Source organism: Aeromicrobium sp. P2_G6 (assembly GCF_056403535.1).
In genome coordinates, this window is sequence record NZ_JBFUFH010000001.1 from 1016331 (window position 1) to 1071492 (window position 55162).

The 55162-nt window shown below is 68.0% G+C and carries 56 protein-coding genes, 2 tRNA genes and 1 pseudogene (2 of these 59 only partly in view); 37 read left to right on the forward strand and 22 right to left on the reverse strand.

The window, feature by feature from the left end; genetic code table 11:
• The 3 genes from AC1DVU_RS04955 to AC1DVU_RS04965 form a co-directional block, all read right to left on the reverse strand.
• Positions 1 to 163, reverse strand: the 5' portion of a protein-coding gene (locus tag AC1DVU_RS04955) for a DUF2277 domain-containing protein (protein ID WP_056400739.1). 110 nt of this gene lie to the left of the window's left edge; 163 of the gene's 273 nt are visible here — the first part of the coding sequence; the start codon lies at positions 161 to 163; the stop codon falls past the left edge of the window.
• 40 nt (positions 164 to 203) lie between these two features.
• Positions 204 to 1346 (reverse strand): glycerophosphodiester phosphodiesterase, encoded by a 1143-nt coding sequence (locus tag AC1DVU_RS04960; RefSeq protein WP_476921309.1) that lies wholly within the window; start codon positions 1344 to 1346, stop codon positions 204 to 206.
• A gap of 142 nt (positions 1347 to 1488) precedes the next feature.
• On the reverse strand, positions 1489 to 2016 hold the full coding sequence (locus AC1DVU_RS04965; RefSeq protein ID WP_476921310.1) for a TetR/AcrR family transcriptional regulator: 528 nt from the start codon (positions 2014 to 2016) through the stop codon (positions 1489 to 1491).
• A 109-nt stretch (positions 2017 to 2125) separates the two neighbouring features.
• Here AC1DVU_RS04965 and AC1DVU_RS04970 point away from each other — a divergent pair, with 109 nt between their 5' ends.
• Positions 2126 to 3652, forward strand: coding sequence for an MFS transporter (locus AC1DVU_RS04970; protein WP_476921311.1), 1527 nt, complete (start codon positions 2126 to 2128; stop codon positions 3650 to 3652).
• 18 nt (positions 3653 to 3670) lie between these two features.
• Complete coding sequence (locus AC1DVU_RS04975; RefSeq protein WP_476921312.1) at positions 3671 to 4531, forward strand: hypothetical protein; 861 nt, start codon at positions 3671 to 3673, stop codon at positions 4529 to 4531.
• Positions 4532 to 4579: 48 nt separating this feature from the next.
• Here AC1DVU_RS04975 and AC1DVU_RS04980 read toward each other — a convergent pair whose 3' ends face one another.
• Entirely contained in the window at positions 4580 to 5485 is a 906-nt protein-coding gene (locus tag AC1DVU_RS04980; protein ID WP_476921313.1) for a LysR family transcriptional regulator, read from the reverse strand.
• A gap of 72 nt (positions 5486 to 5557) precedes the next feature.
• Here AC1DVU_RS04980 and AC1DVU_RS04985 point away from each other — a divergent pair, with 72 nt between their 5' ends.
• Positions 5558 to 6481 (forward strand): EamA family transporter, encoded by a 924-nt coding sequence (locus tag AC1DVU_RS04985; RefSeq protein ID WP_476921314.1) that lies wholly within the window; start codon positions 5558 to 5560, stop codon positions 6479 to 6481.
• On the opposite strand, the gene AC1DVU_RS04990 is transcribed toward AC1DVU_RS04985, so the two are convergent.
• Positions 6420 to 6971, reverse strand: a complete 552-nt coding sequence (locus tag AC1DVU_RS04990; protein WP_476921315.1) for a TetR/AcrR family transcriptional regulator — start codon at positions 6969 to 6971, stop codon at positions 6420 to 6422. The two genes, AC1DVU_RS04985 and AC1DVU_RS04990, sit on opposite strands and share 62 nt — an antisense overlap.
• 46 nt (positions 6972 to 7017) lie before the next feature.
• Between AC1DVU_RS04990 and AC1DVU_RS04995 the strand changes: the two genes are divergently transcribed.
• From AC1DVU_RS04995 to AC1DVU_RS05005, 3 genes are read left to right on the forward strand one after another with little or no spacing between them, the layout of a single operon-like run.
• Complete coding sequence (locus AC1DVU_RS04995) at positions 7018 to 8559, forward strand: carboxyl transferase domain-containing protein (protein ID WP_476921316.1); 1542 nt, start codon at positions 7018 to 7020, stop codon at positions 8557 to 8559.
• 8 nt (positions 8560 to 8567) lie between these two features.
• Positions 8568 to 10421, forward strand: coding sequence for an acetyl/propionyl/methylcrotonyl-CoA carboxylase subunit alpha (locus AC1DVU_RS05000; protein ID WP_476921317.1), 1854 nt, complete (start codon positions 8568 to 8570; stop codon positions 10419 to 10421).
• Positions 10418 to 11338 carry a hydroxymethylglutaryl-CoA lyase gene (locus tag AC1DVU_RS05005; protein ID WP_476921318.1) on the forward strand — a complete coding sequence of 307 codons (921 nt, stop codon included), beginning with the start codon at positions 10418 to 10420 and terminating at the stop codon, positions 11336 to 11338. The genes AC1DVU_RS05000 and AC1DVU_RS05005 overlap by 4 nt, the downstream gene beginning before the upstream one ends.
• Here the strand turns inward: AC1DVU_RS05005 and AC1DVU_RS05010 are convergent.
• On the reverse strand, positions 11335 to 11712 hold the full coding sequence (locus tag AC1DVU_RS05010) for a YunG family protein (RefSeq protein ID WP_476921319.1): 378 nt from the start codon (positions 11710 to 11712) through the stop codon (positions 11335 to 11337). The genes AC1DVU_RS05005 and AC1DVU_RS05010 overlap by 4 nt on opposite strands.
• A 54-nt stretch (positions 11713 to 11766) precedes the next feature.
• Positions 11767 to 12441, reverse strand: a complete 675-nt coding sequence (locus tag AC1DVU_RS05015; protein ID WP_476921320.1) for an EcsC family protein — start codon at positions 12439 to 12441, stop codon at positions 11767 to 11769.
• Positions 12442 to 12513: 72 nt separating this feature from the next.
• On the opposite strand from AC1DVU_RS05015, the gene AC1DVU_RS05020 reads away from it, so the two are divergent.
• From AC1DVU_RS05020 to AC1DVU_RS05035, 4 genes are all read left to right on the forward strand, one after another.
• Positions 12514 to 13476 carry a phosphotransferase gene (locus AC1DVU_RS05020; protein ID WP_476921321.1) on the forward strand — a complete coding sequence of 321 codons (963 nt, stop codon included), beginning with the start codon at positions 12514 to 12516 and terminating at the stop codon, positions 13474 to 13476.
• 1 nt (position 13477) lies between these two features.
• Positions 13478 to 14131: a leucyl/phenylalanyl-tRNA--protein transferase gene (gene aat, locus AC1DVU_RS05025; protein ID WP_476921322.1), complete on the forward strand. Its 654-nt coding sequence runs from the start codon at positions 13478 to 13480 to the stop codon at positions 14129 to 14131.
• A 99-nt stretch (positions 14132 to 14230) separates the two neighbouring features.
• Positions 14231 to 14509, forward strand: a complete 279-nt coding sequence (locus AC1DVU_RS05030; RefSeq protein WP_056210560.1) for an HU family DNA-binding protein — start codon at positions 14231 to 14233, stop codon at positions 14507 to 14509.
• 72 nt (positions 14510 to 14581) lie between these two features.
• The gene (locus AC1DVU_RS05035) at positions 14582 to 15691 is read left to right on the forward strand and encodes a lysostaphin resistance A-like protein (protein WP_476921323.1); all 1110 of its coding nucleotides are present in this window, start codon (positions 14582 to 14584) and stop codon (positions 15689 to 15691) included.
• A gap of 9 nt (positions 15692 to 15700) precedes the next feature.
• Here the strand turns inward: AC1DVU_RS05035 and AC1DVU_RS05040 are convergent, their stop codons facing one another.
• On the reverse strand, positions 15701 to 16018 hold the full coding sequence (locus tag AC1DVU_RS05040) for a rhodanese-like domain-containing protein (RefSeq protein ID WP_476921324.1): 318 nt from the start codon (positions 16016 to 16018) through the stop codon (positions 15701 to 15703).
• Between the two features lie 166 nt (positions 16019 to 16184).
• Here AC1DVU_RS05040 and AC1DVU_RS05045 point away from each other — a divergent pair, with 166 nt between their 5' ends.
• The 4 genes from AC1DVU_RS05045 (at position 16185) to AC1DVU_RS05060 (ending at position 19637) form a co-directional block, all read left to right on the forward strand.
• Positions 16185 to 16580 (forward strand): ATP-binding protein, encoded by a 396-nt coding sequence (locus AC1DVU_RS05045; RefSeq protein WP_476921325.1) that lies wholly within the window; start codon positions 16185 to 16187, stop codon positions 16578 to 16580.
• Between the two features lie 33 nt (positions 16581 to 16613).
• A complete protein-coding gene (locus tag AC1DVU_RS05050; protein ID WP_476921326.1) occupies positions 16614 to 17453 on the forward strand; it encodes a DUF5926 family protein in 840 nt (279 codons plus the stop codon).
• Between the two features lie 50 nt (positions 17454 to 17503).
• Positions 17504 to 18904 (forward strand): dihydrolipoyl dehydrogenase, encoded by a 1401-nt coding sequence (gene lpdA / locus AC1DVU_RS05055; RefSeq protein ID WP_476921327.1) that lies wholly within the window; start codon positions 17504 to 17506, stop codon positions 18902 to 18904.
• A gap of 136 nt (positions 18905 to 19040) precedes the next feature.
• Positions 19041 to 19637: a carboxymuconolactone decarboxylase family protein gene (locus AC1DVU_RS05060; protein ID WP_476921328.1), complete on the forward strand. Its 597-nt coding sequence runs from the start codon at positions 19041 to 19043 to the stop codon at positions 19635 to 19637.
• Here AC1DVU_RS05060 and AC1DVU_RS05065 read toward each other — a convergent pair.
• Positions 19603 to 20514, reverse strand: a complete 912-nt coding sequence (locus AC1DVU_RS05065; protein WP_476921329.1) for a sigma-70 family RNA polymerase sigma factor — start codon at positions 20512 to 20514, stop codon at positions 19603 to 19605. The genes AC1DVU_RS05060 and AC1DVU_RS05065 overlap by 35 nt on opposite strands.
• A gap of 3 nt (positions 20515 to 20517) precedes the next feature.
• Positions 20518 to 21699, reverse strand: coding sequence for an arginine deiminase (locus AC1DVU_RS05070; protein ID WP_476921330.1), 1182 nt, complete (start codon positions 21697 to 21699; stop codon positions 20518 to 20520).
• Between the two features lie 99 nt (positions 21700 to 21798).
• On the opposite strand from AC1DVU_RS05070, the gene AC1DVU_RS05075 reads away from it, so the two are divergent.
• The 7 genes from AC1DVU_RS05075 (at position 21799) to AC1DVU_RS05105 (ending at position 28100) form a co-directional block, all read left to right on the forward strand.
• On the forward strand, positions 21799 to 22509 hold the full coding sequence (locus AC1DVU_RS05075) for an HAD family hydrolase (RefSeq protein WP_476921331.1): 711 nt from the start codon (positions 21799 to 21801) through the stop codon (positions 22507 to 22509).
• 44 nt (positions 22510 to 22553) lie between these two features.
• Positions 22554 to 25022 carry a glycoside hydrolase family 65 protein gene (locus tag AC1DVU_RS05080; protein WP_476921596.1) on the forward strand — a complete coding sequence of 823 codons (2469 nt, stop codon included), beginning with the start codon at positions 22554 to 22556 and terminating at the stop codon, positions 25020 to 25022.
• Between the two features lie 116 nt (positions 25023 to 25138).
• Entirely contained in the window at positions 25139 to 25528 is a 390-nt protein-coding gene (locus AC1DVU_RS05085; RefSeq protein WP_476921332.1) for a hypothetical protein, read from the forward strand.
• Positions 25529 to 25569: 41 nt separating this feature from the next.
• Positions 25570 to 26577, forward strand: coding sequence for an adenosine deaminase (locus AC1DVU_RS05090; protein ID WP_476921333.1), 1008 nt, complete (start codon positions 25570 to 25572; stop codon positions 26575 to 26577).
• Positions 26578 to 26664: 87 nt separating this feature from the next.
• Positions 26665 to 26985: an ArsR/SmtB family transcription factor gene (locus tag AC1DVU_RS05095; protein ID WP_476921334.1), complete on the forward strand. Its 321-nt coding sequence runs from the start codon at positions 26665 to 26667 to the stop codon at positions 26983 to 26985.
• 23 nt (positions 26986 to 27008) lie between these two features.
• Positions 27009 to 27485, forward strand: coding sequence for an SRPBCC domain-containing protein (locus AC1DVU_RS05100; protein WP_476921335.1), 477 nt, complete (start codon positions 27009 to 27011; stop codon positions 27483 to 27485).
• 27 nt (positions 27486 to 27512) lie between these two features.
• Complete coding sequence (locus AC1DVU_RS05105) at positions 27513 to 28100, forward strand: dihydrofolate reductase family protein (protein ID WP_476921336.1); 588 nt, start codon at positions 27513 to 27515, stop codon at positions 28098 to 28100.
• Between the two features lie 17 nt (positions 28101 to 28117).
• Here the strand turns inward: AC1DVU_RS05105 and AC1DVU_RS05110 are convergent, their stop codons facing one another.
• Positions 28118 to 29734 carry a bifunctional phosphatase PAP2/diacylglycerol kinase family protein gene (locus AC1DVU_RS05110; protein ID WP_476921337.1) on the reverse strand — a complete coding sequence of 539 codons (1617 nt, stop codon included), beginning with the start codon at positions 29732 to 29734 and terminating at the stop codon, positions 28118 to 28120.
• Positions 29735 to 29807: 73 nt separating this feature from the next.
• Between AC1DVU_RS05110 and serS the strand changes: the two genes are divergently transcribed.
• Together serS and AC1DVU_RS05120 are read left to right on the forward strand one after the other, a co-directional pair.
• Complete coding sequence (gene serS / locus AC1DVU_RS05115) at positions 29808 to 31079, forward strand: serine--tRNA ligase (protein ID WP_476921338.1); 1272 nt, start codon at positions 29808 to 29810, stop codon at positions 31077 to 31079.
• Positions 31076 to 31861, forward strand: a complete 786-nt coding sequence (locus AC1DVU_RS05120) for an HAD family hydrolase (protein WP_476921339.1) — start codon at positions 31076 to 31078, stop codon at positions 31859 to 31861. Before serS ends, AC1DVU_RS05120 begins: the two co-directional genes overlap by 4 nt.
• A gap of 3 nt (positions 31862 to 31864) precedes the next feature.
• Here AC1DVU_RS05120 and AC1DVU_RS05125 read toward each other — a convergent pair whose 3' ends face one another.
• The 3 genes from AC1DVU_RS05125 to AC1DVU_RS05135 all read right to left on the reverse strand — a co-directional run bounded on the left by AC1DVU_RS05125 (position 31865) and on the right by AC1DVU_RS05135 (position 33692).
• Positions 31865 to 32269 carry a secondary thiamine-phosphate synthase enzyme YjbQ gene (locus AC1DVU_RS05125; protein WP_476921340.1) on the reverse strand — a complete coding sequence of 135 codons (405 nt, stop codon included), beginning with the start codon at positions 32267 to 32269 and terminating at the stop codon, positions 31865 to 31867.
• A 284-nt stretch (positions 32270 to 32553) separates the two neighbouring features.
• The gene (locus AC1DVU_RS05130; protein ID WP_476921341.1) at positions 32554 to 33114 is read right to left on the reverse strand and encodes a WhiB family transcriptional regulator; all 561 of its coding nucleotides are present in this window, start codon (positions 33112 to 33114) and stop codon (positions 32554 to 32556) included.
• A gap of 74 nt (positions 33115 to 33188) precedes the next feature.
• Positions 33189 to 33692, reverse strand: a complete 504-nt coding sequence (locus tag AC1DVU_RS05135) for a bacterial proteasome activator family protein (RefSeq protein WP_476921342.1) — start codon at positions 33690 to 33692, stop codon at positions 33189 to 33191.
• 78 nt (positions 33693 to 33770) lie between these two features.
• On the opposite strand from AC1DVU_RS05135, the gene AC1DVU_RS05140 reads away from it, so the two are divergent.
• Entirely contained in the window at positions 33771 to 34826 is a 1056-nt protein-coding gene (locus tag AC1DVU_RS05140; protein WP_476921343.1) for an acyltransferase family protein, read from the forward strand.
• Here the strand turns inward: AC1DVU_RS05140 and AC1DVU_RS05145 are convergent.
• The gene (locus tag AC1DVU_RS05145; protein ID WP_476921344.1) at positions 34816 to 35787 is read right to left on the reverse strand and encodes an NAD(P)H-quinone oxidoreductase; all 972 of its coding nucleotides are present in this window, start codon (positions 35785 to 35787) and stop codon (positions 34816 to 34818) included. The genes AC1DVU_RS05140 and AC1DVU_RS05145 overlap by 11 nt on opposite strands.
• A gap of 28 nt (positions 35788 to 35815) precedes the next feature.
• Here AC1DVU_RS05145 and AC1DVU_RS05150 point away from each other — a divergent pair.
• The 6 genes and pseudogenes from AC1DVU_RS05150 to AC1DVU_RS05175 all read left to right on the forward strand — a co-directional run.
• A pseudogene (locus AC1DVU_RS05150) lies at positions 35816 to 36736 on the forward strand (alpha/beta hydrolase); the annotation flags it as partial.
• A gap of 116 nt (positions 36737 to 36852) precedes the next feature.
• Entirely contained in the window at positions 36853 to 37638 is a 786-nt protein-coding gene (locus tag AC1DVU_RS05155) for a carbon-nitrogen hydrolase family protein (protein ID WP_476921345.1), read from the forward strand.
• The gene (locus AC1DVU_RS05160) at positions 37635 to 38690 is read left to right on the forward strand and encodes a hypothetical protein (RefSeq protein WP_476921346.1); all 1056 of its coding nucleotides are present in this window, start codon (positions 37635 to 37637) and stop codon (positions 38688 to 38690) included. The genes AC1DVU_RS05155 and AC1DVU_RS05160 overlap by 4 nt, the downstream gene beginning before the upstream one ends.
• A gap of 42 nt (positions 38691 to 38732) precedes the next feature.
• Positions 38733 to 38821, forward strand: a tRNA-Ser gene (locus AC1DVU_RS05165).
• Position 38822: 1 nt separating this feature from the next.
• Positions 38823 to 39254, forward strand: a complete 432-nt coding sequence (locus tag AC1DVU_RS05170) for a hypothetical protein (RefSeq protein WP_476921347.1) — start codon at positions 38823 to 38825, stop codon at positions 39252 to 39254.
• Between the two features lie 76 nt (positions 39255 to 39330).
• Positions 39331 to 39417: transfer RNA gene (locus AC1DVU_RS05175), tRNA-Ser, on the forward strand.
• 175 nt (positions 39418 to 39592) lie between these two features.
• On the opposite strand, the gene AC1DVU_RS05180 is transcribed toward AC1DVU_RS05175, so the two are convergent.
• Complete coding sequence (locus tag AC1DVU_RS05180) at positions 39593 to 39994, reverse strand: VanZ family protein (RefSeq protein ID WP_476921348.1); 402 nt, start codon at positions 39992 to 39994, stop codon at positions 39593 to 39595.
• Between the two features lie 77 nt (positions 39995 to 40071).
• Here AC1DVU_RS05180 and AC1DVU_RS05185 point away from each other — a divergent pair, with 77 nt between their 5' ends.
• Positions 40072 to 40956: a WD40/YVTN/BNR-like repeat-containing protein gene (locus AC1DVU_RS05185; protein ID WP_476921349.1), complete on the forward strand. Its 885-nt coding sequence runs from the start codon at positions 40072 to 40074 to the stop codon at positions 40954 to 40956.
• Between the two features lie 4 nt (positions 40957 to 40960).
• On the opposite strand, the gene AC1DVU_RS05190 is transcribed toward AC1DVU_RS05185, so the two are convergent.
• From AC1DVU_RS05190 to AC1DVU_RS05200, 3 genes are all read right to left on the reverse strand, one after another.
• Positions 40961 to 42766 (reverse strand): DUF4012 domain-containing protein, encoded by a 1806-nt coding sequence (locus tag AC1DVU_RS05190; protein WP_476921350.1) that lies wholly within the window; start codon positions 42764 to 42766, stop codon positions 40961 to 40963.
• A 120-nt stretch (positions 42767 to 42886) separates the two neighbouring features.
• Positions 42887 to 43480: an LPXTG cell wall anchor domain-containing protein gene (locus AC1DVU_RS05195; protein WP_476921351.1), complete on the reverse strand. Its 594-nt coding sequence runs from the start codon at positions 43478 to 43480 to the stop codon at positions 42887 to 42889.
• Positions 43481 to 43599: 119 nt separating this feature from the next.
• Entirely contained in the window at positions 43600 to 45039 is a 1440-nt protein-coding gene (locus AC1DVU_RS05200) for a tyrosine-protein kinase domain-containing protein (protein ID WP_476921352.1), read from the reverse strand.
• Positions 45040 to 45227: 188 nt separating this feature from the next.
• Between AC1DVU_RS05200 and AC1DVU_RS05205 the strand changes: the two genes are divergently transcribed.
• Genes AC1DVU_RS05205 through AC1DVU_RS05215 form a run of 3 tightly spaced genes read left to right on the forward strand, consistent with a single transcriptional unit; the run spans position 45228 to position 48093 of the window.
• Positions 45228 to 46247, forward strand: coding sequence for a polysaccharide pyruvyl transferase family protein (locus AC1DVU_RS05205; protein ID WP_476921353.1), 1020 nt, complete (start codon positions 45228 to 45230; stop codon positions 46245 to 46247).
• Positions 46244 to 47287 (forward strand): glycosyltransferase, encoded by a 1044-nt coding sequence (locus AC1DVU_RS05210; RefSeq protein ID WP_476921354.1) that lies wholly within the window; start codon positions 46244 to 46246, stop codon positions 47285 to 47287. Before AC1DVU_RS05205 ends, AC1DVU_RS05210 begins: the two co-directional genes overlap by 4 nt.
• The gene (locus AC1DVU_RS05215; RefSeq protein WP_476921355.1) at positions 47284 to 48093 is read left to right on the forward strand and encodes a glycosyltransferase family 2 protein; all 810 of its coding nucleotides are present in this window, start codon (positions 47284 to 47286) and stop codon (positions 48091 to 48093) included. Before AC1DVU_RS05210 ends, AC1DVU_RS05215 begins: the two co-directional genes overlap by 4 nt.
• A gap of 22 nt (positions 48094 to 48115) precedes the next feature.
• Here the strand turns inward: AC1DVU_RS05215 and AC1DVU_RS05220 are convergent, their stop codons facing one another.
• Genes AC1DVU_RS05220 through AC1DVU_RS05230 form a run of 3 tightly spaced genes read right to left on the reverse strand, consistent with a single transcriptional unit; the run spans position 48116 to position 52231 of the window.
• A complete protein-coding gene (locus AC1DVU_RS05220; protein WP_476921356.1) occupies positions 48116 to 49324 on the reverse strand; it encodes a polysaccharide biosynthesis protein in 1209 nt (402 codons plus the stop codon).
• Positions 49318 to 50802, reverse strand: a complete 1485-nt coding sequence (locus tag AC1DVU_RS05225; protein ID WP_476921357.1) for an O-antigen polymerase — start codon at positions 50800 to 50802, stop codon at positions 49318 to 49320. The genes AC1DVU_RS05220 and AC1DVU_RS05225 overlap by 7 nt, the downstream gene beginning before the upstream one ends.
• 28 nt (positions 50803 to 50830) lie before the next feature.
• Positions 50831 to 52231 (reverse strand): sugar transferase, encoded by a 1401-nt coding sequence (locus tag AC1DVU_RS05230; protein WP_476921358.1) that lies wholly within the window; start codon positions 52229 to 52231, stop codon positions 50831 to 50833.
• Positions 52232 to 52578: 347 nt separating this feature from the next.
• Here AC1DVU_RS05230 and AC1DVU_RS05235 point away from each other — a divergent pair, with 347 nt between their 5' ends.
• The 3 genes from AC1DVU_RS05235 to AC1DVU_RS05245 form a co-directional block, all read left to right on the forward strand.
• Positions 52579 to 53367 carry an MBL fold metallo-hydrolase gene (locus tag AC1DVU_RS05235; RefSeq protein WP_476921359.1) on the forward strand — a complete coding sequence of 263 codons (789 nt, stop codon included), beginning with the start codon at positions 52579 to 52581 and terminating at the stop codon, positions 53365 to 53367.
• Positions 53368 to 53370: 3 nt separating this feature from the next.
• Positions 53371 to 54135, forward strand: coding sequence for a potassium channel family protein (locus tag AC1DVU_RS05240; protein ID WP_476921360.1), 765 nt, complete (start codon positions 53371 to 53373; stop codon positions 54133 to 54135).
• Positions 54136 to 54234: 99 nt separating this feature from the next.
• A protein-coding gene (locus AC1DVU_RS05245) for an MFS transporter (protein ID WP_476921361.1) crosses the window boundary here: on the forward strand, positions 54235 to 55162 show its 5' portion. Its footprint extends 521 nt past the window's final position; 928 of the gene's 1449 nt are visible here — the first part of the coding sequence; its start codon is at positions 54235 to 54237; its stop codon lies off the right edge, out of view.

The window sequence follows — 55162 nt, forward strand, 5'->3', positions numbered from 1 at the left end:
TGTGGGCGATCTCCGCGACGGCGCGGTTGAACGCCTCTTCATTGGCCTTCGACGGCTTGGTCGCCCCGCTGATCTTGCGGACGTACTGCAGCGCGGCGGCCTGGACCTCGTCGTTGGTCGCGGCGGGCTCGAAGTTGTGGAGGGTACGAATGTTGCGGCACATGCTTCAACCCTAGAACTCCGAGCCCGCCTCCAACAGGCCTTTAGCTCTCCTCCCACCAGTCGCGCGCGGCGTCGGCGCTGTCGGTGTAGTCGGCGAAGACCCCGTCGAGACCAGCCTCGAAGAACGTGTTGAGCTCACCGAAGATGTCGCCCTTGGCGTTGGGGTCCGTGCCGTCGCGGAAGTCGGCCGGCAGGAACTGGTTCTCGTCGCGGAACGTGTAGGCCACGACCTTCAGGCCGGCCCGGTGCGCGTTCTTGACCAGCGGAGTCGGCGTCGTCAGGAAGCCCTTGGCGTCGCGCGGGATGATGCTGTTCTTCTCCGGGCCGAGCCAGGCGGCGTACGTCGCGACGTCCCGCAGCCCGGCCGGCGTCATGAGGTCGGCGTACGTGCGCGGGTCGCCGGTGGCCACGAGGTCGTACGGCGCGCCGGCTGCCGACGTCAGCTGGACGAGCGGGACGCGGGTCTGCCGCGCGAGGCTTCGCAGGTTCGAGGTCTCGAACGACTGGATGACGACCTTGGCGTGCCTCGAGTTGCGACCGGCCTTGGTCAGTGACCGGAGCAGCGGCTTCTCGAGCGGCAGGCCGATCGACCGGAAGTACGTCGGGTGCTTGGTCTCGGGGGCGACGCCGATCGTGCGCCCGCGCTTGTGGCCCTCGGAGTTGGCGAGTGCGAGGACCTCGTCGAACGTCGGGATCTCGAAGCGTCCGTCATAGCGCGTGTTGCCCGGGCGTACGGCCGGCAGCCGCTCCTTGGCCCGCAGGGTCTTGAGCTCCTGCAAGGTGAAGTCCTCGGTGAACCACCCGGTCTCCACGACGCCGTCGACCGTCTTGGTCGTCTTGCGCTGCGCGAACTCGGGGTGGTCGGCGACGTCGGTCGTGCCACTGATCTCGTTCTCGTGGCGGGCGACGAGGACGCCGTCCTTGGTGCTGACGAGGTCCGGCTCGATGTAGTCGGCGCCGAGCTTGATCGCCAGGGCGTACGCGGCGAGGGTGTGCTCGGGCCGGTAGCCGGAGGCGCCACGGTGCGCGAACACCGTGATCGCCTGGTGGTGCGTCCTGGTCGCGGGCGCCCGGTCGGTGGGTGGCTTGTCGGCGGTCGCGGGCGCGGCGACGGCTCCGGTGGCGATGGCGGCGACGCCGAGGGCGTGCGCCGTGCGGCGGACGTACGGATGAAGGAGTGTCATGCCCCGAGTGCAGACGCGCCGGATGACGTACGCGTGCACGTCACGGTGACTACCGGTGAACTCCTAGGGACTGCTGACCGCTGGCTGTGGTTTCGAGGCTACGGCCGCGGGCGGCCTTCGCACCTCAACCACCGAAGTGCTCCTAGAGCACGTCCAGGCGTTTCAGCACCGCGCGTACGTGCTTGAGCGCATTCTTCTCCGTCAGCCCCGTGGTGTCGTCGAAGTAGAGACCGTCACCGATCAGCTGGATCGTACGAGCGAGCGACTCGTCGCCGAGGTGCTCACGCAGGACGGTGAACCAGCCCTCGCGGAGGTCGGCGAGTGCAGCAGCCGCGCGTGAGTCGTTCTCCTGGGCGATGCGGCCCGCGGCGACGAGCGCGCGGTCGAAGTTGCTGCCCGTGTTGACCGACGTGGCGAGGTAGAACTCGACAGGGCCCTTCTTGGCCGTCCGCATCTTGGCGACGTCGGCCTCACCCTGCTCGCGGAGCCGGGTCAGCATGCCCTCGACGAGCTCGTCCTTGCTGTGGAAGTGGTAGAGCAGACCGCCCTTGGACACCTCGGCCTCGGCAGCGACCGCGTCGAGGGTCGCGGCTCGGCTTCCGGCGGTGACCAGGAGGGTCTCGAACGCGTCGATCAGGCGATCTCGTGTCGAACGCTCGGTGGCCGCCATGCGCACACCTTAGCCGCGCCCCATGGAGAGGAATATCACCAGCCTCCGGCTCGTTCACTATACCGTCTGGACGGTACAGTTGGTCCGTTCCGAATTGGGAGGAGGCCCCATGACCACGATCGACTCGCGCTACCGCGCCGAACAGCTGGATGCCCCACGCGCTGGACTGCGCGAATGGGTGGCGCTCGGCGTCCTCATGCTGCCCGTCCTCCTGACCTCGATCGACAACACCGTGCTCAGCTTCGCGCTTCCGCAGGTCAGCGTCGCGCTGCATCCGACCGGTGAGCAGCTGCTCTGGCTCGTCGACATCTACCCCCTGATGCTGGCCGGCCTGCTCGTGGCGATGGGCAGCCTCGGCGACCGCATCGGTCGTCGTCGCCTGCTGCTGATCGGCGCGGTCGGCTTCGGCATCGCGTCGGTGTGCGCGGCGTTCAGCCCGAGCGCGGAGGCCCTGTTCGCCTCACGCGCCCTGCTCGGCGTGTTCGGCGCGACCTTGATGCCCTCGACACTGTCGCTGATCCGCAACATCTTCACGCACGGTGACGATCGCCGGCTCGCGATCGCCACGTGGGCGGCCATGTTCGCCGGAGGCGCGGCTCTCGGACCCGTTGTCGGCGGCTGGCTGCTCGAGCACTACTGGTGGGGATCGGTGTTCTTCATCAACGTGCCGATCATCGCGATCTTCCTCGTCGCGGCGGTGTTCCTGCTGCCGGAGTCCCGCGACCCGCGCCCCGGCCGCATCGACGTCCCCAGCATCGTGCTCTCGATGACCGCGATGCTGCCGTTCGTGTTCGGCATCAAGCAGGCTGCCGAGCATGGGTTGAGCGACCCAGCGCTCGTCGGGTTCGGTGTCGGCATTGCGAGCGGAGTCATGTTCGTACGTCGGCAGCACCGGCTCGTCGACCCCTTGATCGACATGACGCTGTTCTCTGACCGGGTCTTCAGCGGTGCGATCGTCGCGAACCTGTTGAGCCTCATGGGATACGCCGGCTTCGTCTACTTCGCGGCGCAGTTCCTGCAGCTCGTGGTCGGCCTGTCCCCCTTGTCGGCGGCGACGGTCCTGCTGCCGGGCCTGTTGGTCACGGTCATCGCCGGGTTCGCCGCGGTCCGCCTCGTCCGCTTCTTCCCGGCGCGGGCGCTCGTGGCCGGCAGCTTCGGCCTGTCTGCGGCCGGCTATGCCATCGCCGCGTTCGTCGGCACGCCTTCGACGGTGTCGATCATGATCGCGTTCTCGGTGCTGGGACTCGGGATCGGCCTGGCCGAGACCCTGACCAACGACCTGATGCTGTCGAGCGTCCCGCCCTACAAGGCCGGGGCCGCATCGGCGATCTCCGAGACGGCGTACGAAGTCGGAGCGGTGCTGGGCACGGCGGTGCTCGGCAGCATCCTGACCTCGACGTACCGCTCGCACTTGACCGTGCCCGCGGTGGCGAAGTGGGGCGAGAACGACTCGTCCTTCGAGACGCTGGGCGGGACCGTCGAGTACGCCAAGTTCTATCCGAACGGCGTGGGCGAGGCGATGCTGCGATCGGCGCACGAGGCGTTCGACCTGGGCGTCCAGCTCACGTCGGCGACGGCGATCATCGTGGCGCTTGCCGCGGCACTGGTGTCCTGGCGGACGCTCAAGGGTGCCTGAGGCACATACGATCGGGGCATGCGTCGCGCGCTCGTCCTGCTCCTCCTGCCGCTGACCGCGTGCGGCGGGAGTGGCGGTGACGATCTGGCCACGGTGCCGAAGGGTGTGACGTTCCAGGTCGAGCAGGCCCGCCAGGACCTGCAGAACCGACACTTCGAGCTCCAGGTGGTCAATCGGAGCGACAAGCCGCTCACGGTCTCGTCGGCGAAGGTGACGTCCGGGCGGCTCGGCAAGGCGTCGCGGTACGTGGGTCCGGCCACGATCTCGCCTGGCGGCACCGTCAACCTGACGATGAACATGGCGCCGGCCAGCTGTCCCACCAAGAAGTCCGGCGCGGGAATCGACGCGAAGGCGCGGGTCACGTACCGGATCGGCGACGGCAAGGAACGCACGTCGGTCGTCAGGCCCAAGGATCACTACGGCAGCGTCGCTCGGTTCATGAAGCGTGATTGCGCGGAGAGCACGATCGGAGGGCTCCGCGTCGATGACACGTTCGCAGTGCGGGGCAAGGGGCGGGACTCGATCCTCGACATCGGGATCACGTTCACGGCCAGGGACAAGGGTGGTCCGGTGCAGGTCGGTCCGGTTGACGGCACGACGCTGCTCAAGCCGGCTCCCGGGACCAACATCGACCGCGAGCTCGTCGCCGGCAGCGGGGCGTACCACGCGGTGCTGAGCATCATCCCCAACCGGTGTGACGTGCACGTGGTCGCGGAGGATCGCACCGGCGCGACGATGCCGCTCCACGTCGACAGCGAGCAGTCCGGCAAGGCGTACTTCTTCCTGCGGTTCAGGGAGCCCCAGAAGAAGCAGATCTTCGATTTCGTCGCGAAGCACTGTGGCTTCGGCGTCGAGCAGGATCCGCTCAACGCCCCCTAGGACTTCCCCTCAGGCGGGAGCCGCGAAGCCTTGCGTCTTGGTCCCGGACTAGGCGACCGGCGGGAGGAGCTCCTCGAGCTGATGCTGGACGTGCAGTCGTGCCGGGTTCTCGCGGCTGGACGCGCGCCACAGCGAGCTGAGCCGGCGCGTCGGCGTGGGGTCGACGACCGGGATGGCGCGGACCCGCGGCGGGAGTGGCGCGCGGCCCAGGCGCGGCACGAGCGCCACTGCGACACCTTGCTCGACCATTGCCTCGTGGGTCGCATATGAGCCGTCGAAGTAGCGGATGTCCGGACGCTCCCCGTGCATCGCGAACATGTGGAGGAGCCAGTCGTGGCAGATCGTCCCGGCGGGCGTCGTGACCCATCGCTCGCCCACGAGGTCCATGGGGGTGACGGAGTCACGAAGGCTCAGTCGGTGGTCCCATGGCAGCAGCACGTCCGCCCGGTCGTCGTGAATCGGCTGCCTCTCGAGCGTGGTCGGCACGTCCAGGGGCATGGTGCTCCAGTCGTGCACGATCGAGAGGTCGGTGCCGCCGCGCTCGACCAGGGTGACGGCTTCGCGAGGGTCGACCTCCGTGACCATGACGTCGAGCTCGGGCGCGGAAGATCGGAGCCGGGCCAGCAGCGGTGCGACAACGCCCCGGGAAGCCGTCGAGAACGAGGCGATGCGGAACGTGCCCCGGAGCTCTTCGGCGCCGCCGACCGCGAGGTTCTCGACCTGCTCGAGATCGGCGAGGAGCAGTGCGCCACGTTGGGCCAGCAACCTCCCCCGCTCGGTCAGGATGACGCTGCGGCCGACGCGTTCGAGCATTGGCGACCCGCTCTGTCGCTCGAGCTTCTTGATCTGCTGGGAGACGGCGGACGGGGTGAAGTCGAGCGCTGCCGCGGCCGTCACGATGCTGCCGTGGTCGCGCACGGCGATCAGCGAACGCAGCGCTCCCAGGTCGATCATGAAGCAACTGTACGCTGTTACGTTCAGAAACCATTGCTGGTGCTTCATCGTTGAGCGGGAGAGACTGGAGCCATGTCCCCCAAGCACAGCATGCTCGCCGTCCTCGTCATGCTGATCTGGGGCGCCAACTTCGTCGTGATCGACGAGGGCCTCGCCGACGTGCCGCCGCTGCTGTTCCTGGCCATGCGCTTCACGTTCGTGGCGCTGCCGCTCGTGTTCTTCGTGCCGCTGCCGCGCGGGGGCTGGCGCAACGTCGTTGCGATCGGCGCGTTCATGAGCCTCGGACAGTTCAGCCTGCTCTACCTCGCACTGCACCTCGGCATGCCCGCCGGCCTGGCCTCGCTCGTCCTCCAGGCGCAGGTGATCTTCACGATTGTCATCGCCGCGGTCGTGCTCAAGGAGCCGCCGACCCGCCGGCAGGTCGCGGGCGCGACGATCGGGACGGCGGGCCTGGGTCTCGTCGTGATCGCGCACGGTGTGTCGGCGCCGGTGGTCCCGCTCATCGTGATGCTCGGTGCGGCCACCTCCTGGGCGATCGGCAATGTCATCGCCCGGCGAGCCGGCATCGCTTCGGGCTTCTCGCTCGTCGTGTGGTCCGCCCTCGTCGTGCCGCTCCCGGCGTTGGGCCTCTCATTGCTGGTCGACGGGGGCGATGAGGTCGGCCGCGCGTTGACCCACCTGTCGGTCACGGCGATCGCCAGCACGGGCTACACCGCGATCGGCGCTTCACTGCTGGGCTACGGCATCTTCAACTCGCTGCTGGCCCGCTATCCCGCGAGCGCCGTCGTCCCGTTCGTGCTGCTGGTCCCGATCGTGGGCATCGCCACGGCATGGATCGTGCAGGACGAGGTGCCGAGTGCGCTCGAGCTGGTCGGCGGTGCCGTCATGCTCGCCGGAGTTGCCGCAGCGACCATCAGCAGGCGGCGCGGGCCGGTTATGCCAGCAGCGCGGCTCGAGCCATCCGAGCCAGTCGGGTCCGCATCGCCGACTCGCTGATGCGGGCACTGTGTGGCGTTGAGTTGAGCAGGCCGAATGTCGCCTGGACCACGGCGCGCGTCTCGGCACCGTCGAGATCGTCACGCAGCCGGCGTACGACATCGACCCACACGTCGATGTAGGCGAGCTGCAACGAGCGCACCTCCTTGCGACCGGTCGCGTCGAGGTTGGTCCACTCGCGTTCCTGGATCACGATGAGTGCGGGATGGCCGAGGGCGAAGTCGATGTGCCAGGCGATGAGGGCCTCAAGGGCCTGCCCGGCATCGGGTGCGGCCTGGCTTCGAGCCCGGCCCTCGGCGAGGAGCTGCTCGCTGATCGCCGTGAGTGACTGCGTGAGGATGTCGTCCTTGCCGGCGAAGTGCTTGTAGAGCGCCGGCCCCGATATCCCGCAGGCGCCACCGATGTCGTGCACCGAGACACCATGGAAGCCGCGCTCGGCGAAGAGGGTGGCGGCAGTGTCGAGGATCTGTTGGCGACGAGGCGTGGTCACGGGTCCAGTGTAGCGGAGGTTGGTTAACGGCTGTTAACCTATGTGCATGCGTGAACTCGTCGAGGAGCTCAGGACCAGGCTCGCCACCGTCCGGCAGGGCGGCAGCGAGGCCTCCCGTGAACGACACGCGGGGCGAGGCAAGCTGCTCCCCCGCGACCGGGTCGACCACCTCCTCGATCCGGGCTCGCCCTTCCTCGAGATCGCACCGCTCGCCGCGTACGAGATGTATGGCGGGGAGGTGCCGAGCGCCGGGATCGTCACCGGCATCGGCCGGGTCAGCGGGCGCGACTGCGTCATCGTCGCCAACGACGCGACGGTCAAGGGCGGAACCTACTATCCGCTCACGGTCAAGAAGCACCTGCGCGCCCAGACCATCGCGGAGCAGAACAACCTGCCCTGCATCTACCTCGTCGACTCCGGCGGCGCGTTCCTGCCGATGCAGGACGAGGTGTTCCCCGACCGCGAGCACTTCGGCCGGATCTTCTACAACCAGGCGCAGATGTCGGCCCGGCAGATCCCACAGATCGCAGCGGTGCTCGGCTCCTGCACGGCCGGCGGAGCGTACGTCCCGGCGATGAGCGACGAGACCGTCATCGTCAAGGAGCAGGGCACGATCTTCCTGGGCGGGCCGCCGCTCGTGAAGGCCGCGACCGGCGAGGTCGTCACGGCCGAGGACCTCGGTGGCGGCGATGTGCACGCCCGGCTGTCCGGCGTCGTCGACCACCTCGCCGATGACGACGAGCACGCGTTGCAGATCGTCCGGTCCATCATCGGCACGCTCGAGCGGCCGACCAGTGCCGAGCCTCCGCACGAGCCGGTCGAGCCGGCAGAGGACCCCGAAGGGCTCTACGACATCGTCCCCGTCGACGGCCGCACGCCGTACGACGTCCGCGATGTCATCCGCCGCATCGTCGACGACTCGCGGCTGCACGAGTTCAAGCCGCTCTACGGCGAGACCCTGGTCTGCGGCTTTGCCCGCATCTGGGGCTATCCCGTGGCGATCATCGCCAACAACGGCATCCTGTTCAGCGAGTCGGCGCTCAAGGGCGCGCACTTCATCGAGCTCGCCAACCAGCGCGGCATCCCGCTCGTCTTCCTGCAGAACATCACCGGCTTCATGGTCGGTCAGGAGTACGAGAACAAGGGCATCGCCAAGGACGGCGCCAAGCTGGTCACCGCGGTCGCGTCGTCGGTCGTGCCGAAGTTCACGGTCGTCATCGGCGGATCGTTCGGCGCCGGCAACTACGGCATGTGCGGCCGGGCGTACGAACCGAGGTTCCTCTGGATGTGGCCCAACGCGCGCATCTCCGTGATGGGCGGCGAGCAGGCCGCGGCGGTGCTGGCGACGGTGCGCCGCGACGGCATCGAGGCCAAGGGCGGTGAGTGGTCGGCCGAGGAGGAGGAGGCGTTCCGCGCGCCGATCCGCGAGCAGTACGACCATCAGGGCTCGCCCTACTACTCCAGCGCCCGGCTGTGGGACGACGGCATCATCGATCCCGTCGACACCCGCCGTGTGCTCGGCATGGGGCTCCAGATCGCCGCAGCCACCCCGACCCCGGCGCCGCAATTCGGCGTCTTCCGTCTATGAGGTCCACCATGATCTTCCACAGCGTGCTCATTGCCAACCGCGGCGAGATCGCCCGGCGCGTCATTCTCGCGTGTCGCGAGGCGGGACTGCGCAGCATCGCGGTCTACTCCGATGCCGACGCGGATGCCCCGTACGTACGCCTCGCCGACGACGCCGTGCACGTCGGACCGACTCCGGCCACCGAGTCATACCTCTCGATCGAGCGCATCATCGCGGCGGCCAAGGAGTCGGGCGCCGAGGCGATCCACCCCGGATATGGGTTCCTGTCGGAGCGGGCCGAGTTCGCCAGGGCGGTCGTGGATGCGGGCCTGGTGTTCATCGGGCCGACCGCCGAGGTCATGGAGGCGATGGGCCGCAAGGACCGTGCCCGGGCGATCGCCGAGCAGGCAGGCGTGCCCGTCACGCCGCAGTTCGACCCCGAGCGGGTGCCGGCGGAGGCCTATCCGGTGCTGGTCAAGGCGGCCGCGGGCGGCGGAGGCAAGGGCATGCGCATCGTGCGCGAGCCGGAGTCCCTGGCGGGTGCGATCGAGGCGGCTCAGCGAGAAGCCGCGGCGGCCTTCGGCGACGACACGCTGCTGGTCGAGAAGTATGTCGAGGCCGGCCGGCATGTCGAGGTGCAGGTCTTCGGTGACACGGCGGGCAACGTCGTCCATCTCTTCGAGCGTGACTGCTCGGTGCAGCGGCGCCACCAGAAGATTGTCGAGGAGGCGCCGGCGTACGGACTCAGCCCGATGCTGCGGTCGACGCTCCACACGTCGGCGGTGGCGTTGTGCCAGGCGGTCGGCTACACCGGGGCGGGCACGGTCGAGTTCCTCGTCGCGGACGGCCAGGCGTACTTCCTGGAGATGAACACCCGCCTGCAAGTCGAGCACCCGGTCACCGAGGTGATCACCGGGGTCGACCTCGTGCAGTGGCAGATCCTCGTCGCGGAGGGCCAGCAGCTCCCGATGACGCAGGCGGAGATCAGCGCGACGGGCCACGCGATGGAGGTTCGCGTCTACGCCGAGGACCCCTATGCCGGCTTCCTCCCGCAGGCGGGGCACGTGCTCGACGCGGCATGGCCGGATCGTGCCCGGGTCGAGACCGATCTGGGCCCCGACCAAGAGGTCTCGACGGCGTACGACCCCATGCTCGGCAAGATCGTCGTCGGCGGCGCTGACCGTGAGGAGGCGCGTCGGCGCATGCTCAACGCACTCGACGACACCGGCATCTTCGGGGTGACGACGAACCTCGGATTCGTACGCCGGCTCGTCGCGAGCGAGGAGTTCGCGGCCGGCGACGTGCACACTGCGTGGCTCGACAGCGAGGCCTCGGTCGAGCTGCTGACGCCGCCGACCCTGTCGCCCGAGGCCGCCCGTGCCGCGGCGCTGCTCTGGGCGAGCTTCACGGTGCCGGACGGTGGGTCGCCGTGGTCGGTCGGCGACGGCTGGCGCGCGGGGGCTGACCGGGCGCCGACCCGCATCGTGCTGGTCGACGATGCCGGCACGCCGTGGGCGTTCGACCTGACCGACGACGACACCGTCCCGGACGGGATGCTGGCGATCGCCGACGACGACGGCCTCACAATCGCGTGGCAGGGACAGAACTGGCGGCTCGAGACCCCGGACCCCATGCGGGAGGGGCACCAGATCGGCGCCTCGACCGACGCCGACATCGTGGCGCCCATGCCCGGCACGGTCCTCCGTGTCGATGTCGCCGAGGGCGAGTCGGTGGCGCTCGGCCAGCAGCTCGGGGTCGTCGAAGCGATGAAGATGGAGCTCGCCCTGCTCGCGCCCTACGACGGCGTCGTGTCCCATGTCGGCGCAGACGCCGGCGACCAGGTGCCGATCAAGCACCTGCTGTTCAGGGTGGACCACGCATGACGCCCGCGGTCGTCCGTGACCCGGCGCTGCCGGAGGCGGTCACGATCTATGAGGTCGGGCCGCGCGACGGGCTGCAGAACGAGTCGGCGATCGTGCCGCTCGCCGACAAGGCGGAGTTCATCACCCGGCTCATCGCGGCTGGGCTGCCGATCGTCGAGGCCACGAGCTTCGTGCACCCGAAATGGGTCCCTCAGCTCGCCGATGCGGCGGAGCTCGTCGCGCAGCTGCCGCTCGACGGACCGACCCCGTTGCCCGTGCTGGTGCCCAACGAGCGTGGGCTCGACCGCGCACTCGAGGCCGGCTGCAGCCACATCGCGATCTTCGGGAGTGCCACCGAGACGTTCGCGCAGAAGAACCTCAACGCGACCCTCGACTCGCAGTTCGCGATGTTCGAGCCGGTCGTCGGCCGGGCTCGCGAGGCGGGGCTGGACGTGCGGGCGTACGTCTCGATGTGCTTCGGCGACCCCTGGGAGGGTGACGTCCCGATCGACCAGGTCGTCACGACCGGGAAGCGGCTGCTGGACCTCGGCGCGACCCAGCTGTCGATCGGCGACACGATCGGGGTCGGCACGGCGGCGCACGTCGGCGCCCTGATCGACGCATTCGGTGACGCCGGCGTCGGCGTCGAGCGGCTGGCGATGCACTTCCACGACACCTACGGGCAGGCGCTCGCGAATGCGCACGCGGCACTGCGCCACGGCATCACGACGTTCGACGCGTCCGCCGGTGGCCTCGGCGGTTGTCCGTACGCCGAGAGCGCCACCGGCAACCTGGCGACCGAGGACCTGGTGTGGATGCTGACGGGACTCGGCATCGAGCACGACGTCGACCTCGACGCACTGGTTCGCACGAGCGTGTGGATGTCGGGGGTGCTCGGCAAGGAGCCGGCCAGTGCCGTCGTGCGGGCGTTGGGCTAGGCCGAGCGGGCGAGACGTGCGGAGACTCGCGCCGACAGCAGCGCGTACTGCTCATCGAGCCGCGTCGGCCCCGTCGGTCGAAGGACGTCGATGCCGCCGACGACGTGCTCGTGCGGTCCGAACTGCTCGAGCGTGATGTCGACCTGCTCGCCGTCGGGCAACCGGTTCCACCAGTGGAAATCGGTCCGCTCGCCGTGCACGAACACCTCACCGGCGACGAGCGAGCCGCCGAAGAAGTCGTGCAGGACCAGCGCCGTCGTGGCGCACTGACCGCGGGCCGGGTTGTCCGGCGACCAGTCGGGGACGTCCTCGGGCGCGCACGTGTCGGGTCCCCACGACTCGCGGAGGGCCAGGATCACGGCTTCGAGCGTCATGCGGACGACGTTAGGCGCGACCTCTGACAGTCCTCACCGGGCAAGCCGACGACGTCAGCTGTGGAGGCGGCGGTCGCGGAGCTCGTCAGCGGCGAACTGGCCGACGTGCCAGGTGGCAAAGGCATCGCCGGACCCGGCGACCGCTCCGCCGAGGAGCGGGATGTGGCGGCCGATCAGTATCACAGCCCGCCGGGCGGACGTACGTGCGACGAGCTCGGCGGTCACCTCGCGCGACAACGTCTCGTCGAGCACGGGGTCGTGCACCGGCGACGTGGCCAGCGCCATCGGAGAGGAGGGCAACCGGTGCCGCTTGACCAGCGCATTGACGGCGTCCCCGCCGAGCATGCAGGCCAGGATGGCGTTGCGGACGCGAGGGTCCTCGAGGTCGTAGCCGCGCAGGTGTGCGATGCCAGCGACGAGGTGGCACTGCACGAGTGTCACTCCGACGACGTTGGCCGGCACTGAAACCGCAAGGGTCGAGAACCCGCCGAGGTTCGTGACGAATCCCTGCAGGCCGGCCAGTTTCGAGTGCATCCGGATCAGGCTGCGGATCGCCAGCTCGACGTCCCCGCCGCTGTCGACCAGCTTGGTATCGGCCGACGCGGCGGCCGAGCGCAGCGGACCGAGGCCGTCGATCGCGTGGTCGAGGACCGTACGGACGTAGCCGGATGCGAGCGAGGGGGCGAGCTTGGCGCCTGCGGTGACAGCGACACTGCGGCGAACTCCCATCCGTCCAGCATAGGCGGGCGTTGCACGGCTGCATCCTCGAGCACTGCCGCCTCCGGGCTCTACTCTGTGGGCATGGCCCGCCCCTTCTCCGAGCGCGTGGTCGGTGACGACTGGCGGCAGGAAGCCGAGTCCTGGATCCGTGACCAGCTCGAGCTGCACGGCGACGAGCTGAGCGGTGCGATCGCGCAGCCGCGCGTACGTCCGTGGTCGACGCAGCTCACGGTCCCGACCGACGGAGGGCTGCTGTGGTTCAAGGCCAACGCCGCAGCGCTGGCCTTCGAGCCGGGCCTCCAGCTGGAGCTGGCACAGCTGGCTCCGGAGGCCGTCGATGAGCCCTATGCGATCGACGCGGGCCGCGGCTGGATGCTGACCAGAGACCGCGGCGCGACGCTTCGCGAGTCGCGGGAGCCGACAGTCGAGGACTGGCAGCAGGTCGTCGTCGAGGTCGCCAGGATCCAGCAGGCTGCAGCGTCACATCGCGACCGGCTGGTGGGGACCGGCTTGCCGGACTACTCGCCGGAGACGGTGCTGACGCGCTTCGACCGGATCGTCGAGATCTTCGCGGCCCACCCGGCCGATCACCCGGCACACGTCGACGCGGACCTCCGGCGACGCTTGGCCGACGCGCGCCCCTCGATCGCTGACGCCATCGAGGTCCTGGGGCACAGCGCGCTGCCGACGACCTGGCAGCACGGTGACGTGCATCCCAACAACGTGTTCGCGCTCGAGGACGGTTCGATGCGTGTCTTCGACTTCGGCGACGGTCAATGGGCTCACGCGGCAGAGGCGCTCTGCGTGCCGTACGGCTGGATCACCTCCTTGGCGTCGATCCCATGGAAGCCCGTCCTCGAGGCGTATGCCGGGGCGTGGCACCTCGAGCCCGGCGAGGTGCAGGACATGCTGACCACGGCTGAGCTGACCCAGGCCGTCAACCGGGCGGCCAGCTGGTCCGCGTTCCTCGACGAGGCGAGCGCCGCCGAGTGGAAGGACTGGGGCGAGGGTCCGATCCGCCATCTCTCCAGAGTCCTTGACTGACATGACCCGTCAGCCCCTGCCTCCGACGCCCTGGGTGTTCGACCCTGCCGAGTGGCCGCCCGATGACTGCGTGGCCGCGGGCGCTGACCTCGAGCCAGGCACGCTGCTCGAGGCATACCGGCGCGGCGCGTTCCCGATGCCGCACGACGGCCGGCTGCTCTGGTGGTCGCCGATGCAGCGCGGGGTGCTCGTGCCGGGCGAGCTGCGCGTCAGCCGATCACTCGCTAGGTCGCGGCGTCGCTTCGCCGTCACGATCGACGAGTCGTTCGAGGAGGTCATTGACGGGTGTGCCGATCGGTCGCGTCCAGGCGCCTGGATCGACTCGGCGATCCGGGAGGCGTACGTCCGAATGCATCGACTGGGCTGGGCACACTCGATCGAGGTGCGTGACGGCGACGGGGAGCTGGTCGGCGGTCTGTACGGACTCAGCGTCGGGCGGCTGTTCGCCGGTGAGTCGATGTTCCACCGGGCCACGGACGCCTCCAAGGTCGCACTCATGGGACTCGCCGAGGTGATGGGCGACGAAGGGCTGATCGACACCCAGTGGCGCACGAATCACCTCGCCTCGCTCGGCGTGACGGAGTGGCCGCGCGAGCGTTATCTGCAGGCAATCATTCCGCTCGTGGACGCCGAACCGCCTGCAATCTGGGACTAACACAACGTCATTGGCCGAGACACGCGTGGGGGCGCGATTGAAACGTCGCCGCGAGTTCATACACTGTCGAACACACCCATTCACTCACAAGGAGCTTTTGTGGCTATCTCACGCAACGACCTCGTCGCTGCCCTCGCTTCGAAGGCCGGCACCAGCAAGGCCGAGGCCGACGCAGTCCTCTCGTCCTTCAGCGAGATCCTGCTCGATTCCGTCAGCAACGGCGAGAAGGTCTCGATCCCCGGCATCCTGTCTGTCGAGCGCGTCCCGCGTGCCGCACGTACGGGCCGCAACCCTTCGACCGGCGAGACGATCGACATCCCCGCCGGCTTCGGCGTCAAGGTGAGCGTCGGCTCGCGCCTCAAGGCCGCCGCCAAGTAGAACCGCACGAATCGCACAGCGCCATCGGGTCTTCCCGGTGGCGCTGTTCCGTTTCTGTGTGAGGATTCGGCCATGTCCACGCGCTATCACCGCCTCGCGCGGGAGACGCCGGCTTACGGGTGGTGGAAGCTTCCGGTCGCCGGCCTCCTGGCGATCGTGATCTACTTCGGCGCGGTCGTTGGCCTCGTCCTGGTGGCGCTGATCCTGTTCGCCGCGGGCGGAGGCGTTGACGAGCTGGACGCCTGGATCAATGCCGCGGGCGAGCTCGACCTGCAGCACCTCGACTTCTTCGTGCTGGACATGCTCGGGCTGGCGGTCATGATCCCGGCCGTCCTGGTCGCGGTCCTCGTGACGGGTCCACGCCCGATCGGCTACCTCTCGTCCGTCGCCGGCCGTCTGCGCTGGCGGTGGCTGGCCCGCACGGCCGTGATCGCGTTCGTGGTCTTCATCGTGACGATCGGCGGGTCGGTGGCGCTGGGCGAGATCACGGACCCGGCAGAGATCAGCGCGCCTGACATCAGCATGCGTGCGCTCGTCGCGATTGGCCTCGTCCTGGTGCTCACGCCGTTCCAGTCCGCTGCTGAGGAGTACGTCTTCCGCGGTTATGTGATGCAGCTCGTGGGCTCGTGGACCCGCTTCGCCATCATCCCGGTCGTCGTCTCGGTCCCGCTGTTCGTCGCGGGTCACACGTACGAGCTCTGGGGTCTGGTCGACGTCGGGATCTTCGGCCTCACCGCGGCCGTGGTGACGATCCGCACCGGCGGGCTCGAGGCCGCGATCGCCGCACACACGGCCAACAACGTCGTGCTGTTCGTGCTCGACGCCCTGGGCATGTTGTCGGCAACCGACGACAGCGGGGCCGGCCCGCTCGACCTCATCCCGACGATCATCTCGAGCGTGGTGTTCCTCGTGTGGGTCGAGTGGGCGGCGCGCAGGCAAGGGCTCGAGCGGACGCGGCCGCCGATCGTGCCGCCACCTCCACCGCCTGCGCCGATGTGGCCGCCGCCCCCGTACGCCTACTGGTGGCCGCCGGTCCAGCCGCCACCGCCGCCGCAGTGGTACATGCCACCGCAACAGGCCTGGCCGCCACCGCAGCGCATACCGACGACACCGGCCGTGCACCCGCGCACGCCCGGCTATCCCGGCGAGCTGCCGCCGGACTGGGACGACCAGCAGCCTTAGGAGACGTGCCTAGCCGACGACCGGCCGCCCGGCCTCCTCCCAGGCGTCCATGCCGCCCTCGAGGTTGACGACGTCGTGCCCCTGCGCATGCAGCCAGGCCGTCACCCGAGCCGAGCGACCGCCAACGTGGCAGACGACGACCGTCCGTGCCGAGGGGTCGAGCTCGCCGACACGTGCCGGCAGCTCGCCCATCGGGATGTGCACTGCACCGTCGATGTGCCCGGCTGCCCACTCGTGGGGCTCGCGCACGTCGAGCACGACGAGATCGGCCGGAATCGCCACGGGAATGCCGTGGATGTCCGTGGTGGGGATGGCGGAATCACTCATGGCTCCATGGTCTCTCGGGGCGTGTGATGCAACACGCATGGGGTCTTGTTGACCCAAGGAGTAGCGATGAACCCCCTCATGTAGTTACTTTGGACTACGTGTGTGTCGCGTTTCGCGCGAGCGGAGACGGCGACGCCGCTCATTTCCTCGGCAGATTGGTGGTGTCATGAAGGCTCATGACTCGATCCGCCTGCCCTTCGCGTTCTCGACGCCGGGCATCGCCCGCACCCGCCTCGCCGCGTTCCTGACGGTCAACCGGGCCTCCAGCGAGGTCATCGACGACGCGTTGATCGTCATCAGCGAGATGATCGCCAACGCGGTCAGCCACGGGGTGCCGACGTCCGACGGCACGATCGAGATCTCGTGGGCCATCAACGGCACGTTGCTCGAGCTCAGCGTCTACGACGCCGGCAAGGGCGGGTCGCTCAAGCCGATCGACTTCGACGAGGACTCCCTCAGCGGGCGCGGCCTGTCGATCATCAACCGGGTCGCCGATCGCTGGTGGGTCGACATGTCCACGGGCACGCGGGTCAACGCCGAGCTCGGCCTCATCCCCCACTGACGTCTTCTCGGCGGGCGCATAGACTCGCCCGTCATGGGCAAGAAGTCGCGACTCAAGAACAAGGCCGCCAAGAAGGAACGCATGCCCTTCGTGGCGCGCACCTTCGAAGGACTCCCCAACGAGGCCGACTGGATCGCCTTGCGCGAGTTCGTCCCCTCGGCGACAGCGACCGTCACGCTCGCCTCGGGTCAGACCGTCAAGGTCTGCTCCCTGCTGCCGGGCAATGGCGCCGGCATCGTCCGTCCCGACGGTGAGATCTGGCTCGGCCTGCAGGTCGCCCACAACTTCGGCGACACCAGTCGCGACCTCGCCTACGTCGTCGAGACCGCGCTCGAGATGGAGCCCAGCCAGCCCGTGCCGATGGCCGAGCCCGGTGTGGGCCCGCGGCTCCAGGACCTGATCGACCCCTCGAGCAGCTTCGACGTCGAGGTGCACCAGGGATTCGACTTCTGGGTCGAGGGCACCGACGACCGTCCAGAGACGGCTGAGCTGCTGGCCGAGGCCAACGAGACCGTCGCGCCGACGGTGAAGCTGAAGTCGGTCGACTCGGCGTACTGGACCGAGATGGGTCCGCAGCGGTTCCTCCGCTGGGTCATGACCGACGACGAGACGCAGCTGCTCGACGCGCTCGCGCGCCTGCGAGTCCGCGGCGAGGAAACGCTGGGCGAGGGCACCAAGCTGATCGGACACTTCCGTGTGCACGGCAGGCTGGTCCCGGTGTGGGAGTTCGAGGCGGACGCCGCGGACCTCGAGAAGCCGGCCCAGGAGTTCCGCGCCCGCCTCGACAAGGCTCTCGCCGACGACAGCCCGCTGACGTCGGAGCAGCGCTCCGCCCGCGGCGCTCTGGTCAGCGGCCAGGTCTCCATCCGCTGAGACCACGGATGCCGGGGAATTCCGGCTTGCCCGGCGCGGTTGAATGAGGCATGACAAGTTCGTATGACGTGGTCGTCCTCGGTGCCGGCCCGGGCGGCTACGTCGCCGCCGTTCGCGCTGCCCAGCTCGGCCTGAGCGTTGCTGTGGTGGAGGAGAAGTACTGGGGCGGGGTGTGCCTCAACGTCGGCTGCATCCCGTCGAAGGCGTTGCTGCGCAACGCCGAGCTCGCGCAGATCTTCACGCACCACGCCGACACGTTCGGCATCCGCGGCGACGTGAGCTTCGACTACGGCGTCGCGTTCGACCGCAGCCGCGAGGTGGCCGATGGCCGGGTCAAGGGCGTCCACTTCCTGATGAAGAAGAACGGCATCACCGAGCTCGACGGCCGGGGCACGTTCACCGGGCCCAACTCGCTCGAGGTGGCGCTGACCGACGGTGGCACGGAGTCGGTTGAGTTCGCCAACGCGATCATCGCCACCGGGTCGACCGTCCGCATGCTGCCCGGCGTGAAGCCGAGCGCCAACGTCGTGACGTACGAGGAGCAGATCCTCGACCGCGACCTGCCTCGCACCATGCTGGTCGTCGGCGCGGGCGCGATCGGCATGGAGTTCGCGTACGTCCTCAAGAGCTACGGCGTCGACGTCACGATCGTGGAGTTCCTCGACCGGGCACTGCCCAACGAGGACGTCGAGGTGTCCAAGGAGATCACCAAGGCCTACCGCAAGCTCGGCATCCCGATCCTGACGTCGACCAAGGTCGAGTACGTGACCGACCACCGCGACGGCGTGACCGTGACCTACACCGGCAAGGATGGCTCGTCGACCACGATCGAGACCGACCGCGTGCTGGTCTCGGTGGGCTTCGCGCCGCGGGTCGAGGGCTTCGGGCTCGAGACGACGGGCGTCGAGCTGACCGAGCGTGGCGCGATCGCGATCGACGAGCGGATGCGCACCAACGTGCCGCACATCTATGCGATCGGCGACGTCACCGCCAAGCTGCAGCTCGCCCATGTGGCCGAGGCGCAGGGCGTCGTCGCCGCGGAGACGATCGGCAACGCCGAGACGCAGGAGCTCGGCGACTACCGGATGATGCCGCGGGCCACGTTCAGCCAGCCGCAGGTCGCCAGCTTCGGGCTGACCGAGCAGCAGGCCCGCGACGAGGGCTACGACGTCAAGGTCGCGAAGTTCCCGTTCACCGCCAATGGCAAGGCGCAAGGACTCGGGGAGCCGGGCGGCTTCATCAAGCTCATCGCCGACGGCGAACATCTCGAGCTGCTGGGTGGCCACCTGATCGGCGCCGATGTCGCCGAGCTGCTGCCGGAGCTGACGCTGGCGCAGAAGTGGGACCTCGGCGCCCTCGAGCTGGCCCGCAACGTGCATACCCACCCGACGCTGAGCGAGGCACTGCAGGAGGGCTTCCACGGCCTCGCCGGCCACATGATCAATCTGTGACGAAGAGGTGGTTGAGGTGCGGAGGCCGCCTGCGGCCGCAGCCTCGAAACCACCCGGATCGGACTGTCACACATACCTGGGGTGCGTCGTCTGGGGGGTGAGCGGCGCAAGGGGCGCCGCAGGACAGGAGAACCCCATGCCTCGCATCCCCGCACTCGCCCCCAAGGACGCCGGACCGATCGTCAGGATCGGCTACCGGATGGCGCGCAAGCAGCTGGGTGAGGTGCCCGAACCGTTCGCGGTCATGGCGCATCACCGCAAGCTCTTCGTGCTCGCCGCCCGGCATGAGCTGGCCCTGCAGAAGGCGATGCACGTGGTGCCGCCGGCACTTGTCGAGCTCGCGGTCTATCGCACCGCGTGGACCGTCGGCTGCTCGTGGTGCGTCGACTTCGGAGCGATGCTGCAGCGCCTCGACGGACTCGACATCGACCGGCTCAAGGAGATCGGTGAGTTCGAGACGTCGGACCGGTTCACCGAGGCCGAGCGCGAAGTCATCCGCTACGCCGACGCGATGACGGAGACGCCGATGACGGTGACCGACGAGCAGGTCGCTGCGCTCGTCGAGAAGTACGGCAACGACGGCCTGCTCGAGCTGACCTATCAGATCTCGCACGAGAACCAGCGTGCGCGGATGAACCATGCACTCGGGATCACCGAGCAGGGCTTCAGCTCAGGCGATCAGTGCCGCGTGCCTTGGACTACGGAGCTGGCCGAGGCCACGACGGGAGCTTGATGCCGGCGTGCTTCTCGGGATTCGCGATGTCGTAGATCCCCACGACCCGCCCGTCGCGCACAGCGAAGCCGCCGACGCGCGCGGGTGAGGTGGCCTTCGCGGTCTCGCCGACCCACCCCGCGGTCGCGATGCCGAGCTGGCCGTTGACGAGGACGGGCTGCAGGGTCTCCAGCGCCTCGGGCCCATAACGACGGAACAACCCGAGGTAGAACCGGGCGACCTTGTCCGCACCGTGGATGACGTTGACCGCGGTGTTGGTCGTGCCGTTGGCGTCGCCCATGACCAGGGCGTCGGGGTGAAGCGTCGCGAGCACGGCGTCGAGGTCGCCGGTGGCCATGGCCGCGAGGAACCGGCCAACGGCCGCGTTGTGCTCCTCGTCGTCGACCGGAGGTGGCGGGTCGGCGACGGCCTTGCGGGCGCGCGAGGCGAGCTGGCGGGCGTTGGCCGGCTCGATGCCCAGGACTCCCGCGATCTCGCCGAACGGCACACCGAAGGCGTCGTGCAGCACGAACGCGACCCGCTGATCCGGCGGCAGCACGTCGAGCACGACGAGTGCGGCGAAGCGGTTGTCCTCCTGCTGAACGACCGAGGCGAGCGGGTCGTCGGACCCCGCCATCGGCGTGACGATCGGCTCGGGCAGCCACTGTCCGACGTACGTCTCACGCCGCGCGACGGCCGATGTCAGCCGGTCGAGGCACAGGCGGCTGACGACGGTCGTGAGCCATGCCTGCAGGTTGTCGATGCGTGCGTCAGACCGGTGGAGCCGCAGCCAGGCCTCCTGCACGGCGTCCTCGGCGTCGGCGACACTGCCGGTCAGCCGGTAGGCCACGTTGAGCAGGCGCGGGCGCTCGGCCTCGAACGAGTCGACCAGCGTCATGGCTCAGTCGCGGTCGATCGGGCAGGACATGCAGCGGGGACCACCGCGGCCGGAGCCGAGCTCGGAGCCGCTGATCGCGACGACCTCGATGCCGTGCTCCTCGAGCCGCGCGTTGGTCTGCTCGTTGCGCTCGTACGCCACCGCGAGGCGCGGGCCGATCGCGAGCGTGTTGTTGCCGTCGTCCCACTGCTCGCGCTCGGCGGTGACCGGGTCGAGCCCGGTGTCGATCTGGTGGAGCGTGTCGATGCCCATCGCCTTGGCGGCGGCCGTGAAGAAAGACTGCTCTTCGTCCACCACGAGCTCATCGCCGGTGAAGGTCACGGCGTGGGCCCGGAGGTTGTCGGCCATGTTGGGGTAGATCACGACGGTGTCGACGTCGACCATCGTGACGATGGTGTCGAGGTGCATCGTGGCGCGCTCCTGTGCGATCGGCACGGCGAGCACGGTGTCCGCGAGCCCGCCGGTCAGCACCTGACGGGCGAAGCGCTCGAAGCCTGCCGGAGTCGTACGCTCCCCGACCCCGACCGCGATCACGCCGGGCGCCAGGAGCAGGACGTCACCACCCTCGACGTGCTCGAGGTGTGGTCCGTGGACGCGGGGCACGTCGGCGAAGCGCGGGTGGTGCTCGTAGATCAGCCCGGTCAGCTGCGTCTCGCGGACTCGAGCCGGCATCGCCAGGCTCGTCACGGCGACGTGGCCCGGCAGCCATACCGACGAGTCGCGCGTGAACAGCAGGTTGGGCAGCGGTTCGATGAGGAAGTCCTCGGGGGGCAGCAGGCTCGTGACGATGCTGCGAAAGCTCGTGACCTCGTCGTTGCGGAGGCCGGCCGTCAGGGTCAGGGCCAGCTCCTCAGGGGCGAGGTCCGTCATGACGCGGGCGATGTGCCGGCGCAGTCCGTCTCCGAGCTGCAGGCTCGCCGTGGTGCTCTCGATGATCGTGGCGCGGGCCTCTTCGACCGCCAGCGCCTCGACCAGCAGCTCGACGAGGTAGAGCACCTCGACATCGCGATCGCGCAGCGCCTGGGCGAACGCGTCGTGCTCGTCCTGGGCGCGGCCGAGCCACGGGATGCCGTCGAACAGCAGCTGGTCGTTGTTGCGCGGCGTCAGGCGGCCGAGCTCTGGACCCGGCCGGTGCAACATGACCGTACGCAGGCGACCGACTTCGCTGTCCGCTCCGAGACCCATGCAGCCACCCTAGATCACCGCCGTGGCACGGGTTTCTGTGTCGAGCGACGCACTGGATTGTTTACCGGTCCTGGCCCTCTCGGGCATACGCTCATACGTGTGGATTGGAACGAATACGACGCTGCCCTCTTCGACCTCGACGGCGTGATCACGCCGACGGCCGAAGTGCACATGCGCGCCTGGGCCCAGATGTTCGGTGACTTCCTGCGGGAGCGGGGGATCGCGGAGCCCTACACGGACGACGACTACTACACGTACGTCGACGGCAAGCCGCGGTACGAGGGCGTTCGATCGTTCCTCGCGAGTCGCGGCGTCGAGCTGCCTGAGGGCGATCCGGGCGATGCGCCGTCGTCGTTGTCGGTCACGGGTCTTGGCAACCGCAAGAACGCCGACTTCGAGCAGATCCTGGAGACCGACGGCGTCGAGCCCTATCCCGGCTCGGTCAAGCTCGTCAACGCGCTGGTCCAGCGCGGCACCAAGATGGCGATCGTCTCGAGCTCGCGCAACGCCCCGGCGGTGCTGCGCGCGGCCAAGATGATCGACTTCTTCCCGGTCATCGTCGACGGCAAGGTCGCCGCAGAGCGCGGACTGGCCGGCAAGCCGCTGCCCGACACGTTCCTGGACGCCGCCGAGCAGCTCGGGGTGCCCAAGGAGCGCGCCGTGGTGTTCGAGGACGCACTGTCCGGCGTCGCTGCCGGTCGCGCCGGTGACTTCGGCCTCGTGGTCGGTGTCGATCGCGGTGTCGGTGCCGACAAGCTCCTCCAGAACGGCGCCGACGTCGTCGTCGAGGACCTCGAGGAGCTCCTGTGAGCGTCTTCGAGTTCGAAGAGACGAGCGCGACGGGGCCGTCGCACATCGCGCCCCAGGTCCACGACTTCCTCGATCGTTCCCGTTATCCGGTGGACGAGTGGTCGCTCGTCGAGAACAACATCAACAGCCAGGACCTCGGCACGACCGAGACGCTGTTCTCGGTCGGCAACGGCTATCTCGGCCTCCGCGGCAATGTCGACGAGGGCCGTGACTCGTTCTCGCACGGCACCTACATCAACGGCTTCCACGAGACCTGGCCCATCCAGCACGCCGAGGAAGCCTTCGGCTTCGCCCGGGTCGGCCAGACGATCGTCAACGCGCCGGACGCCAAGGTGATCCGCCTCTACGTCGACGACGAGCCCCTGCTGCTGCAGATCGCCGACCTCATGGAGTACGAGCGCCGCCTCGACTTCCGCTCCGGCGTGATGTCGCGCGAGATCTTGTGGCGTACGCCCGGTGGCAAGCGGGTCCAGATCCGCTCGCGCCGCATGGTGTCGTTCACCCAGCGCCACCTCGCGATCATGACGTTCGAGGTCACGATGCTCGACGACTACGCCCCCGTGGCGATCTCGTCGCAGATCCTCAACCGTCAGGACGGCGAGGACGAGTACCACGTCCGCGCCAAGGCGATGGGCGAAGGCGTCGATCCCCGCAAGGCCAGCAGCATGCGGCACCGCGTCCTGATCCCGCAGAGCAACTGGGGCAATGTCGCCGATGGCCGCGTGGGACTGGGCTACCAGTGCACCGAGAGCGGCATGACGATCGCGGTCGCCGCCGACCACCGGCTCGAGACGGCCAACAACTACACCAAGCGCGTCCAGACCGACGACGACCTGGCCAAGATGACCTACCGCATCGACGCCGAACCGGGCCAGCCGATCACGCTGGTCAAGATGGTCAGCTATCACACGTCACGCGGCGTGCCGTCGCGCGAGCTGCTCGACCGCTGCACGCGTACGCTCGACCGCTCCCAGAGCGAGGGCCTCGACCAGCAGCTCGCCGACCAGCGCCAGTGGCTCGATGACTTCTGGGAGCGCTCGGACGTCGAGATCCCAGGCCAGCCCGCCGTCCAGCAGGCAGTGCGCTGGAACCTCTTCCAGCTGGCCCAGGCCTCCGCGCGCGCCGAGGGCACGGGCATTCCCGCCAAGGGCGTGACCGGGTCCGGCTACGGCGGCCACTACTTCTGGGACACCGAGGTCTACGTCCTGCCGTTCCTGACCTACACGACGCCGCGAGCGGCCCGCAACGCGTTGCGATTCCGCTACACGTTGCTCGACGCCGCCCGTAGCCGGGCCAAGCAGCTCGCGCAGCACGGCGCGCTGTTCCCGTGGCGCACGATCAACGGCGAGGAGGCCTCGGCCTACTACGCCGCCGGCACCGCGCAGTATCACATCGACGCCGACATCTCGTACGCGTTGAGTCAGTACCTCGCGGCCACGGGTGACAACGACTTCCTGACCCGTGAGGGCATCGACGTGCTGGTCGAGACTGCCCGCATGTGGGTCGACCTCGGCTTCTGGCGCAACGAGGAGGACGGCACGTTCCACATCCACGGCGTGACCGGCCCCGACGAGTACACGACGGTCGTCAACGACAACCTCTTCACCAACGTCATGGCGCGCTTCAACCTGCGCCGCGCGGCCGAGGCCGTCCGCGAGCTGGCGATCCGCGACGGCGTGCAGTACGACCAGGTCGTCCGGCGACTCGAACTCGATGACCGCGAGGTCGAGTCGTGGGAGCGGGCCGCCAACGACATGGCGATCCCCTACGACGAGCACCTCGGCGTGCACCCGCAGGACCAGCACTTCCTCGAGCGCGAGGTGTGGGACCTGGCGAACACGCCGATGGACAAGCGGCCGCTGCTGCTGCACTACCACCCGCTGGTCATCTACCGGTTCCAGGTGCTCAAGCAGGCCGACGTCGTGCTGGCGCTGTTCCTCCAGGGCGATCAGTTCTCGCCCGAGGAGAAGCGCGCCGACTTCGAGTACTACGACCCGATCACGACGGGCGACTCGACGCTCTCGGCGGTCGTGCAGTCGATCATCGCCGCCGAGGTCGGCTACCACGACCTCGCGCTGCGCTACTTCTTGTCGGCGTTGTTCGTCGACCTCGCCGACCGCCACCACAACACCTCCGACGGCGTCCACGTGGCATCGACCGGCGGCGTGTGGGGTGCTCTGGTCAGCGGGTTCGGCGGCTTCCGCGACTACCAGGGTGTCTTCTCGCTCGATCCCCGGCTGCCGGAGTCGTGGGAGTCCCTGACCTTCCGGGTGACCCTGCGCGGCGCCCGCGTACGCGTCACGGTCCTGCCCGACAGCGTGGAGCTGAGCGTTGAGGAGGGCAAGGAGGCGACGCTCGTGGTCCGCGGCCAGGAGGTCACGGTGATGCCGGGTGACCCGGTGTCGATCCCGATCGACGGCCAGGGCCCGCGGATCGAGGGCGAACCGTTGCCCGTGCCCGGTCGCCGACGCGCTGACGGCACGATCATCGCGGCCATCGTCCCGGGCACCTGAAAGCCCGATCAGATGGACTGGTCCTTTCGAGTCATATCTCGGCTGTTCGAGCGTCTCATGGGGGCAAACGACCTACCCTGACTTCGGGAGTCGAGGCGTATCGAGAGGCAACGCAAGTGATCACGGTGATGTGGAAGACCGCCGGAGGAGAGACCGGCGAGGTCGTGCTCGAGGACGACGCAAAATGGACGTTCGGCCGCGCGGGCGGAGTCGAGGACCTGACGGTGGCCGTCGACAACCCCGCCGTCAGCCGTACGGCCTTGGTGATCCGCGACGCCGGTCCGGGCCCGATCGTGTTCCGCGGACAGATCGACAACGGCGCGAAGGTCGCACTCGTCAGCGTGATCGGCTCGATCACGTGGCTCGACGAGGGCACCGCCGGCAACCTGACGGCCGAGGAGAACCGGGTCGAGTTCTCGATCAACGACGAGGTCCTCGTGACGATCGACGTCGAGTTCGAGCAGCGCGGCAGCGTCGTTGAGCGGCAGCAGTCCGCCGGAGCCTGACACGCGCGATCCGCGTCAGCGCGGCTCGGTAGGGTCGCTCCATGTCGTTCGTCTCCGGTCTGCCCAAGGCAGAGCTCCACGTCCACCACGTCGGTTCGGCCTCGATGCGGACGGTGGCCGAGCTGGCCGAGCGCCACGCCGGGAGCACCTCCGTGCCGACCGATCCCCAGGCGCTGGCCGAGTTCTTCACGTTCACCGACTTCGCGCACTTCATCGAGGTCTACCTCTCGGTCGTCGACCTGCTGCGCACGCCGGAGGACCTCTGGACGCTGACGTACGACGTCGCCCGTGACCTGGCCGAGCAGAACGTCCGCTACGTCGAGCTGACCTGCACGCCCTACACCTCGATCGAGGTCGGCATCAGCGCCGAGGCCTACTGCGAGGCCCTGGAGGACGCGCGTCGCAGGGCCGAGTCCGACTTCGGCATCACGATGCGCTGGTGCTTCGACATCCCCGGTGAGTCCGGTGTCCCCTCGGCCGACATCACGCTTGACACCGCGCTGCGTCTGCAACCCGCGGGTCTCGTGAGCTTCGGGCTCGGCGGCCCCGAGATCGGGGTGCCGCGTCAGCAGTTCGCACCCCACTTCCAGCAGGCCATCGCGGCCGGGCTGCACAGCGTCCCGCATGCCGGCGAGTCGACCGGCCCCGAGACGATCTGGGACTCGATCCATCACCTCGGCGCGGAGCGGATCGGGCACGGCATCGCCGCAGCACAGGACCCGGCGCTCATGGCGCACCTCGCCGAGCACGGCATCACGCTCGAGGTGTGCCCGACATCCAACGTACGCACGCGATCCGTCGCGTCGCTCGATGAGCACCCGCTCCCCGCGCTGGTGGCCGCGGGCGTACCCGTCACGATCAACTCCGACGACCCGCCGATGTTCTCGACGACGCTCAACCACGAGTATGAGGTCGCTGCCGGGCTGCTCGGCCTCGACGACCAGGGCGTCGCCGATCTCGCCCGCGCGTCCGTACGCTCGTCGTTCGCCGACGACGCGACCAAGGCCACGATCCTCGCCGAGATCGACGCCTACACCGCAACCGCCTGACCGAGGGCCCGAAATAAAGGGGGTTGACGGGTGCATCACCTCGTGGTTATCTATAACCATCAAGTTACATAAAGAGAAGGTTATTGAATGAGCGACGATCAGCTCGACCTCGTGTTCGGCGCACTCGCCGACCGCACGCGCCGCGCCATCCTGGCCAGGCTCGCGCAGGAGGACGCCAACGTGGGTGACCTCACGGCGCTCTTCACGATGTCGCAGCCGGCCATCTCCAAGCACCTCAAGGTACTCGAGCAGGCCGGTCTGATCTCACGCAACCGGCAGGGGACGATGCGCCTCAGCCACCTCGAGGCCGCACCCCTCAAGGAAGCCACCGGATGGCTGGCCGACTACCGGGAGTACTGGACCGAGAGCTATGCGCGGCTCGACGAGCTGCTCGAGTCGCTCGACTGACCTCACACCCGAAGGAGAGCATCATGAACGCCACCAAGGAAACGACGATCGAGACCCCGGGCACGCACGCCATCACGATCACGCGTGAGTTCGACGCCCCGGTCGACAAGGTCTTCCGCGCCATGACCGAGCCTGAGCTCATCGCCCGCTGGATGGGTCCGAAGTACCTGACCAACACCGAGATCGTCAATGAGCCCCACCACGGCGGCACCTGGAAGCTGGTCCAGCGCGACCCCGACGGCAACGAGTACGCGTTCTGTGGCGTCTTCCACGGTGAGCAGACCCCGGAGCTGTCGATGCGTACGTTCGAGTGGCTCGGCATGCCGGGGCACGTGTCGTTCGAGACGCTGCGGCTCGTGGACCTCGGCAACGGCCGCACGCGGGCCGACAGTGTCTCGGTCTTCACCTCGACCGAGGACCGCGACGGCATGGCGACCAACATGCAGTCAGGCGTCCTCGAGGGCTACGAGCGCCTCGACGAGATCCTGGAAACCCTCTGACATCCACACCACCAGGAGGAGATTTTGATGAGCAAGGTCGTTTCACACATGACGATGTCCCTGGACGGCTTCATCGCCGACCCCAATGACGGCATCGACGAGCTGTTCGGCTGGTACGGCGCGGGAGACGTCAGCCTCTCCTCAGCCAACGAGGACATCTCGTTCACCGTGGACGAGCCCGGTGCTGAGCTCCTGCGGGCCTGGATGGAGAACACCGGAGCGCTCGTCAGCGGTCGGCGGCTGTTCGACATCACGGACGGCTGGGGCGACAACCACCCGATTGGCGCACCGGTGGTGGTGGTGACGCATCACGCTCCCGATGACGCGAACCGTTGGCCGAGGACGACGTTCACCGACAGCGTCGAGGCCGGGATCGAGCGGGCGAAGGAGATCGCCGGCGACAAGGACGTCACGGTCTCCAGCGCCGACATCGCTCGCCAGGCCCTCGACCTGGGCCTGCTCGACGAGGTCCACGTCAGTCTCGTCCCGGTGTTGCTGGGCGAGGGGATTCCGTACTTCGCGAATCTCAGCGCCGCTCCGCACCGGTTCGAGGACCCGATCGTCACTCCAGGCACGCGGGCCACTCATCTGCAGTACGCCGTCAAGCGCGACTGATCAAGCTCCCCGCGTCGTCAGATTGCTGTGGCGGGTGCCGGGGCCAGCGGCACGCGTACGAGCAGGACGCCGGGCTGGACCTCAGCGGTGATCTCCTGGCCCTCCCCCACGGGATCGCCGTCGAGCTGCATCGGCATCATCTTCTCGGCCTTGATGTGCACCTTGTGGCCGGTGAGCCGGTCGAGCCGCTCGTTCGTACGCTTCTGGCGACCGATGACGCGGACGATGATTGCCAACCAACCGATGAACCGCTTGGGGGCGAGCACGACGACGTCGAGCATGCCGTCGTCGATCTGGGCGTCAGGGAGCAGCGGGATGCCGCCCTGGAGGAACCCGACGTTGCCGACGACGACCGTACGGGCGCGGAACTTCTTGAACTCGCCGTCGTCGACCGAGATCTGCACCTTCATCGCCGGGAAGCGCGCAGCCTTGACGCCGCTGACGAAGTAGGCCAGCCAGCCGACCTTGGCCTTGAGCTGGTCGTTGACGCCGGTCATGATCGCGGCGTCCATGCCGAGGCCGGCCATGACGAGGAACGTCGTGTTGGTGCCGGAGTCGGTCTTGAGGGTCGACAGGTCGATCGCGCGGTCCTGGCCGCCGAACACGACGTCGAGCGCGTCACGGGTGTTGAGCGGGATCGACAGGTTGCGGGCCAGCAGGTTGCCGGTGCCGTGCGGGAGGATGCCGACGGCCACGCCGGTGCGGGCGACTTCTTCGCAGACCGCTCGCACCGTGCCGTCTCCGCCGGCTGCGACGATCAGGTCGACGTCGGCGCGCAGCGCGGCACTGGCCTGGCCGTGACCCGGGTCCTCGACCGTCGTCTCGAACCAGAGGGGTTCCTTCCACCCGTCGCGCTCGGCCACGAGGCGTACGCGATCCTTGAACGCCTCGACGTCGGCGATCTTGGACGGGTTGAGCACGACGGCGGCCCGTTTGCGGCCGCTGCCGGTCAGGGCTGCCAGCTCGTGCGGGAGCCGGGCGGCATCGGTGACCAGCAAGATCCAGAAGCCCAGGGCGATCGCGGTGCCGAGGCTCAGGCCGGCGACGACATCGCTGAGGTAGTGCACCCCGAGGAACACCCGGCTGGCGCCGACCCCCAGGCCCATGAGCGCGAAGACCGTGATGGCGATGCGGCGTTTCCAGCCGCGGCCCGTCAGCACGATCGTCAGCAGGATGATGACGGTGAACAGCATCCCGGCGCCCGCGGAGTGGCCACTCGGGAACGAGTAGCCGCCGATCTCGTGCAGCGGCTTGTCGAAGATCGGTCGCTCGCGCTCGTAGGCGAGCTTGATCAGTGCGTTGCCGCCGATTGCCACGATGCCGCTGACCACGATCCAGATCGCGACGCGACGCTCGTGGCGCCACAGGGCGTACGCAGCGAGCAGCGCCAGCACGATGGTGCAGGCGGCGTTGCTGAACGCGACCGCGACGAAGTCGAGGAAGTCCACGAAGCCGCCGTGCCGTGACGCGAAGTCGTACGCATCCTGGGCAACGTCGTGATCCAGGTCGATGATCGCGTCCGCTCCGACACCGACGCAGATCGCGAGGATCGCGAACAGTACGGTCGGGACGGCGAGGACCCACAGGAGGATGGATCGGCGCGCAGGCGCGGCGCGGCGCAGATCGAACGACAAGCTTTCCTCCTCAGGGGTCGACCTAGCCTAATGGACTGAAAAAGGGTCGCGAGCCGGGCGATAGGCTGAGGCGGTGATTGACGCCCGAATCCTGCGAGACGACCCCGATGCCGTACGCGCTGCACAGCAGCGTCGAGGCGAGCCCACCGAGCTCGTGGACGAGCTGATCCGTGCGGACGAGCAGCGACGATCCACGATCTCGACGTACGAGGCGGTCCGCGGCGAGCAGAAGAACCTCGGAAAGCTCATCCCCAAGGCCCAGGGTGACGAGAAGCAGGAGCTCCTGGTCCGCGCCAAGGAGCTGAGCCAGCAGGTCAAGGACGCCGAGGCTGCGCAGACCGAGGCGGCCGAGACGTTCGACCGGCTCATGAAGTCGCTGCCCAACCTGGCCTCGCCCGACGCGCCCCAGGGTGGCGAGGACGACTTCGTCGTGCTGGAGACGGTCGGCACGCCTCGTGACTTCGCCGCCGAAGGCTTCGAGCCCCGCGACCACCTCGAGCTCGGCCAGCTGCTCGGCGCGATCGACTCCGAGCGAGGCGTCAAGGTCAGCGGCTCACGCTTCTACTTCCTCACCGGCGTCGGTGCACAGCTCGAGCTGGCCCTGACGCAGCTTGCGATGAGCAAGGCTGCGGAGTGGGGCTTCACGCCGATGATCCCGCCTGCGCTGGTCAAGCCCAGCGCGATGGACGGCACCGGCTACCTCGGACAGGGTGCGGCCGACGATGTCTACTACCTCGAGAAGGACGACCTCTACCTCGTCGGCACGTCCGAGGTCGCCCTCGCGGCCTATCACTCCGACGAGATCCTCGAGGGCGACTCCCTGCCGCGGCGCTACGCGGCGTTCAGCCCCTGCTACCGCCGCGAGGCCGGGTCGTACGGCAAGGACACCCGCGGCATCTTCCGCGTGCACTGGTTCGACAAGGTCGAGATGTTCGTCTACACGACGCTCGAGGAGTCCTACGCCGAGCACCAGCGCATCCTCGCGTGGGAGAAGGTGTGGTTGGAGGGCCTCGAGCTGCCCTACCGCGTCATCGACGTGGCGTCCGGTGACCTCGGCCTGTCGGCGATCCGCAAGTTCGACTGCGAGGCGTGGATCCCCACCCAGGGCAAGTATCGCGAGGTCTCCTCGACGTCCAACACCACCGAGTTCCAGACCCGCCGCCTCGACATCCGCGTGCGCGGCGACGAAGGCATCTCCCCTGCGGCGACGCTCAACGGCACGCTGTGCGCCATGACGCGCACGATCATCGCGCTGCTCGAGAACGGTCAGCAGGAGGACGGCTCCGTACGCCTTCCCGCGGCGCTGCACCCGATGCTCGGCGAGGTCCTGAGGCCGCTCGCGTGACCTGGCGTCCTCGGCTCATCGCGCTCGACGTCGACGGCACCCTCGTCGACGGCGAGAACGCCATGTCCGAGGCCGTACGCTCCGCGGTCCACGCCGTGCGCGACGCCGGCATCGAGACCGTCATCGCGACCGGTCGAGGAGTGCCCGGGGTCATGGATGCCGTCGGCAACCTGCGGTTCACCGAGGGCTACGGCGTGGCCAGCAACGGCGCGGTGACGTTCCGCTACGACCCCGAGGTTGAGCTGCTCGACGTCGTCACGTTCGACGCCAGCGAGGCGGTGCGGCGGGTCCTCGAGCACATGCCTGAGGCGCTCGTGGCGGTCGAGGAGGTCGGTGTGGGGTTCCGGCTCAACAAGCCGTTCCCCGACAACGAGATCACCGGCCAGTTCGTCGTGGAGGACGTCGAGTCGCTGATCTCCGAGCCGGTCGCGCGTGTCGTGATCCGGTCGGCGGAGCACAGCCGCGACGAGTTCACCGCGATCGTCAAGGACCTCGGCCTGACCGGCACCAACTACTACATCGGATACTCGGCCTGGCTCGACCTTGCGCCCGAAGGCGTCTCGAAGGCCTCTGGCCTGGAGTTCCTCTGCACCAAGCTCGGCATCGACCGGTCGGAGGTGCTGGCTGTCGGCGACGGCAACAACGACCTGGAGATGATCGAGTGGGCCGGACGTGGCGTCGCGATGGGCCACTCGCCCGACCTGCTCAAGGACGCCGCCGATGCCGTGACGGGCGGGATCGACGAAGACGGCCTCGTCGCCGAGCTCAGCAAGTACGCCTGACCGTCAGCCCTTCAGGAAGCTGAGCCGCACCTCGCGGTCGGGGTTGTCGACATTCGTGTCGACGAGGCACACCGACTGCCACGTACCCAGCTGGAGGCGTCCGCCCAGCACGGGCACGGTCATCGACGGTGCGACGAATGCCGGGACGACGTGATCGCGACCATGTCCGGGAGTGCCGTGCTGGTGCACCCAGCGGTCGTCGCGCGGCAGCAGGTCGTCGAGCGCCGTCAGCAGATCACCGTCGCTTCCGGCGCCGGTCTCGATGATCGCCACGCCTGCGGTGGCATGCGGCACGAACACGTGCAGCAAGCCGTCCTGCTCGTCCCGGACGAACGCCGCACACTCCGAGGTCAGGTCGTGGACGACCGAGCGTCCGCCCGTACGAACCGAAACCGTCTTATTACGCATACGACGATCGTGGCATGAGCCGCACCACACCGTTCCCTAAGGAGGCCGCCAGCGGCCGACTGGGAGCGAGCTCTGCTGGGGGTCCCCCCACGAGCTCTGCGAGTAGGGGGCGCGAAGGGTGGTGAGTCGGGGTGCTCGCGCGAGCCTGTCGTCTACGCCCCTTCGGTCGCTCGTTCCTCGCTCCTCCCGCTCGCAAGCTCGCTAGGGGCCGGGTGTGCCGTCTCGTGGCATGAGCCGCTGGTTGAGATGCAACCTCCTCATCTCAACCAGCGACGGCTACGGGTCTAGGCGGACTTGCTCGTCTCGAGCTCGTCGAAGACGTCGAGGACGGCGTCGATCGTGGGCAGGTTCGGCGTCGACCGAGGCGCGAGCGCCTCCTCACGCTTCTGCTCCCGTGCCCGGCGCAGGTGACGCTTGATCGTCGAGGTCGAGCAGCCGAGGCGCTCGGCGAGCTGGTGGCAGGTGTCCTTGGGGTATGCCTGGCGCGCGGTCATGACTGCCTCGTGGCTCACGGGTCCGCCGCCGATGCGGGCAGCGCCGTACGCCATGGTGTTCGGCTGGTGGATCTCGATGCCGAGCCGGTCCCGGATCACCTGCCGGTCACTCTCGGTCGTGCACGCGACGTAGCCGGAGATGTCCATCTCGACGACTGCGCGATAGAGGCACTCGACCATGAGGGGGCAGCCGGCGCACTGACGGTGTGCGGTCGCTCGCTTGATCGTCAGCGTCTCCCACTCGGCGGCGGTGATGTCGGTCCGCGCCGGTGGTGAGTGCAAGAGGTCGTCAAGGTAGACCTCCGGCTCATATGCGCACGGAGGCGTCGTCGTGTCATCCACGATGGTCATGGGCTCCCTCTTCCCAATCGAGAACCGAGCCGGCGACACTCCTGCGCCGTCTTCAGTTCACATCGTGGACAACTTTAGAGGTACATGCCTCCTGAGCCACCATTTTCGGCGGGCGTATCCGAATCTTCACCTTTGGTGTCGTTTGGACCCGGTAGCGCCAATCTCATGTTCTGGAACTGCGCTTGAGCCTGAACCTGCTGGGCATAGAGCGCGGCCTGGATGCCGTGGAAGAGGCCTTCGAGCCAGCCGACGAGCTGTGCCTGGGCGATCCGGAGCTCGCCCTCGCTGGGCGTCTCGCCGTCGAACGGCAGGCTCAGTCGGTCCAGCTCCTCGATCAGCTCGGGCGCGAGGCCGTCCTCGAGCTCCTTGATCGACTGGAGGTGGATGTCGCGCAGCCGTACGCGGCTGGCCTCGTCCAGAGGGGCCGCCTTGACCTCGTCGAGGAGCTGGCGGATCATCCCGCCGATCCGCATCACCTTGGCGGGCTGCTCGACCAGGTCACCAAGGGACGTGCCGGGCGACGGTGGCGTGACGGGTTGGCCGTCGCTGCCGATGATCTCGGGCTGTTGCTCAGTCATTGCCTCAGCCTAGCCAGCGCATCGTGGGAGCGCCGATGTGACCGCGATCTCTTGAACGGGGCTGCAAGGGTGGGAGAGATGCCCCGAACCCGTGATCGCCGCCTCGACCTGCTCAAGGGACTGCTCATCGCCGGGGTCGTGCTCGGCCACTTCCTCGAGACGTCGGGCGGCCAGGCCCCCGGCGCGCTCTACTCCGGCTGGCACCACGACCCGCAGCGCTGGATCCTGACCTTCCTCTACCTGTTCCACATGCCGCTGTTCGTGTTCCTCGCCGGCGTGACGGCCCGCCCGCGACGGCTGGCGCACCGGATCGTCGAGATGGTCGGGCTCTACGTGCTGCTCCAGACCACATACGTCGCCCTGCGGTTCGGCGTCGCAGACCTCAGCATGGAGCGGCTGCTCCATCCGACGTACGCGTTGTGGTTCCTGCTCGCGATGGGCTGGTGGCTCGTCGCGCTGCCGTTCGTCGTGCGCCTCGGTGCGTACGCCTTGCCGGCTGCCACGGCAGTGTCGATCGCCGCGGTCCTCCTGCCCTACCCCGACGGCAACCTCGTCGCCTGGTCGCGAGCGCTGTGCTACCTGCCGTTCTTCGTCGCCGGTCACCTGTACGGCACCCGTGCTCTCCGGCGTACGGCCGAGACGTCGACGATCGTCATGGCATCGGCGGCGGCGGGCCTGGTGACCGTGACGGCGGTCGTGGTCCGTGCCGGGCTCGACCCGCGCTGGATCCGCGGGGCCGACACCGCTGCGTCGATGGGCGTGACGGGGACCGACGCTGTCGCATTCCGGGTGCTCTGCCTCGCCCTCGCGACTCTGTGCGGCGCCTGCGTCCTCGCCGTCGTGCCGGCCCGCCTGCGCCACGTTGAGGGCCTCGGCCGCCGCAGCCTGGCGGTGTACGCGCTGCACATCCCGGTCGTCTTCGTCCTGCAGGACGGCTTCCAGGGTGCTGGCGTCGGCCAGGTCGAGGCAACGCTGCTGGCGCTGGCGGTGACGGTCGTCGTGCTGCGGGTGCTGGCGCACCCGTTCTTCGACCGCGCCATCCGGCGTACGGCCTCCACCGTGGCCCAGGTCGCGGTGCCACCGCCACTGCTGCATCACGCCGGCGAACGCGCCGCCGAGCGGGTCAAGGTGTGAGCAGGACCTTGCCGATGTGGCTCGACTCCTCGAGCACCTCGTGCGCCTGGCGTACGTCCTCCATCGGGTAGGTCGCGTGGGTGATCGGTCGCACCGTGCCGTCGGAGATCAGCGGCCAGACTTGGGCGACCATAGCCCTGACGATGGCCGCCTTCTCGGTCGAGGGCCGGGCCCGAAGGGTCGTCGCCATGACCGCAGCGCGCCTCGACATCAGCGCGCCGAGGTTGAGCTCGGCCTTGACGCCACCCTGCATGCCGATCACCACGAGTCGACCCGCGGTGGACAGCACCGAGACGTTGGCCTCGAGGTATTTCGCGCCGACGATGTCGAGGATCACGTCTGCGGTCACACCGGCCGACTTCATCTCCGCGGCGAAGTCCTGTTGCTTGTAGTCGATCACCACGTCGGCACCCAGCTCTCGGCAGAACTCGGCCTTCTCCGGCGAGCCGACCGTGGCGATCACGCGCGCGCCGAACGCCTTGCCGAGCTGGATCGCCATCGTCCCGATGCCGCCCCCGCCGCCATGGACGAGCAGCGTCTCGCCGTGCTGCAGCTTGCCCATCATGAAGACGTTCGACCACACCGTGGCGGCAACCTCCATGAGCCCACCGGCGTCGACCAGTGAGATGCCCATGGGGACGGTGGCCACCTGGCCGGCCGGCACCGTGACGTACTCGGCATAGCCGCCGCCAGCCAGCAGGGCGCACACGTGCGTGCCGGGCGGCAGGTCCGTGACGCCCTCACCGACGGCGACGATGTCGCCGGAGCACTCGAGTCCGAGGACATCGGTGACGCCCGGTGGCGGCGGATAGAGGCCCTGGCGCTGCAGGAGGTCCGAGCGGTTGAGCCCGGCTCCGGCCACGCGGATCAGGACCTCGCCGGGACCCGGCTCGGGCTGCGGAAGGTCGACGACCTCGAGGGCTTCGACGCCTCCGGGACTGGGAGCGATGACGGCACGCATGTCCGCAGGCTAGCCGCCCTCCCCCACGTATGCGCCCTTCACCTCTACGATTTCCACCATGAGCCGGGTCGACGTGCGCTTCGCATCCGGCCCGGGATGGTGCGGCGGCTGGTGGTACGAGCCCGAGCCGTCCCCGTCGGGTCCCGGACCGGTCGTCATCATGGCGCACGGCCTGGGTGCCGTGAAGGAGATGCGCCTCGATGCGTACGCCGAGCGGTTTGCCGCGGAGGGCTATCGCGTCCTGGCGTTCGACTACCGGCATTTCGGCGACAGCGACGGCGAGCCCCGTGGGCTGCTCGACATCCAGCGCCAGCTCGACGACTGGGCGGCGGCGATGCACCACGTGCGGTCCCTGCCGCAGGTGGACCGCAGGCGCATCGTGCTGTGGGGCACGTCATTCGGCGGCGGGCATGTCATCGAGGCGGCCAGTCGCGACGGCGATGTCGCGGCGGTGATCTCGCAGGGCCCGTTCACCGACGGCTTCGCCTCGCTTCGAACCGTCGGGCTCCGGAGCCTGCTGAAGATCACGGTGCTCGGCATACGCGATGCCTTGCGGGGGCTTCGGGGTCGACCTCCGGTCTGGGTCGCGCTCGTCGGTCGGAGCGGCGACGAGGCGTTGATGACGACCCCCGACGCGTACGACGGCTACATGGCGCTGGTGCCGGACGGCTACAACCTCCCCAACAAGGTCGCGGCCCGCATCGGCCTGCGGGTCCCCTTCTACTACCCCGGTCGGGCCGCTGCCGCGTTGGAATGTCCTGCGCTGTTCTGCGTGGCGATGAAGGACAGCGTTGCCCCCTCGCGGTCGACGATCTGGCACGTCCGCAAGGCCCGCAAAGGGCGGATCAAGCGCTATCGGACGGGCCACTTCGATCTGTACTTCGAGCCCTGGTTCGACGAGGTCATCGCCGACCAGGTCGAGTTCCTCAAGGAGAACGTCCCGGTCTGATCGCCACCCCCGCGATTTGTGACGTTCTGCACGAGTCGGCGGCGTTGGAACGGTGCACAGCGTCACAAATCGCGGGGTGCCTCCGCGCTCAGGGGCCACCTGCGAAGATGGAGACCATGCGTGTCGCACTGGTTCAGCTCGTCTCGGCGACGGACTCGGCGATCAACCGGGAAGACATCCGGTCTCGAATTGCAGCGCTGACGCCCGCCGACGACCTTGACCTGGTGGTCCTTCCCGAGGCGTCGATGCACGACTTCGGGTCCGCCGACCACGACCTCGCGGCCGTCGCCGAGCCGCTCGATGGGCCTTTCGTGCAGCTCCTCGGCGCGGAGGCCCGGCGGCTGGGCGCGACAGTCGTGGCCGGGATGTTCGAGCGTACGGACGGCCTGCCGTTCAACACCCTCGTCGTGGTCGGTCCTGACGGCGCGCTGCGTCAGACGTACCGGAAGATTCACCTCTACGACTCGTTCGGCTACAAGGAGTCCGACCGCCTCCGCGCCGGCGACATCCAGCCGGTCGTCCTCGACATCGCGGGCACGCCGGTGGGCCTCATGACCTGCTACGACCTGCGCTTCCCCGAGCACGCGCGGGCGCTCGTCGAAGCGGGCGCCGAGGCGATCGTGATCCCCGCGGCATGGGTGGCAGGCGACCTCAAGCTCGACCACTGGCGCACGCTGCTGGCGGCGCGGGCGATCGAGAACACCGTGTACGTCGTCGCGGCCGCGCAGGGTGGTGACCGATACACCGGGCATTCCTTGGTTGTCGATCCATGGGGCTCTATCGTGGGCGAGGCGGATTTGCCCCCCGAGATCATCCGCGTCACCCTCGAACCCGAGGTCGTGGCGCGTGCACGGGAGATCAACCCGTCGCTGGCCAATCGAAGGATTCGTACCAACTCATGAGCCGCGCCCCCAAGGGTGGACGCCGTCGCCTCGACGCCTCCGTGCCCCCGGAGTACGACCTCCCGACCCGCGAGCCACGCCTGGACTCGCCGGTGGCGGCACGGTTCGTCATGGTGTTGGTGTTCCTTGGCTGGGTCGCCGGTACGGCCGGTTCGGCCACCTCGATCATCGCGTTGGACACGCCGGCCTGGATCGAACGACCGTCGGCGGCGCTGCTGATGGTCGTCTTCGCGATCGGGCTGACCCACCGTGGCGGTGGCCACATGCGCATCTGGCTGCCGATGACGGCAGCCCTCGGAGCTGCCGCTGTGGCGCTCGAGACGAACGTCCTGCTGGCATCGGCGGCGGCGGTCACCGCCGTCCTGGCGTCGGTGTGGGCGGTCCTCGTCACGAGGCCGGTCACCACGCTCCTCGGGGCGATCCGTGAGTACTCCCTCGCGCTGCTGGTCGCGTTGAGCGGCACGCTCGGCGTCGCAGCGTGGAACGCGCCGGTCAACTACCAGCGCTTCAACCTCATCGTCCTCACGGTCTCGCTCGGCCTGGCCATCACGCTGGTGTGGAACCTGGGTGCCGGCCTTCACGGGCTCGGCCGGCAGAACCTCGCGATCCTGCTCGGCGTCGCCGGGCTCGTGATGCTGGTCATCGCCTACAGCAGCTTCGTGCGTACGCACGGCTCGCAGTCCCTCGTCCAGGCCTTCAGCGACCTCGTCATCTGGACCCGTCGTACGTTCCACGGTGCGCCGCGACCGATCGAGGTGCTGATCGGCTTCCCGGCGCTCATCGTCGGTGTCTCGCTGCGCTCCAAGCGCCGCGAGGGCTGGTGGATCCTGGTGTTCGCTGTCATCGGCACGGCGGTGCTGACGACGTCGCTCGTGTCGCCCGGCGCCTACCCGAAGTACATCGCCCTCTCCACGCTCTATTCCGGCGTGCTCGGGCTGATTGTCGGCCTGGTCCTGCGTCGTCAGTTCCTGAAGGAACCCTCGTCGCGAGCTGCTCGAGCCATTGCGCCGGTCGTACGCGTCGAACCTCCTCGCTTTGCCGCGCTCAAGTAGTGCGATAATCGACGCGGCGCAGCGCCTCGGTGCTGCCACCCAGGAGGGGTGCCGGAGCGGCCGATCGGAAGCGCCTTGAAAGCGCTCGCTGGCAGCAATGTCAGCCGCGGGTTCGAATCCCGCCCCCTCTGCTTGACGAACTATCGACTGGACCGCAGATTCGCGCTGCTCGCTGTCGGCATCAATGTGATGGTTGCCGGCGTGGCTGCCGCCCTCGCGTTCTTCCTCTCATCCATTGCGGCGCTGGCGTGGGTCTTCGGCATCCTGGCTGTCGCGGCACTGCTCAACGCCGCGCGTGTGTACGCCTTCCCGCCCGTCGTGGCGCGCACCGATCCCGGCGGCTTACGGGTCGGCGGCCCGCTCACTGTGAAGCCGATCCGCGTGCCGTGGCTCGACGTCGAGGACGTCACGACCGGCGACGGCCGCGTGTTCGTCGACCGCGGCAACGACGAGGTCATCGCCTTCCCCCTGGCGTACGTCGGTGGTCGCGCGAACGAGCTGCTCCGCGATCTGTATGAGCGCCTCAACAGCGCCAACGGCTACCGGCGCTTCAACCCGAGCTGACTGGGCGCTGCCCGATTCGTCGGACGGGACTCACGGTCGGTATCCTGTTCCGGTTGCCGGTTTCGATCGGCGGCAGGGAGGTGTCGCATAGTGGCCTAGTGCGCCCGCCTGCTAAGCGGGTTGAGGTTTAAACCTCTCGCGAGTTCAAATCTCGCCACCTCCGCTGCCACGCAACAAGCAGCACCGAAATGACCAGCCACGCAACGTGGCTGGTCATTTTGCGTGGTGACGACAGAGGAGCTCGCTCCGCCCGTGAGCCAAAGAGCCAACGAGGGAAAGACTGCGAGCCAACAAGCCCGCCAAGGAGCTCGCTCCTCCAGGTGAGCCGCAGAACTTGCCTACAAGTCAGACGCCCGCCGCACCCGCCACACCCCCACCGCCGCCGCGCCCAGACCCGCACCGATCGTGTTGGCCAGCACGTCCACCCAGGACGCGGTCCGATCGGGTCTGGCCATGGCTTGCACGAGCTCGATGGCGCTCGACAGGACGAGTCCGCCGGCCACCGCATGAACCCAGCGGGATCCGGGCGACCACACCATGGCGAGCAGACCCAAGGGCACGAACAGCACCACGTTGGCACCGAACTCCACGCCGTTGTACGCCTCGGCGGGCGTGAGGTCGAAATGCCGGATCATCCATTGCACCGGCGCCCACCCGATCACATTGATGTCCTCGTCGATGTGGGTCGGCCACAGGCCCACGAGGATCAGGGCCGCCCCATAGAGTCCCGCTCCGGTCACTGTCAGACGCGAGGGGCGGGGCATCCCCTGAGCCTAGCCACGGCCTACATGCCCCTCGCGCCGCATAGGATCAACCTGTGAGCAAAGCTGTCGTCCGCGCTGCACTGTTGGCCTTCGTCATCGCGGATGCGGTTCTCGTCATCGGTGTCCTGCGGCACGTCAACAAGACGCCGCCCGCCGCCGATCTTCCCGCTGCTGCAGCCGTCAAGCCGTCCGCGTCACCCAGCCCCGGCACGAGCAAGCAGCAGGACTACCGCTTCGACCCCGCGAGCGCCTCTTCGATCTCGATGGCCAACGACCAGACGCTCATGTATGCCAATCGGGGTCAATGCGACGGCGACGCGGGCGCCAAGCTCGTCCTGTCGACCAACGGCGGTGCGTCGACCAGCACCCCCGACACCGGGCTGAAGGAGATCGTCGCGGTGTCCGCGGTCTCCCGCTCGGAGCTGCATGTGGTCGGCGCTGACGGCGACTGTGCCCTCAAGCGGCTTGTCTCGAGCGACGGCGGCGACTCGTGGACGTCCGACGCCTCCACCCACGTCTGGTATCCCGACCTCCAGGATCCCGAACGGGTTGTGTCGCCCAACGGGTCCAGCAAGCCGGGTTGCACTGTCACCTCGCTGAGCCAGATCGGCGACAACTTCGCCCGGGTCAGCTGCGCGGACGGCACGATCCTCGGCACCGGCAATGGCGGAGAAAAGTGGCTCAAGCTCGGCCGCCTCGACAACGTTCGCGTGGCATCGTTCACGACGTTCAATGCCGGCTATGCGCTGGCGGTCTATCAGGGCTGCGCTGCCCAGGAATTCACGACGCGCGACGGTGGGCGGTCGTGGGCCCCCGGCGGTTGCATCAGCGGCGAGCCAGCGCAGGCGATCGGTGCCAACGACACCGGCTTGGTTGCCATCGTCGACTCGCAGCTCTACGTCAGCGACAACGGTGGCAAGAGCTGGGCCCAGCCGTAGCCGGTCAATGACAGGAGTTGCGGACGGTCAGGCCGTTGGGGGTCGACCGGATGCCGGGCGTGCGGGACAGGACGACGTCGCCACGCTGGTTCTTGGCGGTGACCATGGTGGCCGCGACGGTGACCTTGGCGCCGGGCTTGAGCGAGAACGCCGCGAAGTTGACCGGCCTGCCCTCGAACGTGACGCCATTGTTGGGCCGGAACTTGCTGTTGAGCGTGAAGGACACGAACCGCCCACCGTCCGGTGCAAATGTCCTCGTGTCCAGCACCATGTTCCCCCGAGGGCCGCTGAGGCCGTTGCCGGTGATGTAGCTCGGCAGCTCGCTCGCGTCGGCCGGCGCCGTGGACGTGTACGTCGTGGTCAGCTGGATCGTCTGCGCGCCGGCGGATGAGCACCGCACCGACCGCGCCGAGACGTCGACGTCGAGGTAGTACTGCATCTTCGAGGCAGTGGAGTCGTTCAGGTAGACCCCGACCTGCGGATGGGCGGTCCGGCCAGTCGGGAACGCGCCGGAGATCTTGGTCGGCGCGAGCTCGGCCTGCTCGGACTTCCGGGCCGACCACAGCAGCACCCGGCGCTCGTTGGTGGCCTTGGTGAGTTGTTCGAGCACCGTGCGGGAGTCGCCGACGCCGGCGGTGACGGCATCGAAGATGCGCTTGGCCGAGTCGGCGAAGAACGCATCCTGCACCACCGGGTTGGGATAGCGGGCATACACATCGTTGAGCAGGATGTCGACGGCGTTGGCGCTGGACAGCGTCGTGTTGTCTGCGGCCTTGATCGGGCCCGTGCCTCTCAAGAGGAAGCTCAGCGCGACCGGATCGATCGACAGCACGCCGTCGACCTTGGTGCCGAGCTTGTCGTCGACCATGGCGCGGGCGATGCTCGCCGTACGTGGAAAGTCCGGGGTGAAGTTGATGTCGCGGAAGTCCTTGGCCATCAGCTGGCCGTACACGTTGCGCTCATCCTGCGTGAGCTTGACGAACGGGTCGGCGTATTGCGGTATGTCGGTGTTCGCTGATCCCTGTTTGGTGAACGTGAGCTTGCCCTTGTCGGCCTTGAGGATCGCGAACGCTCCGGGGAGCCCCCCGGTGGAGCGCACCTCGGCATTGTTCTGGAAGATCAGCAGATAGGTGCGCTTGCTGTCGATGCCGAGCATCTGCGGCGCGAGCCGCATGGCCTGCGCAGCTGACGAGGCCGCGGACTGCGCGCTGGTGATCTTGTCGGTGAGATCGGCGGCCGGCGCTTTGAGAGGCCCGATCAGGTCATCCGTGTCGATGTCGAGGATCTTGTTGCGGTTGACCGTCAGGACGTCGCTTGCCGTGGTGACGGACGGCGCGAGTGTCTGCAGTGTCGCCAGGTTGAAGCGTCCGTTCTTGGGCTTGAACACGTCGGCGTCCAACGACGACGACACCTTGACGACCGGCGGTATGCCCCGCTGGGCGATGTCGTCGAGACTGGTGGAGATGATCTGGACCGCGTCGACGCTGCCGCCGACGAACGGCAGCTTGGAGAGACTGCCCCACAGCGGGCCGTCGGTGTTGGCGCGAGCCGTGCTCGTCGACTGCTGGAGCGCGGCGAGTGTCGTGGTGGCTCCGGCGGTGTCGCCGTCGGTGATCTGCTGCTGAAGGGTCTTGGCCTGGTCTGCAGCGTCGTTCAAGGCGGTCTTCGCAGTGGCGGCCTGACGGGCGAGCACGATGCCGACGACGATGACCACCAGGGCGACCAGAGCGAGTCCCCATACGAGGGGGTTGCGCTTGAAGGATCGGCCGGGACCGGGACGCCTCGACCGCGAGCGATGACCTTGGGACATGGGCGTCATCCTGGGTATGAGGTCGGTCTGTCAGGGCTGGAGATGTAGCGGCCACCGACTCGGCGCAGAGGGAGACGGCGTCGAGCCGGTGGCGGACTCAGTGCGATGGTCGCGCTGTGATCAGGCGGTCTTGCGACGGCGGGCCGCTATGGTCACGCCGCCGCCAACCACTACGAGGCCCGCACCGATGGCGAGCAGCGTGAGGGTGCTGCCACCAGTGTTGGGCAGAGCGCTGGACTCATCATCAGCGTCGTCGGCGCTGCTTGTATCGCCCACTTCCAGCTGGACGCTGTAGCTCTCGGTCTGCCGGGCGGCCTGCAGGGTGTCCGAGCTCGTGGCGGCAGACGTGCTGAGGACAGCGGGGGTGACGGTGTCGGAGGTGGAGGCCGGGGCGGCGGAGTTGACCGTCGCGGGGTCCCACGTGCAGAGCGCGGTGACCGTGTAGTGGCCGTTGCCCTTGGGCGCGATCAGCGTGACCGTGTAGGTCGTGCCGGATCCGCCCGGCGGCTTCTGGCCGTGGAACGTCTTGAGGCTCCACGAGCAGTTGATGTTGCCGGAGTCAAAGGTGATGGTGAACTGTTCGCCGGGGTCCACGTCGTCCGGGACCTCAGCCTGGAACGGCGGCGGCGCATAGGCAGCGTTGGCGGCCGAAGCGGCGAACACGCTCAGCAGTGCGACAAGAAGAGTGGCAAATGCCACGCGAATCTTCAACATGGGTCCCCCCCGAGAATCACTTGGTCATCTACGTAAGATGCTGTCACAAATCGTAACCCAGGAGGGGGTCAGCGGGAATTCGAACAAGGAAATGACCCCAACTGTTTACCGGGTTTCCATTACATGTCAGCGCGGCTGTCGGCTCGCGGCCGCCGCCGGAACATCGAACGCGACTGCTCGGCGTGGGTCGCGTCCTGGGGTTCGTACCCATAGCCGTAGCCGTATCCATACCCGTACTGGCCTGCGCCCTTGGCCGGAGTCATGTTGAAGATCACGCCGGCTGGCTCGGCTCCGACTGAGGTCAGCCGCTCGGCGGCGGCCCGTACCTGGTCGACGGTGGTCTTGCCGTGGCGCACGACGAGAATCGCGCCGTCGGACTGGCTGGCGAGCAGCGCGGCGTCGGTCACCGGCAGCAACGGCGGCGCATCGATCAGCACGATGTCGTAGTCGGCGCGCAGCTCCTTGATGATCGCGCTCATGGCGTGCGACTTGAGCAGCTCCGCAGGGTTCGGTGGCGTGCGGCCACTGCTCAGCACGTCGAGGCCAGCATGCTGACTGGCGTGTTGCATCGCGTCGTGCAGGGAGAGCCGGCCGACGAGCACGGTCGTCAGGCCGACCGCGCTCTCGAGATTGAGGTAGTGGCTGATCCTGGGGCGACGCAGGTCGGCCTCGATGAGCGCGACCCGCTCCCCGCCCTCAGCCAGCGTCATCGCGAGATTGGTCGCAGTCGTTGTCTTGCCCTCCTGGGGCAAGGAGCTGGTGATGACGAAAACCTTGCGTTGCTGATCGGGGTCGATGAACTGCAGGTTGGTCCGGAGCACGCGAAAGCCTTCGACGCGCGGAGCGTAGGTGCCGAGCTCGTTGATGAGGGGGCTGCGCTCGGCGTCGCGGTCGTAGCTGATGGACCCGAGGATCGGGGCGTCGATCAGGTCTTCGAGCTGCTTGATGGACTTGACGCTGGTGTCGAGCGTCTCGCGCAGCACGGCGAGCCCCACTCCGACCAGCAGGCCGAGGACCAGGCCGAGGGCGAGGTTGCGCTTGGGGCGCGGAGACACCGGCGCTGACGGCTCGGTTCCGGGATCGACGACGGTCGCCTTGATCGTCGCCTCATCCTTGCCGGGCGGCGTCTCGAGCTCGGCGACGTAGGACACGAACTGGTCCGAGACCGCATCGACAAGCATCTTGGCTCGTTCCGGCGACGGATCCGTGACGGTGATCCTCAGGATGACGGTGTCGAGCTTCGAGGTCGCCGAGATCTGGTCAGCGAGGGCTTTGGGCGACTCCTCGAGCTTGAGCTCGTCGACGACCCTCCTCGCGATCTGCTGCCCGGTCAGCAGATCGGCGTACGACTTGACGCGCTGGAGCGAGAACTGGCCGCCCTGATTGGCCTGGGCGTCGTCGGACGCGCCCGACGTGGAGACGAACAGACGTGAGGATGAGGCATATTGCGGCGTCGCGCTCCACGTGAACAGGGCAGCCAACGCGATCATCGTGAGGGTGCACATCGTGATCAGGACCCACCGGACTCTGGCGATGGTCAGATAGTCACGAAGATCCACGATTGCCCCGATCGAGATTGATGGCGGGCTTCCCTGGGCCCGCGGCACCGAGTCTAACCGTGGGTGGGGCGACTCGAGCGGTGTGGACGACATACTGTTCCAAAAGGATGTGGTGTCGAGGGATCACCGCGAACGTACGGGCCGCAGGGCCTGTGCCGAGTGGACGGACGCACGAGGGGGAGTCGCGTATGAGGGTGTTGCTGGTGTCTGCTGATCGCTCGGCGGCGGGAGGTGGCCACGCCATCAACGTCGGCGACGCGTTGTTGACCGACGCCTTGAGGGCTCAGCTCGTTGAGCTCGGTCATGACGTGGACGCGGTGGATTTCGGCCCCGGGCGCTCCAACAGTGATGCGCCTCGATTGGGTGTTCGTGGACTGCGGCAGCTGTTCCGCGAGGTGCGTCAGCACGATGCGGTTGTCATCGGCGGCGGGACGATGATCCAGGTCGACTCGGACCACCTCCTTCGCGGAAGCCTGATGCGACTGTGTGCAGCAGTCTCCGTCGCCGGTTGGTTGTCGCGCGTTCCGGTCTTCTACTTCGCCGTCGGCTGCGACCCTCTGGCGTCCAGGCTGGCACGAGTCGGTTACCGATTGGCCGTGTGGCGCCGACGCGTATGGGTCCGGGAGACCGGGTCCGCCCGGCGCTTCGATCAGTATTTCGGCCGTCAGCCGATGATTGCGGCCGACGCCGCGTTGCTCCTCGAGACGAAGACGGCGGACGCGAGCGATCCGGTCGCGGGCAGCATCACGCTGGCGCCCAATCGACGCGACGGCCCGCAGCTTACGGCGTCATGGGTTGGCTCGCTCAGGCGGTCGCAAGCTCAGCTCCGGCTGGTCCCCATGTCGTACGGAGACATCGATGACCTGGACCTCGTGCCGGATGATGCGTTCCCGATGATGCGTACGATCTCGCCGGTCGATGGCTGGCAGGGCGTCGTCGCGGAGTTCGCGACGTCGGAGACCGTCGTGGCCTCGAGGATGCACGCGCTCTACATCGCCCTGCTGTTGGACATCCCGATGGTGGCGATCGGCGCCAGCAGCAAGGTCGCGGCGTTTGCCGAGGAGTTCGGCGTTCCGCGGCTCGACTCGTTCGCGGACTACACACCCGGTGTGGAGCGCCGCGCGTCGGCCGAAGCGGTGCTGGACGCCAAGGCCCGCGTCGCCCATGGCGCTGAACAGCTCGGCGGCTTCCTCGGCGGCCGCGCATGAGGCGACCGGCGTACCTCGTCAACGGATTCGGCGCGTATGCCGGTGGCATCGTCCGCGTGCACAACGAGATCTGTCGTCAGCTCGCGGCGCGAGGGCTGCTGTTCATCGCCAGTGCACCACGGCACCAGGAGTCGGGTTTCCCGAGCACGATCCTCAGCCGCCAGACTGACTCGAGGCGCGCGTCACTGGTGGCTGACCTGAAGGCCTCACTCCGTCGTGGACCTCGCTACGACGTCCGGGTCGACTCCGCACCGGCGTTCCGACTGTTCACCAAGTCCTCGCGCCACGTGGTCGTCGTGCATGACCTCAACTTCCTGCAGCGGCACGTCCACGGCATCTCGGCGGTGCAGTACGTCTACCGCTGGGTGCTCCACCACTGGACGTTGCGTCGAGTGGACTCGATCGTCGTCAACAGCGAGGCGACGGCCGCCGAGGTGCGACAGTTCCGGCCGGCACTCGAGCGCAAGGTGGTCGTCCTCCCGCTGCCGGTCGATCATGTGGTCGCACCACGGGCACCTGCCGCGAGCGCCGGCGGCGAAGCGATCACCCTGATGTCGTTCGGGCACGCAGCCAACAAGGGTGTCGAGCACCTCCTGGAGCTGGCCGCTGCCCGGCCCACCGTCGAGCTGCTGCTGATCTGCGGTCAAGGGCATTGGCGCGAGCTGTGGGAGCCCAGGGCGCGGGAGCTCGGAGTCACCGGTCGGGTGCACGTGCGCAGCTCAGTGAGCGACTCCGAGCTGTATGAGGCGTATTGCCACGCTGACGTGTTCTGCATGCTGTCGAGCTACGAAGGTTATGGGCTGCCGGTCGCCGAGGCTCTGAGACTCGCCCGACCGACGATCGTCAGCACGCTGCCGGTCCTCGCAGCCACCAGCCGGCACGCAGCTGTCGTGGTGGATCCGGCGGATGTCGTGGCTCTGTCAGCTGCGGTTGACGAGGCATTGCAGGCTCCTCGGCAGCGATGGTTGGACGCCGCCGAGACCTTCCGAAGCTGGACCTGGGAGAGCTGGACAACCGAACTCTTGAGGAGCGTCGCATGACACCACCGACCGTCGCGCTGATCACCGTGACCTACAACAGTGCGCGCGAGCTGGAGGAGCACTGGAAGGACGCTGCTGCCCTGGGTGTTCCGTGGATCGTCGTCGACAACGCGTCGGACGACGGCTCGGCCGACATCGCGGCCGGCCTGGGCGCTGAGCAGGTGGTACGGCTGCCTCGCAACGTCGGGTTCTCGGCCGCCAACAACGTCGGCGTCGCGCTGACCGGCGCCGACTGCCTCATCTTCGTCAACCCCGACGTACGCGTGGATGGTGACTCGGCCCGTGAGCTGGCTGGGTTCGCTGTCTCGCGGCAGGCTTTGGTGGCGCCCCAGCTGCTCAACAGCGACCTCACGGTGCAGGAGAACGGGCGAGCAGCGCCGTTTCTCTATCGAAAGCTGTCCCATTTCATCGGCAAGGGCCGGCAGGAGTACGAAGTCGTGACCCAGCCGGATGAGCTGGCCCGGATCTCGTGGGCGATCGGGGCCGCCATCGCAATCCCGCGCGCCATCTTCACCGAGATCGGAGGGTGGGACTCGTCGTTCTTCATCTATTACGAGGACTCGGACATCTGCCTGCGGGCGAGGGCCAAGGGCCACCCCGTGCTGCTGCTCGGCTCGGTTCGCTGGGTGCATGCCTGGGCCCGCGCCACCAGGCGTTCCTTCTCGCTCGCCAGCTGGAAGTTCGAGTTCAGGTCCGCTGCCCGCTTCTACGGGCGCTATCCGGGCCTCCTGCTGCACCCGCGCCTGTTCCGTTCGGCTGGCCGGGTCTCGTACCGGGACGAGCGGCAGATCGAGTCACTCGGCTGACCGGACGGACGTCCGGCGCGACTCAGCGCATGGGGGCGCCATCTGCCGGACGTTTCTGCCGGATCAGTGCCGCACCACTCAGGATCATGAGCGCCGCCTCGGTGACGATCGAGGCACCAGCAAGCGCGGCAAGCCCGTACGTGCTGGCGACGAGGCACCCCACGATGGCGATCGCCCCGACCGTTGCGCTGATGCCGAGACGAACGCGCGCCAGCCCCCGAGCCAGAAGACCCGCCACCAGGAGGTAGTTCCCGCACTTGAGCGTGAGGGCAGAAGCCAGCGCGATGAGGACGATGTGCGGCTCGATGTCCATGTGCAGAACACGCTCGATGAGAGGACGACAGGCGACCAGCACGACGGCCATGACCGCCCCCAACGCCACGGCGCCGCCCCACCAAGGGAACACCTTGTGTGGCAGCCGTCGGAGTCGTGGCAGGGCCTGCGTCGCGAGCGTCGCGGGCACGAACTCCATGGCCTGCACGATGCGGGTGGCGGCGGCCAGCGTCGCGGCATCGGCGATGCTGAGCGTCGCAGCGCCGATGATCAGGGGCGCCTGGGAGTAGAGCGCGGTCAGCGAGCCGCTCGCGCCGATCTCGAGGATGCGCAGCACCAACCGGGGTGGTGTGTCACCTGACGGAGCCGGCTCCAGAGCCGAGAGCAGCCCGATGACCATGACGAGCGAGGGCAGCGGGAGCAACCACAGCCAGTGGAGCTGCCCTGACAGGAACACGAGCGCGAGAACCGGCGCCTTGGCTGCGATCGACACCAGGTCGACCAGGCCGTACGCCCCGTCTCGTCCGTGCAGCAGCAATGGCGCCTTGCAGACGCGTACGAGACTGTCGAGCGTCTGGGTCAGCGAGAGTGCCACGACCACCCCGACGGTGCCGGCGCCGACAGCGTCGCCACCGAGCCCGAGCATCGCGATCAGGACCGCGATGACACCGAGTGATGTGGTGATCAGGTGCACCGACAGCACCCGCCGGAACACCGGCCTGGTGAGGTCATCTGGATCGTTCGCGAGCACGAAATTTCCCGCGCCCGAGTCACTGACGATCCCGACGGCTGCCAAGAGCCCGAACGCCGTGACCAGAACGTTGCGCTCGTCAGCGTCGCCGAGGCGGGACAGCGCCACCAGGATGACGAGCTGGGTCACCCGCAACGCCGCCGTACCGATCGACGGCACGATCAGCCGTATCCCGGATCCGGCACGCCGGCTGATAGCTGTCACCATCTGGCCGCCCCTCCTGCGCGCTGAACCCGGGCAGCAGCGGGTATTTCTGTGCCGCCAGCGGAGCCGAACGCGTACCTGCTCGCGAGGCCGGCCATGAGGACCGTGAGGAGGACCAGCGAAAGATTCTGGTACGAGTCACCGCGGGCGAAGGAGAAGAACAGCGGCGTGAGGAGGACGAACAACACGGTGCGGAGCAGGCTCCGGTCGTGGTTGTACGTCGTGAACCGCGCGGCAGCGATGCCGACGAGCGCGCCGATCAAGGCGATGCCGGGCCAACCGAAATTCCAGTAGCCCTCACCGATTGCCGAGATGCTGGTCTCGATGTGATCGGGATAGTAGAACCGTGGCAGGTAGTCACGCGTGAAGATCGCGTTGGCGCCGCCGACCTTTTCCGGCAGCAGTGACCCGGGCACGAACCAGGTGAGCACCAACGGATAGGTGCCTCCGTACTGGTGAGTGAGACGGCCCTGCGCCTCTGCCTGGTTGAGCAGGATGAGGCTGTCAAAAGGTCTGGTCTCGGCACCGGACGTGAGTCGAGTCGTCAGCGTGCTGACGGGGTCGTTGGCCAGCGCGGCAAGGGACTCGCCGTCGTCGTAGACGTTCTCCCTCAGGGTCAGGCTCATGATCATGGCGCCCACGACCAGACCCAGCCCGAGCAGGATGATGGCGGGCGTGTGAAGCGGCCGCCGCCCGAGCTGTTTGACCAGCAGCAGGGGCAGAATGGCGCCGAGCAGGAGTGGTCCGCGTCCCCCTGTGATGAAGGCGACGCCCAGCAGCGCTGCCGCGGAGATCAGTCCGAGGGGAGCCCACGTCGGCAGCTTCGGGTGAGCACGCCGAGCGAGCAGGTAAAGGATCAGTGCTGCGGCGAGCGGCACGTATCCCAGCGTCAGGAAGTAGCGCCCGGCCAGAAACGACGACCGCACTGAGACGCCCGCGAGGTGGGCCGACAGGCCACCGGATGACTGGACGAGAAGGATCGTGCAGGTGAGGGCCACGACGAGGGCTGCGCACAGGAACGCCGCGGCCCGCTTGACGACGTCGTCCGTGACCTCGCGGGTCGTGACGCGGACTTCAGCCTGTGCAGTGCGCCTGACCCGGTAGAAGTAGAACACCGACACGAAGAACCCGAACACGAGAACCTGCTCGATGGCCGTCGTTGCGGCCGGAACGATGTCGCCTTGGTATGTCTGCGCATCTGCGATGGCCCCTGCGGTGGTGGTGCCGGTGGACTTGATGGTGAAGGGGCGGAGCACAAAGATCAAGAACCCACCGAGCGACAGAATGCCGATGGGAGTGAGGGGGTGACCGACCCGACGCCACTCGTAGATCGTCAGTGTGATGAACATGCCGCCGGCGCACCAGATCAGAGGCGAATAGGCGTCGGTCGAACTGGTTGCCAGGACTATCGTCAGCGGCACGATGCTGCCCAAGGCCAGGCACGTCAACACCAGGGGATTGATGTGCTGCGGGCCGGTCACCCGCCGAAACCTGTCAGCGGGGCCGGGCTCAGTAGGCGCCATCTGAACCGAGGACGGCACGAACGGTCCGCCACAGGATGATCATGTCGCCGGTCATCGACCAGTTCTCTACGTAGTTGGTGTCCAGGCGGATCGACTCCTCCCAGCTCAGGTCGGAGCGCCCCGAAACCTGCCAGAGGCCCGTCATTCCGGGGCGGACTGTCAGCCGTCGGTGGGCGATCGAGTCGTACATCTCGACCTCGGCCGCCTGCTGGGGGCGTGGACCCACCAGGCTCATGTCGCCCTTGAGGACGTTGAACAGCTGGGGAAGCTCGTCGATCGAGTAGCGCCGGAGGAACCTGCCGACCGCCGTGATGCGCGGATCGTCGGTGATCTTGAACAGCGGGGTGGCGCCTGTGCCTTGCTTCGCGAGGAGCTTGGCGAGCTCGGTGTCCGCGCCGGTGCGCATCGAGCGGAACTTGATCATCCGGAACAGCTCGCCTCGCAGACCGACGCGCTCCTGCGTGTAGAACACCGGGCCCGGGCTGGTCATCGTCACGGCGATCGCGGCCGCAAGCATCAGGGGCGAGAAGAGCAGCAGCAGCAGGAATGCGGCCGACTTGTCGAAGAGCATCTTGGGCCACGTGCCGGCGTCGGCGTACTGGGGCTCCTCGAGGAGGAGCAGGGGCATCGTGGCGACGGCCTTCATGTGGATGCGCGAGCCGGCGATGTCCATCACGTTCGGCGCGACCATGAGCTCGACGTTGACGCCTTCGAGCTGCCACGTGAGCTCGCGGAGCCCATCGGGGCCGAGATGTTCGGTGTCGGTGACGAGGACCGTCGCGGCGCCGGAGACCGTGAGGGCATCAGCGAGCGTGCGAGCCGTGCCCAGCACCGGGATGAACCGCCCGGGCACGTTCAGCCACTCGTTGAAGTCGGCCTCGCGGTCAGGGACCCAGACGCCGCTGACTCGCAGGCCCGCTCCGGGATGCTTGTCGAACACGTCGCTCATGTGCATGGCCGAGCGAATTCCGCCGACGACCAGGACCCCCGAGATGTTGCGGCCCTGCTCTCGGGTGCGCCGCAGCCACACGCGCCAGACCTTGCGGTTGATGAGGAGCAGGATGAGCCCCAGTGGGAACGCGGTGGCGAGATAGCCCCGCGACATGTCGACCTTGAGCATCAACGAGGAGATCGCGAGGCCGCCGAACAGCCAGAATGTGATGCGGGTGATGCGGCGATACTCCTCCGCTCCTTCGCCGATGATCCGCAGGTCGCGTGAGCGGAAGAGCGCGAGAAACGTCCACCAGGCGCCGGCGATGACGATGCCGAGCCCGACGTAACCGAGTGAGAACGGGCCGCCGGTCTTGGCGTCGCTGTCGGGCCCGAACCGGAGCATCACCGCGAGCACGGTAGCGAGCGTCAGCAGGACGAGATCGGACAGCGCCACGCCGACGACATACCGCCTCTTCCAGGGCGCAGGCGCCAGAGGCAGGTCCTCAGGTCTGACATCAGATCGCGCTGCGCCGGCAGGGCCCAAGGACGGTTTGCCGATTGCTCGCGCAGCCGGATCCGGAAATGATCGGTCAAAAGCAGTACTCACCGTGGTTCTCCCCCCGGAGGTGAACAGCGCGCTCTCCCAAACGCGGCCGTAGTCCTGACCCTAGACGATAAACGGATCACACTGTCGCGAATTAACGCAATGTTTTCGTGGAGGCTTGGAATGCCAGCATGCTCGACACTGCGATATCCGGGTTCGCGTGACGAGCTGTCGGCAACTCCGACAGGATCGTGCCCATGCGTGTTCATCACCTCAACTGCGGATCGCTGCACCCACCCCTGATGTCCGAGGTCGTCTGCCACGTCCTCCTGTGCGAGACGCCGGACGGGCTCGTGCTCGTCGACAGCGGTCTTGGCCGGCACGACTTCGCCGATCCGAAGCGCATGGGAGTCGCCCGATTCCTGATGCGACCGGATCGCGACGACGCCAAGACCGCGATCGGCCAGGTCGAGGCGCGCGGCTTCTCGGCTGCCGATGTGCAGCACATCGTCCTGACCCACATGGACTTCGACCACATCGGCGGCCTCGCGGACTTCCCGGACGCCACCGTCCACACGACGGCTCAGGAGTACGACTGGGCTGTCGTCAACCCGGATTTCACCTCGCGCCAGCGCTACTCACAGCGGCAGTGGGCGCACAGCCCCCGCATCAAGGCGCATGCCGGGCCGGGCGAGCAGTGGAAGTACGACCTCCACGGCATGGAGGTCCTGCCGGGCATCACCTACCTGCCGATGCCGGGACACACCAAGGGGCATGCGGCAGTCGCCGTCGAGACTCCTGACCGGGGCATCCTGATCCACGCGGGCGACGCGGTGTTCGACGCCAGCCTCTACACACCCACGTCGCCGGCCGGCACGTCGCTCGAGCAGATCCGACTGCTGCGTGGCTTCGAGCGGCTCATGGCTGTCGATCGCAGGAGGCTCGACGGCAACCACGCCACGCTCCGCCGGCTCAACGAGGAAGCTGGCGTGACAGTGTTCAACGCGCACGACAAGCGGATCCTCGACGACCTCATCGGGAGCTGAGACATGGGCTGGGCAGATCAGGGTCGCCCCCAAGGGGATGCCACCTGGGTCAGACGGATCGATGTCCTGGCCATGCTGCTCGCCCTGATCTTTCTTGTCGCATATGCCGTCCCGATCCTTCAGCCAGATGCACCGACGGCTGTGCGGAATGCCTGCCGGACCACGGTCTGGGTGACCTGGGCCCTGCTAGCCGTCGAGGTCGCCTTGAGGTTCTTCTATGCCGACCGCAAGCGGAGCTTTGTGCGGAGTCACTGGCTCGACATCGCGGCGGTGGCGTTGCCGGTCCTGCGTCCCCTCCGGCTGCTGCGCCTGGTGCTACTGGTGAGCTTTCTGCAGCGCCATGTCGGCCGCTCCCTCATCGGCCGAGTCGGGGTCTATGTCGGCGGGGCGATCGTCCTCACGTCATTCGTCGCGTCCCTCGCCGTTCTCGAGGCGGAGCGCGAAAGTCCTGACGGAAACATCCGGACGTACGGCGACTCGATCTGGTGGGTCACGACGACGCTGTCGACCGTTGGGTACGGCGACCACTACCCCGTGACGACAGAAGGCCGCATCATTGCCGTCGCTCTGATGGTCGTCGGCGTTGCACTGCTGGGCGTCGTCACAGCCTCGCTGGCGACGTGGCTGATCGAGCAGGTGCGTGAGATCGAGGAGGAGTCGGAGGCGCTGCAACGCCAGGACATCCTCGCCCTGCGTGAAGAGGTCGCGCGCCTGAGGCTGGCCCTCGAAGCAGGCGACGAAGGGACCCTGGAGCGCGGTCGACCGTGATGAGGCGCACGTAGCGATCCGGAGGTCGACTCCGTATAGTTGGTTGCACGGAGCAATCACTGACTCCGAATCCACCCCGTACTTTCCAGGAGAATTCCTGTGCCTTCGTCGACCCGACGCACTCACTACTGGCTGACCTTCGCCGTGCTGGCGGTGGCGGTCTCGTCCTACTCCCTCATGCAGTCGCTGACGATCCCGGTGCTGTCCGAGATCGAGCGCGAGCTCAACACCGACCAGAACACCGTGACCTGGGTCCTGACGGCGTACCTGCTCTCGGCTTCCGTCTTCACGCCGATCATGGGCCGCCTCGGCGACGCGTTCGGCAAGGAGCGCCTGCTCGTGCTCTCGCTGGTCGCACTGGCAGCCGGCTCGCTGCTCGCCGCGCTGGCGTCCAGCATCGGTGTCCTGATCGTCGCCCGCATCATCCAGGGCGTCGGCGGCGGGGTCCTCCCGCTGGCGTTCGGCATCATCCGCGACGAGTTCCCGCACCACAAGGTCGGCGGCGCGGTCAGCGTCGTCTCGTCCCTGCTTGCCGTGGGGTTCGGCGCCGGCATCGTGCTGGCCGGTCCCATCGTGTCGGGACTGGGCTACCACTGGCTGTTCTGGCTGCCGTTCATCGTGACGTCCATCGCAGCCGTGGCATCGATCGTCTTCGTGCCCGAGTCGCCCGTACGCACGCCGGGTCGCATCTCGGTGCTGCCCGCCGCCCTGCTGTCGAGCTGGCTCGTCGCGCTGCTGCTGGCGCTCAGCGAGGCGCCCAAGTGGGGCTGGGGCTCCGGGCGCACGATCGGCCTGCTGGTGCTCGCCGCCGTGCTGGTCGTAGCCTGGATCCGGGTCGAGCAGCGCGCCGCCGTGCCACTGATCGACATGCACATGATGCGTCTGCCCGGCGTGTGGACCACCAACCTGGTCGCGCTCCTGGTTGGCATCGGCATGTACGCCTCGTTCGGCTTCATCCCGCAGTTCAACCAGACGCCGAGCGCCAGTGGGTATGGCTTCGGGTCGAGCGTGACCGAGTCCGGAATGC

Excerpts from the sequence above, each read along its gene's own strand:
- AC1DVU_RS04960 (WP_476921309.1), bottom strand. The coding sequence starts at position 1,346 with ATGACACTCCTTCATCCGTACGTCCGCCGCACGGCGCACGCCCTCGGC.
- AC1DVU_RS04965 (WP_476921310.1), bottom strand. The coding sequence starts at position 2,016 with ATGGCGGCCACCGAGCGTTCGACACGAGATCGCCTGATCGACGCGTTC.
- AC1DVU_RS04970 (WP_476921311.1), top strand. The coding sequence starts at position 2,126 with ATGACCACGATCGACTCGCGCTACCGCGCCGAACAGCTGGATGCCCCA.
- AC1DVU_RS04975 (WP_476921312.1), top strand. The coding sequence starts at position 3,671 with ATGCGTCGCGCGCTCGTCCTGCTCCTCCTGCCGCTGACCGCGTGCGGC.
- AC1DVU_RS04980 (WP_476921313.1), bottom strand. The coding sequence starts at position 5,485 with ATGATCGACCTGGGAGCGCTGCGTTCGCTGATCGCCGTGCGCGACCAC.
- AC1DVU_RS04985 (WP_476921314.1), top strand. The coding sequence starts at position 5,558 with ATGTCCCCCAAGCACAGCATGCTCGCCGTCCTCGTCATGCTGATCTGG.
- AC1DVU_RS04995 (WP_476921316.1), top strand. The coding sequence starts at position 7,018 with ATGCGTGAACTCGTCGAGGAGCTCAGGACCAGGCTCGCCACCGTCCGG.
- AC1DVU_RS05000 (WP_476921317.1), top strand. The coding sequence starts at position 8,568 with ATGATCTTCCACAGCGTGCTCATTGCCAACCGCGGCGAGATCGCCCGG.
- AC1DVU_RS05005 (WP_476921318.1), top strand. The coding sequence starts at position 10,418 with ATGACGCCCGCGGTCGTCCGTGACCCGGCGCTGCCGGAGGCGGTCACG.
- AC1DVU_RS05010 (WP_476921319.1), bottom strand. The coding sequence starts at position 11,712 with ATGACGCTCGAAGCCGTGATCCTGGCCCTCCGCGAGTCGTGGGGACCC.
- AC1DVU_RS05015 (WP_476921320.1), bottom strand. The coding sequence starts at position 12,441 with ATGGGAGTTCGCCGCAGTGTCGCTGTCACCGCAGGCGCCAAGCTCGCC.
- AC1DVU_RS05020 (WP_476921321.1), top strand. The coding sequence starts at position 12,514 with ATGGCCCGCCCCTTCTCCGAGCGCGTGGTCGGTGACGACTGGCGGCAG.
- aat (WP_476921322.1), top strand. The coding sequence starts at position 13,478 with ATGACCCGTCAGCCCCTGCCTCCGACGCCCTGGGTGTTCGACCCTGCC.
- AC1DVU_RS05035 (WP_476921323.1), top strand. The coding sequence starts at position 14,582 with ATGTCCACGCGCTATCACCGCCTCGCGCGGGAGACGCCGGCTTACGGG.
- AC1DVU_RS05040 (WP_476921324.1), bottom strand. The coding sequence starts at position 16,018 with ATGAGTGATTCCGCCATCCCCACCACGGACATCCACGGCATTCCCGTG.
- AC1DVU_RS05045 (WP_476921325.1), top strand. The coding sequence starts at position 16,185 with ATGAAGGCTCATGACTCGATCCGCCTGCCCTTCGCGTTCTCGACGCCG.
- AC1DVU_RS05050 (WP_476921326.1), top strand. The coding sequence starts at position 16,614 with ATGGGCAAGAAGTCGCGACTCAAGAACAAGGCCGCCAAGAAGGAACGC.
- lpdA (WP_476921327.1), top strand. The coding sequence starts at position 17,504 with ATGACAAGTTCGTATGACGTGGTCGTCCTCGGTGCCGGCCCGGGCGGC.
- AC1DVU_RS05060 (WP_476921328.1), top strand. The coding sequence starts at position 19,041 with ATGCCTCGCATCCCCGCACTCGCCCCCAAGGACGCCGGACCGATCGTC.
- AC1DVU_RS05065 (WP_476921329.1), bottom strand. The coding sequence starts at position 20,514 with ATGACGCTGGTCGACTCGTTCGAGGCCGAGCGCCCGCGCCTGCTCAAC.
- AC1DVU_RS05070 (WP_476921330.1), bottom strand. The coding sequence starts at position 21,699 with ATGGGTCTCGGAGCGGACAGCGAAGTCGGTCGCCTGCGTACGGTCATG.
- AC1DVU_RS05090 (WP_476921333.1), top strand. The coding sequence starts at position 25,570 with ATGTCGTTCGTCTCCGGTCTGCCCAAGGCAGAGCTCCACGTCCACCAC.
- AC1DVU_RS05095 (WP_476921334.1), top strand. The coding sequence starts at position 26,665 with ATGAGCGACGATCAGCTCGACCTCGTGTTCGGCGCACTCGCCGACCGC.
- AC1DVU_RS05100 (WP_476921335.1), top strand. The coding sequence starts at position 27,009 with ATGAACGCCACCAAGGAAACGACGATCGAGACCCCGGGCACGCACGCC.
- AC1DVU_RS05105 (WP_476921336.1), top strand. The coding sequence starts at position 27,513 with ATGAGCAAGGTCGTTTCACACATGACGATGTCCCTGGACGGCTTCATC.
- AC1DVU_RS05125 (WP_476921340.1), bottom strand. The coding sequence starts at position 32,269 with ATGCGTAATAAGACGGTTTCGGTTCGTACGGGCGGACGCTCGGTCGTC.
- AC1DVU_RS05130 (WP_476921341.1), bottom strand. The coding sequence starts at position 33,114 with ATGACCATCGTGGATGACACGACGACGCCTCCGTGCGCATATGAGCCG.
- AC1DVU_RS05135 (WP_476921342.1), bottom strand. The coding sequence starts at position 33,692 with ATGACTGAGCAACAGCCCGAGATCATCGGCAGCGACGGCCAACCCGTC.
- AC1DVU_RS05140 (WP_476921343.1), top strand. The coding sequence starts at position 33,771 with ATGCCCCGAACCCGTGATCGCCGCCTCGACCTGCTCAAGGGACTGCTC.
- AC1DVU_RS05145 (WP_476921344.1), bottom strand. The coding sequence starts at position 35,787 with ATGCGTGCCGTCATCGCTCCCAGTCCCGGAGGCGTCGAAGCCCTCGAG.
- AC1DVU_RS05155 (WP_476921345.1), top strand. The coding sequence starts at position 36,853 with ATGCGTGTCGCACTGGTTCAGCTCGTCTCGGCGACGGACTCGGCGATC.
- AC1DVU_RS05160 (WP_476921346.1), top strand. The coding sequence starts at position 37,635 with ATGAGCCGCGCCCCCAAGGGTGGACGCCGTCGCCTCGACGCCTCCGTG.
- AC1DVU_RS05190 (WP_476921350.1), bottom strand. The coding sequence starts at position 42,766 with ATGTCCCAAGGTCATCGCTCGCGGTCGAGGCGTCCCGGTCCCGGCCGA.
- AC1DVU_RS05195 (WP_476921351.1), bottom strand. The coding sequence starts at position 43,480 with ATGTTGAAGATTCGCGTGGCATTTGCCACTCTTCTTGTCGCACTGCTG.
- AC1DVU_RS05205 (WP_476921353.1), top strand. The coding sequence starts at position 45,228 with ATGAGGGTGTTGCTGGTGTCTGCTGATCGCTCGGCGGCGGGAGGTGGC.
- AC1DVU_RS05210 (WP_476921354.1), top strand. The coding sequence starts at position 46,244 with ATGAGGCGACCGGCGTACCTCGTCAACGGATTCGGCGCGTATGCCGGT.
- AC1DVU_RS05215 (WP_476921355.1), top strand. The coding sequence starts at position 47,284 with ATGACACCACCGACCGTCGCGCTGATCACCGTGACCTACAACAGTGCG.
- AC1DVU_RS05220 (WP_476921356.1), bottom strand. The coding sequence starts at position 49,324 with ATGGTGACAGCTATCAGCCGGCGTGCCGGATCCGGGATACGGCTGATC.
- AC1DVU_RS05235 (WP_476921359.1), top strand. The coding sequence starts at position 52,579 with ATGCGTGTTCATCACCTCAACTGCGGATCGCTGCACCCACCCCTGATG.
- AC1DVU_RS05240 (WP_476921360.1), top strand. The coding sequence starts at position 53,371 with ATGGGCTGGGCAGATCAGGGTCGCCCCCAAGGGGATGCCACCTGGGTC.